This window comes from Streptomyces sp. NPDC052701 (genome assembly GCF_040678355.1).
GTDB lineage: Bacteria > Actinomycetota > Actinomycetes > Streptomycetales > Streptomycetaceae > Streptomyces.
On sequence record NZ_JBFATO010000022.1, the window covers coordinates 39,935 to 88,594 of the forward strand.

Consider the following 48,660-nt stretch of genomic DNA (forward strand, 5'->3'; position numbering starts at 1 on the left):
GGGGGGGGGGGGGGGGGGGGGGCGGGGGGGCGGCGGCCCGCGCGGGGGGGGGCGGGGGCCCGGGGCCCCCCGGGGGCGGCGGGGCGCCACCGCCGTCACGGGGTGGGTGGTGCGTACCGTCCCCGGCGCCGTGCCGGCCCGGTCAGCCGCCCGTCAGCGGGCGGGCCGTCGAGGCCGTGCCGCGCGGGTGCCGCTCCGGGTGCGGCGGGCGGCGGCTGCCCGCCGGGGTGACCGGTGTGCGCTCCGAGCGGATCGTGTGCGGCCCCGGGGCCAGGTAGACGGGCGCCCGGGGCGAGCGGGCCGCGGAGACCGGCTCGCGGGCCGTGGCGCCCTCCTGCTCCGCGGCGCACGGCGCGAGCGCGGCCGGCGCCGCGAGAGGAGCGGGCCCCGGTGCCGCGCGCTCCTGGCCGCGGCCGGTGCGCCACCGGTCGCGCAGGCCGAAGAGGAAGGCCTCGGCGCGGGCGATCAGCGGCTCGAACCAGGGCAGCGCCAGCAGGATCAGCAACCCCGCGGCCCAGCCGAGGAGCACGTCGCTCAGCCAGTGCGTACCGAGGTAGACGGTGGCCAGCCCGACGCCGAGCGAGGTCACCGCGGACAGGGCGGACAGATAGCGGCGCGCTCTCGGGGTGGAGGCCAGGTAGGCCAGAATCCCCCAGGTCACCACGGCGTTGGCGGTGTGACCGCTCGGAAATATATCGCCGCCGAGCCACATCTCGTTCGAGCCGATCTCGGTCGCGTAGTGCGGCCCCAGGCGGCCCATGCCGTACTTGGCGGCGCCGACCGTGACGTTCAGCAGCAGCAGCGAGACGCCGAGCGCGAGCAGCGGGCGCAGGGTGTGCTGCCGCCAGGAGCGCCAGCCCAGCCAGGCCGCGACCATCACGGCGGTCGGGCCGCGCTGGCCGAGCACCACGTAGTAGTCGACGAACCAGTGGATCTCCGACCACTGCTGGTACGGCCGGAAGAACATGACCTGCCAGTCGAGCCGGACCAGCCAGGAGGTGATCAGCACGGCCCACACGATCGCCCCGTAGAAGGCCAGGGTCGCCGCGAAGAGCACGATGCGGTGCCGGCTCATCCTCGGCACGTCGATATGGGCCGGTCGTTCCGGCTCACGATCCAGCCTGGCGAACACCCGGTCCAGACGGGTGGGCTTCCGTTCGGTACGCACCCAATCGACGTTACAGCGAGTGAGCTCGGAACCCCGTCGATTCAGCGGCTTTGTGATGACGATGTGATGTGGCATTCCTCTCAACGGGGGGTTTATTTTTGTGGAATCCGCAATCGCCGCCGATGGCGGCCTTCAATTCCTTTGATCATTCCGGTGGCGGGTTTATGCCGCTTTTGAATTCGTTCACCGGGGCATGGCGCGGAATTCCCCGGCCGCTCACCGGGGGTCACGGCGGACCGGAGCCGTTCAGCCAGACGGCCCCGTACACCGCCGAGGCCACCGCCAGCACCCCCACCACCAGCGCCGACCTGGGTGCACGCCACCGGGCCAGGCCCAGGGCGAGGGGCAGCAGCAGCGGGAAGGCGGGCATCAGCAGGCGCGGTTTCGAGCCGAAGTAGCTCGACGCGCACAGGGCGAGCGCGGTCACGGCCCCGGCGTACACCAGCAGCGGCAGCGGCTGGCGCCGCCGCACGCAGACGGCGTACAGCCAGACCACCAGGGCGACGCCGAGGACCAGCCCGAGCCCCGCCGGCACGGACGGGAGCGACGTGAACTTGCCGGCGACGAAGCGGGCGAAGGCGTGGCCGCCGTCGAAGCCGTTGCGCCAGCCGGCCTGCACGTCGAGATAGCCGAGCGGGCCCTTGCCGGTGCGGTGACCGACCCACAGCACGTAACCGGCGACGCCCAGGGGCGCGAGCAGCAGGCCGAGGACCGGGCGCGCACCGGCCCTACCGAGGAGGGGGGCGCGCCGGCCGTCCCACGCGCCGTCCCCGGCCGGGGCGCGCCGGGCGGGGACGGCATCCGCCGGATCGGGGGCGCGTGCCGCCCCGCGCGCGCCGTGCGGCGTGGCCGCGCTGCGGCTCCGCACGAACGAGGCGATCCCCGCCGCCCACACCGCCGCGACGACCGCGAGCCCCACCGGCCGGGTCAGACCGGCCAGCAGGGCCAGGGCGCCCGCCGTCACCCAGCGGCCGGTGAGCACCGCGTACAGCGACCAGGCCGCCAGCGCCGTGAACAGCGACTCGCTGTACGCCATCGACTGCACCACGCCCACCGGGAGGACGGCCCACAGCAGCACGGCGCACACCCCGGCCCGGCGGCCGTGGAGGTGCTCCGCCACCGCGAAGACGCCCCAGGCCGCGGCGAGGGAGGCGAGCAGGCTGACGAGGAAGCCCCCGTCGGCGTACGACAGCGGCGACACCGCCGCGACCAGCCGCTCCAGCCAGGGCAGCAGCGGGAAGAACGCCAGGTTCGAGTGCACGTCCCCGTTGGGCAGGCGCACCTCGTACCCGTAGCCCAGCTCGGCGACCCTGGTGTACCAGAGGGCGTCCCAGCGGGCCGTCAGCAGCGTGTACGCGCTCTTGTCGCGCGCCGCGCTCCACAGGGCCAGCACCACCAGGCCCAGGGCGCGCACCGCCGCGTATCCCAGGAGCGCCGGGGCGGCCCGGCGCAGCGCCCCGGGACGGGCCGGCGCCGCGCGCGTCGCAAGATCGGTCACGAGCCCGATTATCGACCGAGGGCGGAACCGGGCGGTCCGCCGGGGCGCGGTGGCGGGCGAGGGGAGTGGCGCACGCCACACCGTTCCGCCGGACGTGTGAGAGGTCCGCCACTCGGCTCCCGCACGGACTCGCGTACGCTGACGAGTCACTCGCCCTTCGTTGCGCGGGCCGGAGACCACCGCTCCTCTCCGGCCGAGTCGCGGGGAGTCCCCACCCCGCGAGCCCGCCGAACGCGAGGAGAATCTGGGAGGTACGTACATGTCCGGGACGACCACGGCTGCCGCTGCGCCGCGCCGTCGGGCGGCCGGGGCCGGTGCCGACCGCTGGGTGGTTCTCGTCGTCCTGTGCGTCAGCCTGCTGCTCGTCGCCGTCGACGCCACGGTCCTGCACGTGGCGATCCCCGCCGTCAGCGAGGACCTCAGGCCCGGCGGCATGGAGCTGCTCTGGATCGTCGACGCCTACCCCCTGGTCTGCGCCTCGCTGCTGATCCTGTTCGGCACCCTGGGTGACCGGATCGGCCGCAGAAGGGTCCTCCTCCTGGGCTACGCCCTGTTCGGCGCCGCCTCCGCCATGGCGGCCCTCGCGGACAGCGCGCAGGTGCTCATCGCGGCGCGGGCGCTGCTCGGCGTCGGCGGCGCGATGATCATGCCCGCGACGCTGTCGATCCTGCGGCAGGTCTTCCCGGACCGGCGCGAGCGGGCGCTCGCCATCGGGATCTGGAGCGCCGTGGCCGCGGTGGGCGCGGCCGTCGGGCCGCTGCTCGGCGGCTTCCTGCTGGAGCACTTCCGGTGGGGCGCGGTCTTCCTCGTCAACATCCCGCTGATGCTGGTCAGCCTGCCGGTGGGACGGCTGCTGCTGCCCGAGTCCAAGGGCGACCGCGACGGTCCCTGGGACGTGGCCGGCGCGCTGATGGCGGCGGCCGGGCTGTTCGGGGTGGTGCTCGGCGTGAAGCGGCTCGGGACCGGCGAGCCGGCCGGGAGCGCGTTCACCGTGCTCCCGCTGCTCGCCGGAGCGGGGCTGCTCGTCGCCTTCGTACGGCGGCAGCGGCGCCGGGCACATCCCCTGGTGGACCTGCGGATGTTCGCGCGGCCGGCGTTCAGCACCTCTGTGGGGTGCATCGTGCTGGCCATGCTCGCCCTGGTCGGGCTGGAGCTGATCGCGGCGCAGTACCTGCAGCTGGTGCTCGGTCTCTCCCCGCTCCAGACGGGGCTGCGGCTGCTGCCGCTGACCTTCGCGGCGATGGCGGCGGGGCTCGCCGGGGCGCGCATGCTGCGGCGGTTCGGGCCGCGGCGGATGGTCTGCTGCGGGTTCTGCCTGACGGCGGCCTCCGTGGTGCTGCTGACGGGGCTGGGCCGGACGGACGACTGGGCCCTGATGCTGTCCGGGTTCGTGCTGCTCGGCTTCGGGCTGGAGACCACCCTGTTCGGGGCGTACGAGTCGATGCTGAGCGAGGCGCCGCAGGAGCAGGCCGGGGGCGCAGCGGCGATCGGGGAGACCTCGTACCAGCTGGGCGCGGGGATCGGCATCGCGCTGCTGGGAACGGTGATGAACGCGGCGTACGCACCGGGGCTGGCGGGCGTGCCCGGGGTCCCCGCGTCGGCGACGGGGGCGGCTTCGCACTCGCTGGGGGAGGCCTACGAGGTGGCCGCGTACCTGGGCGGGCCGGCCGGGGCCGCCCTGCGCCGTGCCGCCCGGGACGCCTTCGTGCACGGGCTGCACGTGACGCTGCTGGTGAGCGCGGGGCTGTTGCTGCTGGGGGCGGCGATGGCGCTGCGGCTGCCGCGAACGATGCAGTGCGGCCCGGTGGAGGTGCCCTCGCCGCGGGAGGCGGTGGAGGACCGGGTCTCGGTGTGAGGCGCCCTCCCACCACCGCCCGTACCGGCCGGCCGGGGGATGCCGGCCGCCCGCGGGGCGGGGTACCCTCGGCGGCTCGCGGCGGGTGGGGGCCCCTCTGGACGCAGGGGACGGCGCGTCGTAACGTCGGCCGGAGTCGTGACTAGCAGCGCTAGTTTGCCGTGTCCCGGAGGGTGTCCCCATGTCCGCGTCCCCGAAGCTCCCCCCGTTCGACCCCGCCGACCCCCTCGGTATCGACGACCTGCTGGACCAGGAGGACCTGGCCGTCCGGGACACCGTGCGCGGCTGGGCCGCCGACCGGGTCCTGCCGTACGTCGCCGAGTGGTACGAGAAGGGGGAGCTGCCCGTGATCCGGGAACTGGCCCGGGAACTCGGCGGGATCGGCGCGCTCGGGATGTCGCTGGACGGATACGGCTGCGCCGGGGCCACCGCCGTGCAGTACGGACTCGCCTGCCTGGAGCTGGAGGCCGCCGACTCCGGGATCCGCTCCCTGGTCTCCGTGCAGGGCTCCCTCGCCATGTACGCCATCCACCGGTTCGGCAGCGAGGAGCAGAAGCAGGCGTGGCTGCCGCGCATGGCCGCCGGCGAGGTCATCGGGTGCTTCGGGCTCACCGAGCCCGACCACGGCTCCGACCCCGCCTCCATGCGCACCCACGCCAAGCGCGACGGCGGCGACTGGATCCTCAACGGGCGGAAGATGTGGATCACCAACGGCTCGGTCGCCGGTGTCGCCGTCGTGTGGGCGCAGACCGACGACGGCATCCGCGGATTCGTCGTGCCGGCCGGCAGTGCGGGGTTCTCGGCGCCGGAGATCAAGCACAAGTGGTCGCTGCGGGCCTCCGTCACCAGCGAACTCGTGCTGGACGACGTACGGCTGCCGGCCGGCGCCGTCCTGCCGGGGGCGAGCGGGCTGCGCGGGCCGCTGAGCTGTCTGTCCCACGCCCGGTACGGGATCGTCTGGGGCGCGATGGGCGCGGCACGGTCGTGTTTCGAGGCCGCTGTCGACTACGCGAAGTCGCGGGAGCAGTTCGGGCGGCCGATCGGGGGGTTCCAGCTGACGCAGGCCAAACTCGCCGACATGGCGGTCGAACTGCACAAGGGGATTCTGCTCGCCCACCACCTGGGGCGGCGCATGGACGCCGGCCGCCTGCGTCCGGAGCAGGTCAGCTTCGGCAAGCTCAACAACGTGCGGGAAGCGATCGGGATCTGCCGCACGGCCCGGACCGTTCTCGGGGCCAACGGGATCTCCCTGGAGTATCCCGTGATGCGGCACGCGACGAACCTGGAATCGGTGCTCACCTACGAGGGCACCGTCGAGATGCACCAGCTCGTGCTGGGCAAGGCGCTCACCGGACTCGACGCGTTCCGGTAGACCCCGCAAACAGGCGGGGCCGGTGAGCGGCCCCGCCTCAGCTCTGGTTGAAGAAACCGTCCGAGCGGTGCGCGGCCGGCTCCCCGCTGACGACCTCGGTGTCGGCCGGGCTCAGCAGGAACACACGGCTGGACACGCGCTCGATGGAGCCGCGCAGGCCGAAGATCAGTCCGGCCGCGAAGTCGACCACGCGCTTGGCGTCGGCGGGTTCCATGGCCGTGAGGTTCATGATGACCGGGACGCCCTCGCGGAACATCTCGCCGATGGCGCGCGCGTCCCGGAAGCTGTCCGGGGTCACCGTGCCGATGCGGCGCCCCTTCTCCTCGGCGACGTCCGAGGCCACCTTGACCCGCGGATCGGTGACCCAGGCGTCCCCGGGCTCGGTCCCGTCGGAGTAGTCGTCGTCGTAGTAACGCTCGTCTTCGTTGTCGTCGACGAGGCCAAGCCAGGCACTCGCCTTGCGTACCGATCCCATGGACGCCTCCTCTCACAGCGGTCTTTCTTGCTTTCCGCATCCCTATGGTCGTCCATGATGCGGATGGTGCGCCAAGTGGATAGACGCCGCGTGGGGGGTTTGTGACGGTACTGGTGCACAGCGAATCCGTCGAGAGTCCGTATTTCCCAAGGGTCGCGTCACAAACGGCTGCTGACTGTGAGTGAAATATGATTCTTCGCGGCGTACGGGTGACGGGCGGTGCGTACGGGTGAAGGACGCGGCCGATACGATGCGGCGGCCCAACGTCACGCACACCACGGGGGAACGTCGTGTTCGGAATGGTCAGGCCCTGTCGGCACCGGCTCGGCGAGAAGCTCACGGCCCAGTGGACGGCGCATCTGTGCGGCCTCTGCCTGGCGTTGCGCGGGGACCACGGGCAGCTCGCGCGCATCGTGACGAACTACGACGGGCTCCTCGTCTCCGTTCTGACGGAGGCTCAGTCCGGGGGCGGCGGCGGCCGGGGACGGCGCACGGCGGGGCCGTGCCCGCTGCGCGGCATGCGCACCGCGTCCGTCGCGCACGGTGAGGGCGCCCGGCTGGCCGCGGCCGTGTCACTGGTGCTCGCCTCGGCCAAGGTCCGCGACCACGTCGCCGACGGGGACGGGCTGCTGGCCCGCCGGCCGGTGGCGCTCGCCGCGCGCCGGATCGCCGCGAACTGGGACCGGGCGGGCGCCCGGACCGGCCTTGCCGTCGGGTTCGACACCGCCGTCCTGGTCGACGCGGTGGACCGGCAGACCGGTCTCGAGGCGCTCGCCGGGCCCGGGACGCCGATCCTGGCGGTCACCGAACCGACCGAGACCGCGACCGCCGCGGCCTTCGCGCACACCGCCGTCCTGGCCGGGAGGCCGGGCAACGCCGAGCCGCTCGCCGAGGCCGGGCGCCTCTTCGGCCGGCTGGCCCACCTGCTGGACGCCGTGGAGGACAGGCAGGCCGACGCCGTGTCGGGCGCCTGGAACCCGCTCACCGCCACCGGTACCTCCCTGGCGGAGGCCCGCCGGCTCGCCGACGACGCCGTGCAGGGGATACGACTGGCGCTGCGCGAGGTGACCTGGGGGGCCGGGGACGCCTCCGGGCGGGACGGCGCGGGCGCGGGGCTCGCGCACCTGCTCCTCGTCCACGAACTGCGGCGCTCGGTGGACCGGGCGTTCGGCACGGTGCCCGTGTGCGCGTCCCACCGGCCCGGACCCCACGGACAGCAGCCGCCGCAGGGCCCCTACGGCTCGCCGTACGCGGGCGGCGGCCATCCGCACGCGGGCGGCGGAGCGTACGGGGGAGGCGGGGCCGGTGGCTTCGGCGATGGCGCGCCGATGCCTCAGCCGCCGAGGGGCCGCCGCGGATTCTGGGCGGGCTGCGGGATGTTCTGGCTGCTGTGCTGCACCTGCAGGCTGTGCTGCGCCAAGGAGTACGAGGGCCCGTGGTCCCGCAAGAAGCGCGAGGGCTGCTGCCGCGACTGCGACTGCGACGGCTGCGACTGCTGCTGCCCCTGCGACGGGTGCTGAACGGGCGTCACTCCTTCCGCCCCGTGCCGCCGGCCGCGCCGAAGGCGCGGGTGGCGACATCGTGCCGGGGCGAAGCGGGCGTGCCGGGCACGCGTGGGCGTACGCATGGTGGGCGGTCTCCTGGACGGGAGAGGGCGGACGGGCGCCGGACGAGGCGAGGCGAGGGGAGGGGAGCGCGTGTGAAGGCGAAGGAGGAGAACGCGAAGGGAACGCCCGCTGGGGTCGGGGCGTGCAGGGGGCCCGGCTCAACAGGAGGAGGACCACACGCGACCGAAGTCGATGTGGGAGCGCGAGACCAGCCGCTGCTGTGGATGCATGGGCCAAGTGGAACAGGCATCCGATTCCGCGTCAACCGACCCGGGACTTACGGCTCACAGTGCGGACAGCCTTGACAGGGCCGGGAAGCGGCCCCGTAATCTCGATGGCCTCGATGCGCGGCCCCGCTGAGGGGCTCGGCCGCGCACGGCGCCGCGCGGCGCTCCCCGTGTGAAGGCACCCGTCCCGCGTTCCACCCGACGCATCACGGAGCCTTCGCATGCCCTGCGACACCCTCGCCCCCGTTCCCGCTCCGCACCTGCCGCGGACATCCCGTACACCGCACGCGCCGCGGACGTCCGGGGCCCCCGGCTCCCCCCGCACCGGCCGGGTCGCCGCCCGATGAGGACCTCCCTGGTGATCGTCGGGGCCGGACCGCGCGGGACCGGACTGGTCGAGCGGATCGCGGCCAACGCGCCCGAGCTGTACGCGGGTCAGGGCCTGGACATCCATCTCGTCGACCCGTATCCGCCGGGCGCCGGGCGGGTGTGGCGTCAGGCGCAGTCGCCGCTGCTGTGGATGAACTCGCACGCCGAGGACGTCACCATGTTCACCGACGAGACGGTCGACATGGCCGGACCCGTGCGCCCCGGCCCCACCCTGCACGAGTGGGCCGGCATCGACGGCCGCGCCTTCGCCGGCCGCCGGCTGCAGGGCGCCTACCTGCGCTGGGTGTACGAGCGTGCCGTGGCCGACCTGCCGCCGGGCGTCGCCGTCCACCACCACCCGCGGCGGGCCCTGCGGGTCGGCGGCCCCCGCGAGGGCCGCCAGCAGGTGTGGCTCCAGGGCCGCCCGCGCCCGCTCCTCGCCGACCTGGTCGTCCTCACCCTGGGGCACCTCGACGCGGAACCCGACGCCGAGCAGAGCGAGTTGGCCGACTACGCCCGCGCCCACGGCCTGGTCCACCTCCCGCCGGACTTCACCGCCGACAGCGACCTGTCCCGGCTCGCGCCCGGTGAGCCGGTCCTCGTGCGCGGCTTCGGGCTCGCCTTCGTCGACCTGATGGTGCTGCTGACGGAGGGGCGCGGCGGCCGGTACGACGGCGACACCTACCTGCCCTCGGGGCGGGAGCCGGTCCTGTACGTCGGATCGCGGCGCGGAGTGCCGTACCACTCGAAGATCGGTTACGACCTCGGCGGCGAACGGCCGCCGCTGCCCCGGTTCTTCGGGCCCGCCCAGGTCGACGCGCTGCTCGCGCGTCCGGGAGGCGCCGACTTCCCCGGCGAGGTGTGGCCGCTGGTGGAGAAGGAGCTGGGCTTCGCCCACTACCACCGGCTGTTCACCGCCCATCCCGGACGGACGGCCCTGCCCTGGCGCGACTTCGAGCGGGAGTACGCGGTCGCGGACCCGGCCGGACGTGCGGCCCTGGTGGCCTCGGCCGTCCCCGACCCCGCCGACCGGCTCGACCTCGCCGCCCTCGATCGCCCGCTGGCGGGGCGGCGGTACGCCTCGTACGAGGAACTGCAGGAAGGGCTGCGGGAGTACATCGCGGGGGACCTGGCCAGGCGCCACGACCCGCGGCACAGCCCCGACGCGGCCGTCTTCCTCGCCCTGCTGTCCGTCTACGGCCAGCTCGTCCGGCTCGGGGACGTCGGGCCCTGGTGGCACGGCTTCTTCAGCTACCTGGCCTCCGGGCCGCCCGGGCCCCGGCTGCGGCAGATGCTGGCGCTGTCCCGGGCCGGGGTGCTGAGGTTCCTCGGCGCCGGGACGGCCGTCACCGCCGAGGGCGGGGTGTTCCGGGCGTCGAGCACCTCCGTGCCCGGCGCCTTCGTCGAGGCCCGGGCGCTGGTCGAGGCGCGGCTGCCGCACCCCACCGTCGAACGGGCCCGGGACCGGCTGCTGCGGGAGCTGCACGCCGACGGGGCCGCCGTGACCCCCGACGGGCTGCTGGCCGTCGACCCCGCCGACGGGCGCGTCCTGGACCGGGCCGGGCGGCCGCATCCGCGCCGGTTCGCGCTCGGCCCGCACACCGACGCCCGCGGCGCGGGCGCCTTCACCCGGCCGCGCACGGGCGGGCCTGCGTTCCGCCAGAACGACGCGACGGCCCGGGCCGCGCTCACCTTCCTGCGGGCCCTCAGCGGGCGTGCGGCGGCGCGGCCACCACGGCCGGCCGCCTGACGGCGCGGCGCCGCGCGTTCGCCGGGCCCACGGCGCCGTCCGTCCTGAAGAAAGGATCCCTCGGATGACCTCCTCGCACGGCCGGGGGCTGCTGCACCTGGCCGCCGCGGCGACCGCGTCGTGCGGGCCGTCGGCGCTGGCGGGCACGTGCGGGCTCCGGGGCCATCCGGAGGAGCGAATTCCGGACATCCCCGGGACCCGGCGGGCCGACGGCGGCGCGTGGTCCCGACCGCCGTCCGGGCCCGCGGGCCGGGGGGCGGCGGGCGGCCCGCCGCGAGCCGGCCCGCGGGCGCGTCCCGGGGGGCGCGGGGCCGGACGGCGGCCGGCTCCGACCGTGCGCCGCCGTCGCCGTACGCGTGCGCCGGCCGCTTCGCCCGCCCCTTCCCGCCGCCGGGGGGACACGCTGGCCATCGCCGCGGGGGCGGTGAGCGGACGGTGCCGCGGGACCGGTCCGCTGCTCCGGGGCCGATCCGGGCGGAAGGCACACAGATCGTTCAAAGGCTGACGGCCGAAAGGCACCCTTGCGCCGACCGTCCGTTCGGCCGAATACTCCCCCTCAGCGCTTGTCAGGGGCACGACGTGTTCGGAATCCGGACGTCTGTTCCCCCGGCTGCGCCTCACGGGCCCCCAACCCCACGAGGGCCCCCGACTTCCCCTTCGGAGGAACGCAAAGTGAGGATCAAGCGCACCACCCCCCGCAGCGGCATTTCGAGACGGACCCGGCTGATCGCCGTCTCCACCGGACTCGTGGCCGCCGCCGCGATCGCGGTCCCCAGCGCGAACGCGTCCGAGACCCCCGGCACCTTCAGCGCCACCGCGCTCAAGAGCGCCAGCGCCTCGGTGCTGAAGGCCGACATCCCGGGCACCGCCTGGGCCGTCGACAGCAAGACCGACCGCGTGCTCGTCACCGTCGACAGCACGGTCTCCCAGGCCGAGATCGCCGAGATCAAGCGGGCGGCCGGGGAGAACGCCGGCGCGCTCACCATCAAGCGCACCCCCGGCAAGTTCACCAAGCTGATCCAGGGCGGCGACGCGATCTACGCGAGCAGCTGGCGCTGCTCCCTGGGCTTCAACGTCCAGGACAGCAGCGGCGCCCAGTACTTCCTGACCGCCGGTCACTGCACCGACGGCGCGGGCACCTGGTACTCCAACTCCGCCCGCACCACCGTCATCGGCTCGACCGCCGGCTCCAGCTTCCCGGGCAACGACTACGGCATCGTGCGGTACTCCGGGTCCGTCAGCCGGCCCGGCACCGCCAACGGGGTGGACATCACCCGCGCCGCCACGCCGAGCGTGGGCACCACGGTGATCCGCGACGGTTCCACCACCGGCACCCACAGCGGCCGGGTCACCGCCCTCAACGCCACCGTCAACTACGGCGGCGGCGACGTCGTCTCGGGCCTGATCCAGACCACGGTCTGCGCCGAGCCCGGCGACTCCGGCGGCTCGCTCTACGGCAGCAACGGCACCGCCTACGGTCTGACCTCCGGCGGCAGCGGCAACTGCAGCTCCGGCGGCACGACGTTCTTCCAGCCGGTCACGGAGGCGCTGAGCGCCTACGGCGTGAGCGTCTACTAGATCCGGGCGACCGGTTCGCAGCGCAGCCGACAGCACGACGAGCCCCCGCACCCACGTGGTGTGCGGGGGCTCTCGCCTGTCCGGGGCGAAGAGCGCCGGCGATGAAGGGCCAGGAGGCTCCGACGCCCCGTGAACCTTGTCGGGATCCCGCTGGCGAGGGGTGAGATCAAGCCAGGACTAGACCTCACGGTCCGCCTACGGGCTACTCACGCGTAGCGTTTGCAGTGCGAATCGATCGGCATCGGTCGCGGACAGGCGTAGACAGTCACGACATAGGGGGCGCGCGGCAGTTGCTCCGCGCGCGTCCTGAAGTCGACCTTGTGTGCTCCCTGTGAGGTTCGGAAGAGTGGGCGCCGTTCAACCGGCGCGGACGCGGCCCATCTGCGGTTTTTCCGTGTGTCGCCTCTGCGGCCGTACGCCTTCCGGTCCGCGGGGTCCCCACAACCTCCCGGGCCGACCCCCCACAGGAGGACGTGAGTTGAAGCACCGACGCATACCCGGGCGGCGTGTGGCCGTGGCGGGCGCGGGCGTCGCCGCGCTGGTCGCCGCGGGAATCACCTTCCAGACTGCGAACGCCAGTGAGACCCCGGAGGCCTCCGCGCCCGCGACCCTGTCGGTCGCGGCGGCCGGAAAGCTCGCCTCGACGCTGGCGAAGGACCTCGGCGCCGACGCGGCCGGCACGTACTACGACACGCAGGCCGGGAGCCTCGTGGTGAACGTGCTCGACGAGGCCGCCGCGCGGACCGTCGAGGAGGCCGGCGCCCGGGCCAGACTCGTCGAGAACTCCCTCGCCGAGCTCGGGAGCGCCCGCACCGCGCTCCAGCGGGAAGCCGCCATCCCGGGCACCGCCTGGGTGACCGACCCGAAGACCAACAAGGTCGTCGTCACCGCCGACCGCACCGTCTCCCGGGCGGAGTGGGCCAGGCTGACGGAGGTCGTCGACGGGCTCGGCCCCGTGGTCGAACTCAGGCGGACGAAGGGGGAGTACAAGCCCTTCGTCGCGGGCGGCGACGCCATCACCGGCGGCGGCGGACGCTGCTCGCTCGGCTTCAACGTGGTCAAGGACGGCCGGCCGTACTTCCTGACCGCCGGCCACTGCACCGACTCCGTCTCCACCTGGTCGGACTCCGGCGGCGCCCGGATCGGCGCCAACGAGGTGTCCAGCTTCCCGGGCGACGACTACGGCCTGGTCGAGTACACCGCCGAGGTGGCCCACCCGAGCGAGGTGAACCTCTACAACGGCTCCACCCAGAAGATCACGGGTGCGGCCGAGGCCACCGTCGGCATGAAGGTGACCCGCAGCGGCTCCACCACCCAGGTGCACTCCGGCACGGTCACCGGTCTGGACGCCACCGTCAACTACGGCAACGGCGACATCGTCAACGGCCTGATCCAGACCGACGTCTGCGCCGAGCCCGGAGACAGCGGCGGTTCCCTGTTCTCGGGCAGCGAGGCCATCGGTCTGACCTCCGGCGGCAGCGGCGACTGCACCTCGGGCGGCACGACGTTCTTCCAGCCGGTCACCGAGGCCCTGTCGGCCACGGGCACGCAGATCGGCTGACCGGCGGCCCGGCCCTCCCGTGAAGTCCCGCCCCGCGCAAGGGGCGGGACTTCCGCGTTCGGCCGCGGACGTGTTCCGGGCCCGTGCCGGAAGCCCCGTCCCGGGGCGCCCGGGGCTCGCGCCACCGCCCGCCCGGCCCCGCCTCGCGCCTCACGGGCCCGTCCGTCCCGTCCGGTGAGGCCGTATCAGATGTGCCGACTGTCCCCGGCCGTCACCGGAAGTTTTTACCGACACATAACTTCACAATCTAACTACCCGTCCGTAACTTGACGGGAGAACAGCATCCTCGTGATCCGGATCACAGGGCGTAGTGCCGTCGCACCTCCCTTGAGCCGCAAGGAGATCACCCGATGCTGCCCTGGAAACGACTGCTCAGACCCCTGGCCGCGCTCCTGCTGACCGCCGCCGCCGTCACCGTCCCCGCCACCTCCGCCGCCCACGCGGCCGACGCCGCCACGGCCCCGGACAGGGGCTGGAACGACTACTCCTGCAAGCCCTCCGCCGCCCATCCCCGCCCCGTCGTCCTGGTGCACGGCACCTTCGGGAACTCCGTCGACAACTGGCTGGGGCTCGCCCCCTACCTGACGGACCGCGGCTACTGCGTCTTCTCCCTCGACTACGGCCGGATCGAGGGCGTCCCCTTCTTCCACGGCCTCGGACCCGTCGACAGGTCGGCCGGGCAGCTCAAGGTCTTCGTCGAGAAGGTGCTCGCCGCGACCGGCGCGGCCGAGACCGACATCGTCGGCCACTCGCAGGGCGGCATGATGCCCCGTCACTACCTGAAGTTCCTCGGGGGAGCGGCCAGGGTGCACGCCCTCGTCGGCATCGCGCCCAGCAACCACGGCACCACCCTGCACGGGCTCACCCGCCTGCTGCCCCACTTCCCGGGCGCCGGGGACCTGCTGTCGCTGACCACCCCCGCCCTCGCCGACCAGATCGCCGGCTCCGCCTTCCTGACCAGACTGAACGAGGGTGGTGACACCGTCCCCGGCGTCCGCTACACGGTCATCGCCACCCGGTACGACGAGGTCCTCACGCCGTACCGCAGCCAGTACCTGAGCGGACCGGACGTACGCAACGTCCTGCTGCAGGACCTGTGCCCGCTCGACCTCTCCGAGCACGTGGCGGTCGGCCTGTTCGACAGGATCGCCTTCCACGAGGTCGCCAATGCCCTCGACCCGGCCCGCGCCGTGCCCACCACCTGCGCGTCGGCGGTCGGCTGACACGCGTCGGTGCCTGTCCGGCCTGAGCCGCCGGACAGGCACCGAGTCCGCGTGAGCCCCGCCCGCCGCCTCAGTGGCCGTGGCGCCCGCCGCCGACCGCGCGCCGCCGGACCGACAGGAACAGGGCCGCCGAGCCGAGCGCCAGCGTCGCCGCGCCGCCGATCGCGAGGTACGTGGTGCTGCTGTCGCCGCCGGTCTCGGCGAGGCTCTGCGCGGCACCGGCCGCCTTCGGCTGGTTCGGGGCGGCGGCCGGCTGCTCCGGGGCGGCGGTGCCGGACGGGGCGGAGGCGGTGTCCGACCGGTCCTGCGCCTCGTCCGCGACCGGCTTCGCCGACGTGCGGGGGTCGTCGTCGCCGTGGCCGCCGTGCTCGATCGTCGACTTGTCGGTACCCGCCTCGATCTGCTTCTCGGTGGGCGCGGAGGCGGACGGGGCCGCGGCGGGAGCGGCCGCGGAACCGCCGCTCCGGGTCTCGCCGGCGGTTGCGGCGCCACCGGTTCCGCCGAAGTCGACGTCCGAGCAGGAGTAGAACGCCTCCGGGCTGTCCGAGCGCTGCCAGACGGCGTACAGCACCTGCTTGCCGGAACGCTCGGGCAGCGTGCCGGTGAAGGTGTAGAAGCCGCCCGACGCGGCCGGGTCGGTGGCCGTGGCCACCGGGTTCCCGAGGTCCAGGTCGCCCCAGCCCAGCGGCTTGGCCGGGTCGTAGCCGGGCTTGGTGAGGTACACCTTGAAGGTGCCCTTGTGCGGGGCGGTCACGCGGTACTTGAAGGTGTACGAACCGCTCTTCACGCTCGTCGCCGGCCAGTCGGCGCGGGCCAGGTCGAGCCCCTTGAACTGCTCGTTGCCCGCGCTGCACAGCTTGCCGTCCGGGATGAGCTGCTGGTGGCGGCCGGCCGCGTCGCCGATGCGGATGCCGTTCCAGTCGTAGAGCGCCTGCGTGCCGCCGGCCGCGACCGCCGCCTTGCACGCGTCCGACCTCGGGCTCTCCGGGCCCTCGGCGTAGCACTGCGAGACCCGGCTGACCGGGTCGCCCATCGAACCGTGCGCGGCCGCCGGCGCGGCGGCCAGCGCGGTCAGGGCGAGCGGGGCCGTGCCGAGGGCGGCGACAACGGCGACCGTGCGGCGTGCGGGCATGCGGGAACTCCTCGAAACGGGTGCGTGAAGGGTGCGGACGCCGGAGTGGAGCCCGGGCAGGTCCCGGGCCGGACTCCGGGACCGGATCCCGTGGGGTGATCCGAAACTAGCCCCGCAGGAGCGTGAAATCGCCTGCCCAAGGCGGGGAACGGTGATCCTTAGGGTCGTCTTAAGGGAGTGCTCAGACTGCGCTCAGGTAGCCGCCGCCCGCGGTGTGACGGACGAGGGGACCCGGCCCGCCGCGGCCGCCGGCGTACCGGCCGCCGGGGCCGTGTCCGAGGCGTTCGCCGTGACCGAGGGGTTCGCCGTGACCGAGGCGTTCGAAGACCGTCCCCTTCCGCCGCCCGCGCCGGGGCGGCGGAAGGGGACGGCGGCTGCCCGCGTTCGCGGCGGCACGCGCGCGTGCGCCGGGCCTGCCGGGGCCGGGCTCCGCACGAGCAGGCTGATGCCGGGGAGCCGGGGAGCCGGGGAGCCGGGGAGCCGGGAGAACCACGCGCGGTGGGGAGACGAGGTGGTGCAGTGGCGCGTGGACGGTCCGTACGACCGGGTCCGCTGCCGCGGGCGGCCGGCGCGGTCCCGCGGGATCAGCCGTCCGGCCACCAGGTGCGTGCGATGTCCTTGCGGACCTCCGGCCGCCCCGCGGGGCGCTCGTCGGCCTCCTCCCGGACCTGACGGGCGTCCGTCTTCCGCAAGGGCTTGTGCACGGTGACACGGCGCATGGTTGCCTCCTTCAGGGTCTACCGGGTTCCGTGTTCCCACGGAGGCAGACCTTTCGGAGGAGATTTCCTCATCGGTCCCGATCTGTCTGTGATGTCCGTCACGATTCGGTTGTCAGTGGCGGGTGCCATCCTCGGCCGCATGACGGACGACAGCGACCGCACGGCCTCGGCGGACGCGGCCCGGGACGTCGACTGGGACGCCCGGGCCGCCGCCTTCGACGACGAACCCGACCACGGGCTGCGCGACCCGCGGGTCCGCCGGGCCTGGGCCGCCCGGCTGCGCGCCTGGCTGCCCGCGCGGGCGGGCGACCTCCTCGACCTCGGCTGCGGCACGGGCAGCCTGTCGCTCCTCGCGGCCGAACAGGGGCACCGGGTGACCGGCGTCGACCTCTCTCGGAACATGGTGAACCTGGCCCGGCGGAAACTGGCCGGCCGTGACGCGGTGTTCCTGGTCGGTGACGCGGCGGCGCCGCCGGTCGGCGAGCAGCGCTTCGACACGGTCCTGGTGCGGCACGTGCTGTGGGCGCTGCCCGATCCCGGCGGGGCCCTGCGGCACTGGCGAAGCCTGCTGCGGCCGGGAGGGCGGCTCGTGCTGGTCGAGGGCGTGTGGGGCACGGCCGGCCCGGTCGGCATACCGGCGGACCGGCTCACCGCCCTGCTCGCCCCGCTCACCGGACAGGTGCGCGTGGAGCGGCTGTCGGACGACCCGCTGCTGTGGGGCAAGCAGGTGGCCGACGAGCGGTACGCGGTGGTGGCGGTGACCGGGTGAGCTCAGGCCAGCAGTGCGGCGAAGCCGCCGCCCCGGGCCAGCGCCTCCAGGGCGTCGAGCGCGGCCGTGGCGGCGGCCGCCGCCTCCGGATCCGTGCGCGCGAGGCCGCTCGCGGCGAACTCGTCCTCGTCCAGACGCCGTACGTCCCCGCCGTCCCCGGAGCGCCACAGGTCCAGGTCGAGGTCCTCGACGACCAGCCGTGCGCCCTCGCGCACGGCCGGACGGGTGATGTCGCAGTACCAGCCCTTCACGGCGCCCGAGGCGGCCCGGACCTCCTTCACGGAGTACCAGCGGTCGCGCCAGTAGTACTCCGTGAAGACGTCACCGGGTTCGAAGCGGACGAAGCCGAAGTCGCGGACGCCCCCGCCCGCCCAGGGGGCCCGCACCACGATCCGGGTGCCGTCGTCGTGGAGCAGCTCGGCCGGATAACGGATCTTCGTACGGCCCGCCTTGACGAGGACGACGTCCAGCAGGCGCGCCCGGTCAGCCGAGTTCGCGGACATGGCGCACCTCCGTCGCGCAGACCTGGTACCCGAGCCACTTGTTGATCGCGAGCATCGGCCCGTTGCCGGTGTCGTTGCCGGTGAACGCCTGCGTGCACCCGGCGGCGCGGGCCCGGTGCAGGGAGGCGTTCTTGACGAGCTTGGCCAGGCCCCGGCCCCGGTGGGCGCGGGCGGTGCCGGTCATGGCGGTGGCGTAGCGGCCGGAGCCGTCGGTGTAGGCCGCGGTGAAGGCCGCCGGGCGGCCGTCGGCCACCGCGACCGTCGTCAGGTCCAGGTCGAGGAGGGGATGCTGCCAGGTCTCCTTCACCCAGGCGTCGTAGTCCGTGAGCTCGGCGTCGACGTCGCTCGGTTCGTCCGAGGTCGTCTCCGCGTCCAGCTCGAACAGCGGACGCGGGTCGTCCGCGAAGCCGGCGGCCGTGCGCAGTTCGACGCCCGGCGGCGGGTCCTGGCGGGGCGGCAGAGTGCCGCCGGCCAGGTCCAGGCGCAGGAAGCGGGCCGAGCGGCCGGCGCGGTAACCGTGCCGCTCGGCGAAGGCACGGTGGCGCGGTTCGTCCAGGACCCACGTGAAGAGCCTGCGGGCGCCCAGGCCGGCCAGGCGCTCCTCGGCGGCGCGCAGCAGCAGCGAACCGGCGCCGCGCCGCGTCCGGTCCGGGCGGACGTAGACGGTGACCAGGCCCTGCCCGGGTTCCGGGCTGTCGTGGGCGAGGCCGGCCTGGGCCGTGCCGACGATCTCGCCGTCCTCCTCGGCGACCAGCTGCCCGAAGCGGGCGTCCGGGTGGGTGTTCGTCAGGACGTGCAGCACCGATTCCGGGGTGCACAGCAGGAAGGGGACGGCGAGACGGCGGACGCGGCACAAGCCCTCGGCGTCGGCTCGGACCTCGGGGCGCAGGTCGCGCACGATCACGGTCATGGAGGCGCACGCTACGCGTCACGCGCCCGGGGCGCCTCCCCATTTCCGCGGGCCCGACGGCGGTGCGGGACAATCCTCCCGTGAGCTTGACGATCGACATCGACGACAGCGCCCCGCCCTACGAGCAGGTGCGGGCGCAGATCTCCGCGCAGGCACGATCGGGGGCGCTGCCGGTGGGGTACCGGCTGCCGACCGTGCGGGGGCTGGCCGAGTCGCTGGGCCTGGCGGCGAACACGGTCGCCAAGGCGTACCGGGCGCTGGAGGCGGACGGGGTCATCGAGACGCGGGGGCGCAACGGGACGTTCGTCGCCGCGGCGGGCTCGGCCGCGGAGCGCGAGGCGGCGTCGGCCGCCCGGGACTACGCCGAGCGGGTCCGCCGGCTCGGCCGCACCGAGGACGAGGCGCTGGCGGCCGTGCGGGACGCCCTGCGGGCGGCTTACGGGACGTAGCCCCGGCCAGCTTGCGGGAAGTGGTCCGCGGCCGGCTCACGGGAAGCAGTCCCCGGCCGGCTCACAGGACGTAGCCCCGGCCGGCTTGCGGGACGTAGCCCCGGCCGGCTTGCGGGAAGTGGTCCGCGGCCGGCTCACGGGAAGCAGTCCCCGGCCGCCCCCGGCGGCCGGCCCGACGTGCGGGCCACCGTCAGCCCGGCAGCCCCCGCCAGCCGCGCGAAGGCCGCCGCGTCCTGCACCGCCGCCGCGTTCGGGTCGTTGTTGAAGTACGCGTACACGTCCTCGCCGCCGGACCAGGCGGCGGCGATCCGGCGCACCCACGTCCCCAGGGACCGCCGGCCGTAGCGCGGCCACGGCTGCGCGCGGCCCTGGTGGAAGCGGACGTAGCCCCAGTCGGTGGTGCGCCACAGCGGGGCCGTGGGGCGGGCCAGGACGTCGGCCCAGCACAGGGCGGCCTTCCGGGAGACGAGGACCGCGCGGACCCGCGGTGTCCACCAGGAGTCGTGGCGCGGCTCGACCGCCACCCGGGCCGACGGCGGGAAGCAGGCCAGGCAGTCGTCCAGCAGGGCCGGGTCGGCGCGCAGGGTGGGCGGGAGCTGGAGGAGGACCGGGCCCAGGCGGTCGCCCAGCCCCGCCGCGCGGCTCATCAGGCGGTCCACCGGCTCCCGGGGGTCCCGCAGCCGTTTGACGTGGGTCAGGAAGCGGCTCGCCTTGACCGCGACGACGAAGTCCGCGGGCACCCGCTCCCGCCACGCCTCGAACGTCTCGCGCGCCGGCAGCCGGTAGAACGCGTTGTTGATCTCCACCGTGGCGAAGTGCGCCGCGTACTCCTCCAGCCAGAGCCGCACCGGCAGCCCGGACGGGTACAGGACGTCCCGCCAGTCCTTGTACTGCCAGCCCGACGTGCCGACGAAGAGGGTCATATCCCCATCAGAACACCGGCCGGGGTTCCCTACAGGTACAGCCCCGCGTCCGCCCCGCCCCGCTGGTCCGGCAGCGCCGTCGGGGAGGTGCCGCGGCGCAGCGCGTACAGCTCGGCCAGTGTCGCGCCCTCGCGGCCGACGCCGTCCTCCCGGCCCAGCCAGTCCACCGCCTCGGAGCGGGTCAGCGGCCCCACCTCGATGCGGGCCAGGCAGCGGCCGGGCCGGACGACGGCCGGGTGGAGGCGTTCCAGGTCCTCGTTGGTGGTGACGCCGACCAGGACGTTGCGGCCCTGGCCGAGCAGGCCGTCGGTCAGGTTGAGCAGCCGCGACAGCGCCTGGCCCGCCGTGTGCTTGGCCTCGCCGCGGATCAGCTCGTCGCAGTCCTCCAGCAGCAGCAGCCGCCAGCGGCCCTTCCCGGTGGGGTCGTCCTCGCCGATCGCGATGTCCATCAGGTAGCCGACGTCGGAGAAGAGCCGCTCGGGGTCCAGCACGCAGTCCACCTGGCACCAGTCCCGCCAGGAGCGGGCCAGGGTGCGCAGCGCCGACGTCTTGCCGGTGCCGGGCGGCCCGTGCAGCAGGAGCAGGCGGCCCGCGATGTCCTGCGGGCCCGTCTTCATCAGGCGGTCCATCGCGTCCGCCACCGGCGCGGTGTAGTTGGCCCGCACCTCCTGCCAGGTGCCCGCCGCGATCTGCCGGGTGGTGCGGTGCGGGCCGCGGCGCGGGGAGACGTACCAGAAGCCCATCGTCACGTTCTCCGGCTGCGGCTCGGGCTCGTCCGCCGCGCCGTCCGTGGCCTGGCCGAGGACCTTCTCGGCCAGTTCGGCACCGGTCGCGGTCACCGTGACGTCGGCGCCCCGGTTCCAGCGGGAGACCAGCAGCGTCCAGCCGTCGCCCTCGGCCAGCGTCGCGCTGCGGTCGTCGTCGCGGGCCACGCGCAGCACGCGCGCGCCCGGCGGCATGAGCGTCGCCCCGGGCCGCACCCGGTCGATGTTCGCCGCGTGCGCGTACGGCTGCTCACCGGTCGCGAAGCGGCCGAGGAACAGCGCGTCGACGACGTCGGCCGGGGAGTCGCTGTCGTCGACGGTGAGCCGGATCGGCAGTGCCTCGTGCGGGTTCGCGGACATGCCGCCCATGATCCGGCACGGGGACGCCGCGCGCACCCGGTTTCCGGGTGCGCGCGGGACGACTCCGTCAGCCCCGGGGGCCGGTGACCAGCCGCCCGGCCCGCCGCGCCCCGCGCACCAGGGCGTACCCCTTGGTGAGGGCCCGGTCCGCGGCGAAGGTGCGGGCGATCGCGCGGCCCCGCACCACCCGCTCGAACTCCTCCAGGCCGGTGCCGCGCCGCACGGTGACGCGGCGCAGGGCGTACGGCCCCTGCCGGCGCCGCGCGAGGTCGTTGCCGACGGCGAGCGCCTGGGCGTACCCCGTCTCGCGCACCGCCGCGCGGACCCGGCGGCTGGAGTAGCCGTAGGGATAGGCGAAGGAGGCCGGGGCGCGGCCCAGCCGGTCGCCGAGGATCTCCCGGCAGCGGACCAGCTCGAACCGCAGCCGCGCGTCGGGGAGCTGGTCGAGCTGCGGGTGGCTGTGGCTGTGCCCGCCGATCTCCACGCCCGAACACGCCAGTTCGCGCACCTGGTCCCAGTCCAGCATGGTGTCCGGGGCGCCCCCGGTGTCGTACGGGCCGCGCAGCCAGCCCGTGGTGACGAACAGCGTGGCCGGGAAGCCGTGCTCGGCGAGGGTGGGCAGGGCGTGGCGGTGCACGCCCTCGTAGCCGTCGTCGAAGGTGATCAGGACGGGCCGCCCGGGCAGCGGCCGTCCCGAGCGCCAGCTCCCCGCCAGGTCGGCCGTGCCCACCGGGGTGAAACCCAGCTCCGCGAGCAGCGCCATCTGCCGCGCGAACGCCTCCGGCGTCACGGACAGCGCCCGGGTGGCGACGTTCGGGTCGGCCGCGACCGCGTGGTACATGAGGACCGGCACGGGCGCCTCAGCCACGGCCGCCCTCCCGCACCGGGGGCACGCGGAACGTGAGCGCGCCGCGCCGCGCCCGTACGCCGCCCACCACGTACCCGCCCGCCGCCGTGAGCACCCCGGCGACGATCGCGCCGGCCCGTCCCGCGCCGCCCGGGCGGGCCAGCAGGGCGTCGCGCAGGCCGCGGGCCACTCCGGCCGGCAGGACCCGGGTCGCGTACCGGCGCTCCGACTCCAGTCCCTTCCCGGCGCCGACGCTCCGGGCCACCAGGGCCTTCGACAGGCCCTCGGCGTACGTGCGGGCGCGGAAGTACCGGAAGCGCTCGCGCGCCTCGGGCACCCGGTGGTGGATCACCGCGCGGTCGTCGATCAGCAGGACCGCGTCGGGCAGGGCCCGGCCCAGGCGGATGCACAGCTCCGTCTCCTCGCAGCCCAGCGGGCGCTTGTCGCCGTCCCGCCCGATGCCGGTGGCGAAGCCGCCCGCCGCGTCGAAGGCCGTGCGGCGGAAGGAGGCGTTGCCGCCCAGGACGTTGCGCACGCGCACGCGCCCGTGCGGCAGCCCGCGGTAGCTGCAGCCCACCACCCAGTCGAACTCCTCGGGGAACCAGGCGGGCCGGCGGCCCGAGGCCCACACCGGCACCGTGCGCCCGCCGACCGCCATGACCCGCGGGTCGGCGTAGGCCTCGGCGAAGCGGCCGAGCCAGTCGCGCTCGGCCACGGCGTCGTCGTCGAGGAAGGCGACGACCTCGCCGCGCGAGGCGGCGATCCCGGTGTTGCGGCCGGCGGACAGGCCGCGGGGGCCCGCGTTGGCGAGCACCCGCACGTCCCCGGCCTCCTCGTACTCCTTGCCCAGGCGCTCCAGGAGGGGCTGGTTGTGGTCGACGACCAGCAGTGTCTCCAGAGCGGGCCGCGACTGCGCCCGCACCGAGGCGACCGCCGCGAGGATGTCCTCCCAGCGGTCCTCGGTGTAGGCGCAGATCACGACCGAGATCCGCGGGGCGGAACGTGCGGGGTCGCTCAAGACGCCTCTCCCCGGACCGCGTCGAGCATCGGCGACCGGCGGGTGCGGCGGCGCAGCGCCCGCCGGTTGGAGCGCTCCTTGAGGATCACGCCGAGCACCCGGAACCCGTCCCGTACGGCCCGCAGGTTGCTGGTGCCGTGGATGCGGAGGTACTCGTGGCTGGGGATCTCCTGCACCTTCAGCCCCGCCTTGACGACCCGTATGTTCATCAGGGTCTCGACCTCGAAGCCGGTGCAGTCGAGGTCGATCTTGTCCAGGCAGTGCCGCCAGAACGCGTTGTATCCGTAGCAGAGGTCGGTGTAGCGGGCGCCGAACTTGCGGTTGACGACGGAGCACAGCGCCCGGTTGCCGAGCCTGCGGACGAAGGTCATGTCGTCGGTGCCGCCGCCGTTGGCGAAGCGCGAACCCTTGGCGAAGTCCGCGCCCGAGACCAGGGCGGAGACGTACGACACCATCTCGTTGCCGTCGGCCGAACCGTCCGCGTCGACCATCACGATGATGTCGCCGGTGCAGGCCTGGAACCCGGTGATCAGGGCGTCTCCCTTGCCCTTGCCGCGCTGCTCGACGACCTTGACGCCGGGCCACAGGTCGCGGGCGACCCGGACGGTGTCGTCGGTGGAGTTGCCGTCCACCAGGACCACTTCGTGGATCCAGTCGGGCAGGGTCTTGAAGACGTACGGCAGGTTCTCCGCCTCGTTCATGGCCGGGATCACCACGCTCACCGGCGGTGCTATGGCCAGGTGCGAGGAGACGGGCCGGTACGTGCCGGCGGTGGATGTCCCGGCGGGCGACGGATCGGGGTCCGTGGTCGCCGGTTGCAGAACTGAGCTCATGAGTCCGGTCCCTCTCGTCCGGTGGACCGCCCGCCCCCGGGCGGTCCGGTTCTTGTCCGGTTCGAAAGGGGGGTTCTCACCCGCGCACGCCGAGGTGGAGCTTCGGGCACGCCGGGTGAGCTGGCAAAGCTGGCCGGCCCGCGGAAAACGGCAGCCGACCGCGCGGCACGGCCCGGTCACCGTTGCGGTCACCGGGCACGGCACCCCCCTACCGCGCCCCGCGCCGGTTCGTCGCGGTTCCGAGCCCTCCCCTGAGCCGCGTGCTGACGGACCGATGCGGGTGAGATGTATGACGGTATTGACGATTGAACCCGTATGGCAAGACCTGAAAGGAAGTCTCACGTTTTTGTTGGTTTGGCCGTTGCGTTCCTCTTCCGGGTCACCAGCATGGCGGTGGCATCCGGGCGCGCAACCACGCCTCGGACCGGGCCGATCGGTTCCGGCCGGGTGGGGGTGAGTACCTCGTCCATGGGCGCGGGATCGCGCCCGGTTGCGGAAGTCCTGGTACGGATGACGCGCATGGCCGGCTTTGCCCCCCGAAGCGTCGGATGCCGGGCTTCAATGTGACGCAGTGCCAGAGGGGCGTCAAGGGCGCGACGGCCCGGTCTCCGGAAATCGTCCGGGATTGAACAGGTGTTCCCCGGAGGCCGGGCGGGCCTCCGGGGAACGGGGTTCAGGACTGCTGTGCCGTCAGGGTCACGGCACGATCTGCAGCAGCCGGTTCGGTGAACCGGTGCCCGCGCCGGTGACCTTGCCGGTGGTGGCGCCGGCGACCAGGGCCGAGGCGACCTGGGAGGGGGTGGCGGAGGTGTGGTTCGCGAGGTAGACCGCGGCCGCGCCCGCGACGTGCGGCGTCGCCATCGACGTGCCGGAGATGGTGTTGGTCGCGGTGTCGCTGGTGTACCACCCCGCCGTGATGGAGGAGCCGGGCGCGAAGATGTCCAGGGCCGAGCCGTAGTTGGAGTAGCTCGCCTTGGCGTCGGTGCTGGTGGTGGCGCCGACCGTGATGGCCTCGGAGACGCGCGCCGGGGAGGACGAGGAGGCGCTGGTGCTGCTGTTGCCGGCCGCGACCGCGTAGGTCACGCCGCTGGCTATGGAGTTGCGGACCGCCGTGTCCAGGGCGGTGGAGGCGCCGCCGCCGAGCGACATGTTGGCGACCGAAGGGCCGGAGTGGTTCTGCGTCACCCAGTCGATGCCGGCGATCACGCCCGCGGTGGTGCCGGAGCCGCTGTTGTTCAGCACCCGCACGGCCACGATCTTCGCCTTCTTGGCGACGCCGTACGTCGAGCCCGCGACCGTGGTGGCCACGTGAGTGCCGTGACCGTTGCCGTCGGAGGCGGTGGTGTCGCCGTCGACGGCGTCGTAACCGTAGGAGGCGCGGCCGCTGATCTGCTGGTGGGTGATGCGGACGCCGGTGTCGATGACGTAGACCGTCACGCCGCTGCCCGCGCTGTCCGGGTAGGTGTAGGTGCCGGAGAGCGGCAGGGAGGGCTGGTCGATGCGGTCCAGGCCCCAGGGGGCGTTGGTCTGGGTGGCGGCGAGGTGGACGCGCTGGTTCTGCTCGACGGAGGCCACCGCCGGGTCGGCGGCGAGCCGCCTGGCCTCGGTCGCGGAGAGGGTGGCCGTGTAGCCGTTCAGCGCCTTGCCGAACGTCTTCTTCACCGTGCCGCCGTACTCCTCGACGAGATCCCTGCCCGCCGCCGAGGAGGCCTTGAGGCCCGCGCTCTTCTTGAGCGTGACGATGTAGCTGTCCTTGACGGCGGTGGGGGAACCGGCGGCGAGCACCCGGCCCTCGGCGGGGGCGGCCTGGGCCGGGAGGGCGGTGAGCCCGCCCACGAGGGCGGCGGCCGCCGCCGACGTGATCGCGGCGAACCGGAGTCTGTTGCTGCGCAGAGGTGCCATTACGGGGGAGTCCTCCTCCAGGCAGCGCGTGCCCGGGTGGGGCGCGCGCGAAGTGGGGGGTGTGCGCGGGCTCGCGCACACGGCCGGGAGCGTCGCGTTCCGCTCCGAGCCGGAGTAAGCGTCGGCCGTCCGCGCTCCCGATACAAGGGAGTTGAACACTTGACAACGAATCTGTCATGGCCATGAAACAAAAACCCCGGTGAGCGCGCCGGGCGGATCCCGTGAAGTCCGCAATAGTTTTGGCATGGACACTTCCCGTCAACACGCGTAGTTGCTAACACAGTTAGGGCAGAGATCCTGCTAAAGGGAGGCTCCATGAGACGTTCCCGACTTGTCCTCTTCCTGAGCTCACTGCTCCTGACCGCCGGCACCGCCCTCACCGGGGCGGTGTCGGCGCATGCGTCCCAACTCACCGCGTCCGGGGGCTATGTGGCGCTCGGCGACTCCTACTCCTCCGGAGTCGGCGCCGGCAGCTACGACAGCGCCAGCGGCGACTGCAAGCGCAGCACGAAGGCCTTCCCGCCCCTGTGGGCCGCCGCCAACGCACCCTCGTCCTTCCACTTCACCGCCTGCTCGGGCGCTCGAACGGGTGATGTTCTGGCGGGACAGCTCGGCCCGCTCAGCTCCACCACCGGCCTGGTCACCATCACCATCGGCGGCAACGACGCCGGTTTCGCCGACGTCATGACGACCTGTGTGCTCCAGACCGACAGCGCCTGCGTCTCCCGCATCAACACCGCCAGGGCCTACGTCGACTCCACGCTGCCCGGCCAGCTCGACAACGTCTACTCGGCGATCCGCTCCAAGGCCCCCAACGCCCGTGTCGTCGTGCTCGGCTACCCCCGCTTCTACAAGCTCGGCACCACCTGCCTCGGCCTGTCCGAGACCAAGCGCAAGGCCATCAACGACGCCTCCGACCACCTGAACGCCGCCATCGCCAAGCGCGCCGCCGACCACGGCTTCGCCTGGGGCGACGTGCGCCCCACCTTCACCGGCCACGAGATCTGCTCCGGCAGCTCCTGGCTGCACAGCGTCAACTGGCTGAACATCGGCGAGTCCTACCACCCGACCGCGGCCGGCCAGTCGGGCGGCTACCTGCCGGTCCTGAACAGCAACGACTGACCGTCCCGAACGGCAGCGACCGGCCGTCCTGAACGGCAGCGACCGACCGTCCCGAACGGCAGCGCCCGGCCGCGACACGGCCGCACCGGATCCGCCCACCGCATCCGGCCCGTTCACCGCGAGGCCGTGCCGGAAGGAGAAGGGGGAGGTCCCGCCCGTCGGGGTCTCCCCCTCTCCCGTCACCGGGAACGGCACCGGGCCGTCCCGCGCCGCCTCCCCTCCTCCGGGCGGATCCCGGAGTTCTCGCCGCTTCCCCGTGAAAGCGGCTCAGCCGAGTGCGCTCGCCGCCCCCTTGAACACCAGTCCGGCCCCCAGGGCGACGACGACGAACGCCGACCCCAGCGGCGCGGTCCGGCGCACCAGCGCTGCCACCGGGCCGGCCGTCCAGCGGGGGCGCCGCTCCAGCAGGCGGTTCACGCCGCTGCCCGCCTTCACGACGGCGTACCCGGCCGCGGTGAGGGTCAGGGCCAGACCGACGCCGTAGGCGACGACGAGCAGCAGACCGAACCACGCCTGGCCGAGCGCGGCGGCGCCGACCAGCACGACCACGGCGGACGGACTGGGCACCAGTCCGCCGGCGAAGCCCATGAGGATCGTGCCGCGCAGGGTGGGGGCGGTGGGGTGCGTGTGGGTGAAGCCGCCGTGGCTGTGCGGACGGGCGTGCGGGTGGCTGTGACCGTGGTCGTGGTCATGGCCGTAGTCGTAGTCGTGGTCGTGGTCGTGGTCGTGGTTGTGATCACGGCCGTGATCGTGACCGTGGTGAGGATCGTGAGAGGGGGCGGGACGGCCGGTACGCGGGTGCGGGTGCGAGCGCGGATCCCCGGATGGGTGCGGGTGTTCGCGGTGGCGCAGGGCCCGGCGTACGAGGCTCACCCCCGCCAGGGTCACCAGGACGCCGCTCGCCACGCCGAGCCAGGCGATCACCGAGGGGGCGGCGGCCGAGCCGGCCGTGACCAGGAGGCCGAGGGCGACCACGCCCAGGGTGTGGGTGACCGTCACCGAGGCGGCCAGGGGCAGCACGTCCTTCATCCGGGCCCGCCCGCCCCGGGCGGCGGCCGTCGCGGCCATGACGGTCTTGCCGTGGCCCGGGGCGAGCGCGTGCACCGCGCCGAGGGCGACGGCGACGAGGAGGGCCAGCGCGGCGAAGCCGGCGGTGAGGTCGTGCCGGGCGACCAGGTCGTCCAGGGCGCGTGTCCAGCGGTCGGCACCGCGCGGCAGGACGGCGGCGGGGGCGTCGGTCTCCTCCCCGGCCAGGGCCGGCCCGCCGGGGCGCACGCGCAGGGAGGCGGTCGCGGTGTCGGCCGGGGAGGAGAGCAACTCCTCGGGGTAGCGGGTCAGTTCGGCCGACACCGACCTGTCGGGCACGTCCGACGCGGTGAGCGTCGTCCGGTCGCCGCGCGCGGTGATCTCCCGCCAGCCGGGTCCGGCCGCGGCGCCCGCGCCGCGGAAGCCGACGGCGACGGCGGTCCCGCCGGGCAGGGGCGCGGTCAGCCGGCACTCCACGCGCAGGATGTCGAGCCCGGCCTGGCCGGGCCGCACGCGCGCCCGGCTGCTGTGCGCGGTGAGGGCGACCGTACGCCCGTCCACGGTGACCTCGCTGTCCCGCGCCGCGCTCTCGCACCGCTGCCGGGCCCACGCCGTCATGCCCTGCCGCTCGATGTCCGGCCCGGCCTGGGCCGCCGGGATCTCGGCGAGGTCCTCGACGTGGTGGACGCGGAGTTCGCCCGGGGCGGCGACGAGGCCGTCGTAGCGGTTGACGGTGAAGTTGCCGAGGGGGTGCGCGCTCGCGGTGGCGGCGGGGAGCAGGGCGAGCGCGCAGGCGGCCGTGAGGACGGCCGCGCCGCAGGCGAGCGGACGGCGCGGGGTCACCGGGACGCCTCCAGGTCCTTCAGGGCCTTGCGGGCCGCACGCGCGCCCAGGGGCGAGAAACCGGGGTTGAGCTCCAGGGCGGCCCTAAGGGCGGCGCGGGCCTCGCTCCCGTGCCCGGTGGCGTATTCGATCATGCCGCGGTGGTAGAGGAGGACGGCGTTGCGGTGGCCGGTGGCCGTGGCCCGGCGGGCGTACGGCAGGGCCTCGGCGTCGCGGCCGTTGACGTGCAGGGCCCAGGCCAGGGCGTCCGCGGTGTGCACGCTGTGCCGCCGGTTCCACTCGGCGCGGGCCGCGCGCAGGGCCTCCTTCGCGTCGCCGTGGTCGGCGGCGGCCGACGCGGTGTCGAGGTCGGCGTTGACGCCGCCCGCGCGGGCGAGGGCCGTCCAGGCGTCGACGAGGGCGTACTGGTCGCGGGCCCTCGCCCGGTCGCCCGCGGCCCCCCGGGCCTCGTACAGCTCGCCGAGGGCGACGAGCGGGCCGGGCAGGGGGGAGCGGGCGACGACCCGCTCGAGACCCGCGACGGCCGCCGCGCGGTCACCGCTCGCCGCCTGGGCGCGGGCGCGGCCCTCCAGGGCGGGGATGTGGTCCTCGTCGGCGGCGAGGGCGCGGGCGTAGTGCCGCAGGGCCGTCCCGTACTCGCCCTGGCTCCAGGCGAGCTGGCCGAGCGCGGTGGCGACGTACGCCACGTCCGCGGGCGAGGCGGCACCGGCGAGCGCCTGCTCCAGGACCCGGCGCGCGCCGCGCACGTCGCCGCGCAGCTCCCGCACGTACGCGTACCGCGTGAAGACGGGCACGCCCGGCCGCCTGCCGTCGGCGGTGTCCGCGGCCTCGGCTGCCTCCGCGTACCGGCCGAGCTCGACGAGGGCGTCGATACGGCAGGACAGGGCGCGTTCGTTGTAGGGGTTCTGCCGCAGGGCCCGCTCGGCGTGCTCCAGCGCGCCCGTGAAGTCGTGCCGGGCCGCGGCGAGGGCGGCGCGCCCGGCGAGGGCCTGGTCGTTGCCGGGCGCGAGGGCGAGGGACCGTCCGAGCGCCCGTTCGGCCTGCGGATACCGCGAGGGGTCCCCCTCGGTCCGGGCCTGCTCGACGTAGGCCAGCCCGAGCACGGCCCACGCCCCGAAGTCGCGCGGCTGGGCCCTGAGATGGGCCTGGAGGGAGCGGACGCCCGCGTCGAGGTCACCGCCGGCCGGCGCGCCCGGCGCCGGCACGACGCCCGCGGCCGGGGCGGCGGCCGCGGCGCCGCGGGCGTCCCGTACGCCCTGCGACGTGACGGCCCCCGCGGTCATCGCGACCGCCAGCAGCGCGGCACATCCCGCCAGATGAGCCGCCCGCCACCGCCGGCCGGGGTACGCCGCCCGGGCGTCCGCGCCGGTGCCCCCGGAGCCGGTCCCCGGTCCGCCGCCACCGGCCGCGGCGGCCACCGCTGCGCCGCGCGCGGACGTTCCCTCCTCCCGTGCGGCGGACGGGTCCGTGGCGCGCTCGCGCCCCGGTGCCCTGACCGGCTGTGCGCCGGGTCGGCGCCGCGACGCGCTGTCGTTCGTACGCGGAGACATGCCCTCTCCTCGGTCGGCTCGCTCTGGGGAAGTCGGCGGCGCGGCCCGCCGTGGGGGACGGGGGTACGGGCCGCGCCTGTCGGTGGGGGAACGGGTCAGTACGCCCGGTTCCGCATCCGGCGCCACCACATCAGGCCGCTGCCGATCAGGAGGATCCCGCCGGCGCCCGCCCCCGCGGACAGGGCGATCAGGCCGGTGTCGCCGGAGCCCGGCGCGCCGGCCGGCCGCAGGGCGTCGCCCAGCTGGTTGCGGACGTCGTCGCCGCCGTCGACGCCCCCGGCGAGCGGGCCGCGCGAGCCCTCCGTCGGGTCGGCCAGGTACGGGAAGGAGCGGCCGAACTCCTTGTCGTTGGCGTCGACCGCGTCGCCCAGGTCGTTCTTGGCGCCGAGCAGTTCGCCCTCGACGACCTGGAGCGAGGCGTCGATGACGTCGTCGGTGAGGCGACGGCCGTTGGGGAAGCCCGCGTTGTCGCCGTCCAGGACACCGAGGCGCTTGGGTTCGGCGGCCGGCTTGACGGAGGTGTTGAGACGCAGCTGCTCCGACGGGGTCACACCGGGCGGCCGGTTGAGGCCCTCGACGCCCTTGAGGAACACGTCGACCAGGTCGTCGCGCGGCTCGGCGGGCGCCTCGATCCTGTAGATCGCCTCGATCAGCTTCGGCAGCTCGGGGTGGGTGACGTTCTCCAGGAACCGGGCGTCGTCCCGCGGCGCGGACGCGTTGAACCTGTCCTTGTCCCTCTGCGGGTTGACGACCTCGTTCACGAGGGGGTTGCCCAGCCGGGAGACCTGGGTGAAGTGGCCCCGCGCGTTCTTGCGCCGCGTGGTGGACCAGATACCGACCACCGGCTGGTCCGCCGACTCGGTGAGCAGGTGGTGGGGGACCTGCAGGGCGATCGAGTTGACGTTGTAGCCCTTGAGGGTGTCGTTGCCGACCTCGGAGAGGTTCCCGCCGTAGAGCAGGTCGAAGACCCGCAGGTCCAGGAAGAACGGGTCGTCGGCCTGCCCTGCGAACGTCGTCGCGCCCCCCGCCAGCCGGTGGATCGCCTGCTTGCGCAGCGTGCCGTAGTCCGGCATGGACGCCTTGCCCACGTTCGACGGCGCCACCGGCACGTCGTCGGCGATCTTCGTCCGGGACACCGGGTGCCGGCCCTCCAGCCTCAGCAGTTCGACGTCGTACGTCTGCGTCACGTTGAGGTCGGGGTCGTCCAGGCTGGTGACCGGGCCGGTGTTGTAGAGGAACGTCTTGTCGTTCCTGACGTGCGTGGCGAACGTGTAGCGGAACAGCAGGTCGTCCTGCGCGTCGCCGTCGTTGTCGATGTGGAGGTCGTACTGGGCGTCCTCGGCGAACGTGAAGAAGTTCGGGCCGCCGGCCGGTTCCTCGAAGGGGATCCAGTTCGCGATGATCGTCGTCGTGTCCGGCTTGTCCGGGCTGACGAAGGCGTACACGTCCGTGTTGTCGTACTGCGGGGTCCCCGAGATCAGCGGGGCCTCGCGGTGGCTGGAGGCGGAGGCCGCCTCAGGTTCCAGCGCGGTCACGCCGGCGGCCGCGAGCCCGCCGGCGGCCAGCGCCCCGCAGATCAGGGTCGCGAGGCTCCCGCGTCCCGCACCGGTCCTGGAGAAAGGTGTCATGCCGTCCGTCCTCAGTGCCAACTTGCCTGACGCCCGGGGATTCGGAGTGGGGCCGGAGGCGGATTGGTCGGAGGCGGGAACTTCTTCCGGCGCCGCTTTTCCGCTGCCGCACCCGCGTTTTCGGCCCCGTGATCCGTACCTCCTCTGCGGAGGCGCGCGTGCCGCGCACGCCTCGTGTGCGACGGGACGGTGGGAATGCCTCGAGTGGTGGGACGGGCCGCGTGCCGGCCGGGAGAGGGGGACCGAGTGGAGGCGGACGAACTCCTGCTGCTGGTGGGAGGCGGTGACCAGAACGCCTTCGAGCAGTTGTACGGGCTGGTGTCCGGGCCCGTGTACGGACTGGTGCGGCGGGTGGTGCGCGACCCCGCCCAGGCCGAGGAGGTGACCCAGGAGGCGCTGCTCGAACTGTGGCGGTCGGCCGCGCGGTTCGACCCCGGCCGGGGCAGCGCGCTGTCCTGGATCCTCACCCTCGCCCACCGCCGCGCCGTCGACCGGGTGCGCAGCGTCCGCGCGGCCGGGGAGCGCGAGCGGCGCGAGGCGCGGCGGGCCCACCATCCCGCCTTCGACCAGGTGACCGAGGAGGTCGAGGCCGGTCTCGAACGCGAGTGGGTGCGCCGCTGCCTGGACCGGCTCACCGCCCTGCAGCGCCAGTCCGTCACCCTCGCCTACTACGAGGGCTACACCTATCGTGAGGTGGCCGAGCGGCTGTCCCTGCCGCTGGGCACGGTGAAGACCCGCATGCGCGACGGACTGACCCGGCTGCGCGACTGCCTGGGAGGTGCGGCATGAGCCTGCTGGACCGGCTGCTGCGCCGCGAGGACCCGCACTCGCTGGCCGCCCCTTACGCGCTCGACGCGCTGGAGCCCGCCGAACGCGTCCGCTTCGAGAAGCACCTGAGCGGCTGCGAGCGCTGCGCCGCCGAGGTGCGCGTGCTGTCCGAGGACGCCGTCCGGCTCGCCTGGTCGACGGCCGCCCCCGCTCCGGCCGCCCTGCGCGAACGGGTCCTCGCCGCCGTACGGACGACTCCGCAGGAACCGGCGCCGGCGCGCGAGCACAGGCCCACGCTGCCGCCGCACGTGTGGGGCACCCGGCCGCCGCCGGCGCGCCCCCGCGCTCCCTGGCCGCGCCCCCTGTTCGTGCCGTTCGCCACGGCGACGGCCGCCGCGGCCCTCGTGGTCGCCTCGCTGTTCGCCGTGCAGGCCGGCCGGACGCAGGACCGCCTGGCGGCGGAACGCGCCCAGACGCGTGAGATCGCCCACGTTCTCGCCGCTCCGGACGCGCGCGCGGGCAACGGGCGGGACGCCCGGGGCCGAACGATCGGAGTAATCGTTTCCGCATCGGCGGGGCGTGCCGTCGTCACCCTCGGCGGGTACGGCGAGCCCTCCGGCGGGCGTGTGCACCAGCTGTGGGTCATGCGCCCGGGCGCACCGCCGCGCTCCCTCGGGCTCTTCGACGGCGACACGCCCTTGGTGGCTTCCGGCCTCGGCCCCTCCTCGGCGTCACTCGCCGTAACCGTCGAGCCCGACGGCGGTTCACCCCGGCCGACCGGTCAACCGATTGTCCAACTCGCCCTGAAATCGCTCGGATTCGGAGAGTAATCGTCAACCGCCTTGCGGGGAAGGTGAATCCTGTGACCGTGATACACGCGTGCCCCGACGGGGCGATAGGGTTACCCTGCCCGGGCCGGGTGGACTCGTACGGGTGGGGAGTGACATGGAGCAGATAACAGTGCGCAGCAGGGCGAGGGTCCCTGCGATCACCTACGGGAGCAGTGCGAGCAGTTCGCGTCTCGACCGTCATCTCTCGATACTGGCGGGACCCGCGGTCCCGCAGCGGGAGACCGCCGAGGCGACGTCACTGATGCTGGAGCTGACGGCGCGTGAGCCCGGGCACCACCGCGGCGGCGGGGGTGCGCGCATGCGCCACGTCTCGCTCTTCGCGCCGCTGCGCAGGCTGCGCCGTTCGCTGTTCGGCGGCCGCTAGGACCCACCGCTCAGGCGGCCACACCGTCCCGGCGCAGCGCTGCGCACTCGCCGTCCGTCATCCCCGCGGCACGCAGCGCCGCCCCGGTGTCCCCCCGGGGCGCGGGCACGTCCCCGTCGGTGCCCCCTTCCCGCCCGGCCGTGACCGGAGGCTCCCCGTCCACCAACTCCGGCACCCGGGACATGCGTCCGACGTGTGTCCGGCGACCACCGCCTGCCGTGCGCGTACCGACGTACGGCGACGATCCGGAGAGGGTGCCGGACAGGGCGCCCGGGCGTGTGCCGGACGCCTTCGAGCCCGGTGACCGGGGCGGCGGCTAGAGCAGCGTGAGCTGCCCCTCCGGTCCCTCCTCCTGCCCGTCCAGCACCGAGGCGGGCCGACGGGCCGCGTCCGGGACCGGAAGCACGCCCGCCGCGCGCAGCTCGGCCGTCGTGACCGGGTCCGGCACCGCCAACTCCTCCTGCAACGGGCGCACTTCCGCGAGCAGGGCCAGGACCGTGATCAGCTCCAGCAGCTCCGACGTCCACGCCTGCGGCCAGGTGGCCGGGCCGATCGCGGCCAGCGTGCCCGGCTCGGCCCCGGCGGTGCGGGCCGCGAACCACCGCTCCAGCACACGGCCCCCGGCCACCTCGAAGTCCCAGGCCTGCGGCGGCACCGGGGAGATCCGGCCCTCGTCCAGGAACAGGGCCTCCTCGTCACGGTCGTAGCGCAGCACCGACGGCCGGGCGGGCAGCGGCGCGCGCACGTACGGGCGGCGGCCGCCGGGAAGTCTGGGGCGCTCGCCGTCGCGGCGCATCAGCCACAGCATGCGGCGGCCCAGCTCCACGCCCCGTGCCCAGGCGCCGGCGTCCCCGGTGAGCGGGACGGCCGGGCCCGGGCGTACCGCGGCCACAATCCAGGCCAGCACGTCCAGCGGGGCGGGGGAGCCGCCGCCGAGCCGCGCGCCCAGGTGCTCCGCCAGGCCGGGCGCCAGGTTGGGTTCCGCGCCGCCGGGGCGGCGGTACAGGGGGCGGACCCGGCCGGAACGTGGCACCGGCAGCAGGGAGGTCGCCAGCAGGAGCGGACCGGGGGCCTCGGCCTCCACGGCGAAGACCTGGTGCGCGTCCGCCACCCGCCACAGCTCCGGGCGGGCCGCGTCGATGAGGCGGTGGTCGGGGATGAGCCACTGCTCGTCGAAGGGGGCGCGCAGCACGCGCACCGGCTCCGGGCAGGGGCCCGAGGCGCGCAGCAGCCTCTCGGTGCCGCCGCTGCGGCCCGGCAGCCGGCCGACCGCCGTGCGCAGCGTCCGGGAGCGCGTCGGCTGGAACAGCGCTTCCCGGTCGGGGCCCCCGGCCTTCATCAGGGCGTCCCAACGGGCCTTCAAGGACGCCGCGTCGGGGGCCGCCGGCCAGCCCCGGCCGAGCCGCGGCGGTGCGACGGACCACGGCATGAGGTCCGCCAGCGGCGGAGCGTCGTCGTGCGTCACGCTGGGCATCGTACGGCCTTGCGCCGGCCGGCGGCGGGGGCCCGTCGGGTCAGGTGGCGTCCAGGGTCACCGTGAAGGAGAACCGGTCGCCCCGGTAGTGGATGACGGCCACGTCCAGGGGGCGCCCGCCGGTGTCGTAGGTGACGCCCGTGTAGTGCAGGATCGGGCTGAGCAGCGGGACGTCCAGCAGCCGCGCCGTCTCCGGGTCCGCCAGCCGCGCCTGGACGGTGTCCGTGATGCGGCTGATGTCCGCCCCCACGACGTCCCGCAGCACCTTGGTCATCGGCCAGCGCACCAGGTCGTCCAGGTCGATGCGGGCGGCCAGTTCGGGACGGACGTAGTTGCGGGCGTGGTTGGTCGGCTCGCCCGTCTTCTCGTCGCTGCGCAGCCGGTGGTACGTCGCCACCTCGCCCAGGTCCGGGAAGTGCTCGGCGAGTTCGGCGGGCACGGGCGCCGGTCCGTGGTCCAGCAGCTCGGTCGTCATGCCGGACTGCTGGGCCACGATGGCGTCCACCGAGCCCAGCAGGCGCACCGGGGCGCCCCGGTGCGCGCCGGGCTCGATGAACGTGCCGCGCCGCCGGTGCCGGGAGATCAGTCCCTCGTCCTCCAGCTCCTTCAGCGCCTGCCGCATGGTCAGCACGCTCACGCCGTAGTGCCCGGCCAGCTGCTCCTCGGTGGGCAGGCGCAGCGGGTCCCGGGGCGAGCGGCCGAGGATCGAGGCGCGCAGCGACTGCGACACCTGGTACCAGAGCGGCAGTTTGCGGTTCAGGACGATCGAGTCCGGGGCGAAGGAGGTCACGGCTGCCATCCGTACCGGTAGCGAACGATCAGTGCAAGGGACCGACGGGGAGCGGTCGGGCGGGGGCCGACGGGAGCGGTCAGCGCGCGGGGCCGAAGTGGCGCTCCAGGCCCCGCCACACGTCGTCGTACCGCTGCTGGAGGTGCTCCGCCCGCTCCGCCTGCGGCGTGAGGGTGATGGGCCAGCGGGTCTCGAACATGAACGCCAGCCCGTCGTCGATCTTCTGCGGCTTCAGCTCGACGGCGCTGGCCCGGTCGAAGGTCTCCCGGTCCGGCCCGTGCGCCGACATCATGTTGTGCAGCGAGCCGCCGCCCGGCACGAAACCGCCCTCCCCGGCCGTCTTCGCGTCGTAGGCGCCCTCGATCAGGCCCATGTACTCGCTCATCACGTTCCGGTGGAAGTACGGCGGCCGGAAGGTGTCCTCGCCCACCAGCCAGCGCGGCGCGAAGACGACGAAGTCGACGCCCGCGAGGCCGGGGGTGTCGCTCGGCGACGTCAGCACCGTGAAGATCGACGGGTCGGGATGGTCGTACGAGATGGTCCCGAGCACATTGAAACGGCGCAGGTCGTAGACGTACGGCACGTAGTTGCCGTGCCAGGCGACGACGTCGAGCGGGGAGTGGTCGTACGTGGCCGTCCAGAGGTTGCCGCAGAACTTGTTGACCACCTCCACCGGGCCCTCCACGTCCTCGTACGCGGCGACCGGCGCCCGGAAGTCCCGGGCGTTGGCGAGGCCGTTGGCGCCGATCGGGCCGAGGTCGGGGAGGCGGAAGGGGGCGCCGTAGTTCTCGCACACGTAACCGCGGGCGGCCGGCGCCTGCCCGCCCTCGGGCGCCGTGTCCAGCAGTTCCACGCGGAAGCGGACCCCGCGCGGGACGAGCGCGACGTGGCCCGGCTCCACGTGGAGCCGGCCGAACTCGGTGTGCAGCAGGAGGCCGCCGCGCTCCGGGACGATCAGCAGCTCGCCGTCGGCGTCGCTGAAGACGCGCTCCATGGACGCGGTGGCGTGGTACAGGTGCACGGCCATGCCCGTGCGCTGGGTGGCGTCGCCGTTGCCGCCGAGGGTCCACAGGCCCTGGAGGAAGTCCGTGCCGGCCGGGGGCCGCGGCAGCGGGTCCCAGCGCAGGCGGTTGGGGTCGGGGACCGCCTCGGTGAAGGGCGCCGTGCGGATCGCGCCGTTGCCGGTGCGGGTGAACGGCGGGTGCGCGGCCGACGGGCGGATCCGGTACAGCCACGAGCGGCGGTTGTGCGCCCGCGGCTCGGTGAACGCCGTACCGCTCAGCTGCTCGGCGTACAGGCCGAGCGGAGCGCGCTGCGGCGAGTTGCGGCCCTCGGGCAGTGCGCCCGGGACGGCCTCGGAGCTGTGCTCGTTGCCGAAGCCGGACAGGTAGGTCAGCCCTTCGGCGGTCTTCCGCGCGTCCGCGCCCATGCTCGCTGCTCCCTCACGGATCCGATTCCTATGCGTCACCGTAGGATTGCGGTTGCCGTGGCGCAAGGGGTGGGGCGGTCCCGTACGCCGGACGGTGTGGTCCCGTACGCCGGACGGTGTGGTCCCGCGCGCCGCCGTCCTCCTCGCGGAGTCCTCTGCGCGGAGGAGGGGAACCAGACCCAAGGGGGATCCGGGGCGCCGGACCGCTGTTCTACGCTCCCGGGCATGACGTGGACGCGGAACCTTCCCGCCGCGCTCGCGGCCGGTGCCCTGGTGCTGGGCGGATCCGCGGGCTGCGGCCTCGGTGAGGCGCGGGAACCGGGCGGCGGGGTGTCGTCCTCGCCGGCGGGCGAGCTCCTGGGGGACGGCGACGGCAAGGGGCGGCCCTACCGCGAGGCGGACGAGGAGAGCGCCCCCGGCGTCGGCGTCGAGGTGCAGCCCGGCACCGGCGGCGCCTGGGAGGTACGCCTGACCCTGCGCAACTTCCGCCTCTCACCGGTCGGCGCGGCCCGCGAGGCGGTGGCCGGGCGCGGTTTCGCACGCCTCTACCTGGACGGCCGTCCCGTCGCCGAACTCCGCACCCCGGAGCACCGCCTGCCCGCCCGCCTCGTCCCGCGCGGCACCCACCACGTCACCGCGCGGCTGTACGCCGACGACGGCACGGTGTGGGCCGTGGACGGGGAGCCGGTGCAGAGCACGGCCGACATCACGGTGTCGGAGCGGGGGACGGAGCCGGTGTCGCGGGCGGAGCCGACGCCGGAGCGGGAGGCGGGCCCGGCGCCGGAGCCGGTGCGGTGAGCGGTGAGCGTGCACGGATGAGTGCAACGACGCCCGGTCCCGTATCAGGAGGCGAGGTTCACCGCACCGCGCCGGAAAGGCATCATGAAGCCCGTGCCCCACGCGACATCGCTCCGCCGCGCGCCCGTGCAGCGGCGCAGCGCCGAACGGCTGACCAGGATCCTCGACGCCTGTGCCGACCTGCTCGACGAGGTCGGCTACGACGCCCTGAGCACCCGAGCCGTCGCCCAGCGCGCCGACGTGCCCATCGGCTCCGTCTACCGCTTCTTCGGCAACAAGCGGCAGATGGCCGACGCGCTGGCCCAGCGCAACCTGGAGCGCTACTCCGAGCGGGTCGCCGGGCGTCTGCACGCGGTCGGCGACGCGGGCTGGCGCGCGGCCCTGGACGCCGTCCTCGACGAGTACCTGGACATGAAGCGCACCGCGCCCGGCTTCTGCCTCGTCGACTTCGGCAACCAGATCCCGGTCGGCGCCCGCCGCGCCGAACCCAACCACCGGGTCGCCGACCACCTCACCGGTCTGCTCGCCGGCTACCTCGGCCGCGAGCCCGACGAGGGACTGCACCGCGCCGTCCTCGTCGCCGTCGAGACCGCCGACACCCTGGTCCACCTCGCCTTCCGGGTGGCCCCGGAGGGTGACGAGAAGGTCATCGCGGAGACGCGGGAGCTGTTGCGGGCCTATCTGGCGCGGGTGCTGGACTGACACGGAGGGCCGGCGGCTCGGGCGCCGGCCGTTCCCGTCGCCCGTCCCCGGCCGGGCGCGCGGCCGTCCGGCCCGTCCCCGCCCGCCCCTCCCCAGCATGCATACCGGTCGGTATGCTCAGTCCGTACGCGCGTCGCCGTCGCCGCCACCGTCCGGGAGGTCCCGTGTCCCGCACCGCCCTGCGTATCTGCCCGTTGTGCGAGGCCACCTGCGGCCTGACGCTCACGATCGAGGGAACCCGGGTCACCGCCGCCCGCGGGGACCGCGACGACGTGTTCAGCCGCGGGTTCGTCTGCCCCAAGGGCGCCTCCTTCGGCGCCGTGGACTCCGATCCCGACCGGCTGCGCGTCCCGCTCGTACGGGACGGCGGCACGCTGCGCGAGGCCACCTGGGAGGAGGCCTTCGACGCGGTCGCCGCGGGCATCCGGCCCGTCGTCGAGCGGTACGGCCCGCACTCCGTCGGCGTCGTCCTCGGCAACCCCAACGTGCACACCATGGCCGGCGCCCTCTACCCGCCGCTCCTGATCGCCGGACTCGGCACGCGCAGCCTGTTCACCGCCTCCACGGTCGACCAGATGCCCAAGCACGTCTCCAGCGGACTGCTCTACGGGGACGCCAACGCGATCCCCGTGCCCGACCTCGACCGCACCGACCACCTGCTGCTCATCGGCGCCAACCCCCTGGAGTCCAACGGCAGCCTGTGCACCGCCCCCGACTTCCCCGGCCGCCTCAAGGCGCTCAGGGCCCGCGGCGGCACCCTCGTCGTCGTCGACCCGCGCCGCACCCGCACCGCGAAGCTCGCCGACCGGCACATCGCGATCCGGCCCGGCACGGACGCGCTGCTGCTGGCGGCGATGGCGCACGTCCTGTTCGACGAGGACCTCGTCGACCTGGGCGACCTCGCCCCCCACGTCCAGGGCGTCGGCGAACTGCGCGCGGGCGTGAGGGACTTCACGCCCGAGGCCGCCGCCGGGGCCTGCGAGGTCGACGCGGGGACGATCCGCGGCCTCGCCCGCGACCTCGCCGCCGCGCCCACCGCCGCCGTCTACGGCCGCATCGGCAGCTGCACCGTCCCGCACGGCACGCTCGCCAGCTGGCTCGTCGACGTCCTCGCCGTCCTCACCGGCAACCTCGACCGCCCCGGCGGCGCCCTCTTCCCGCAGGCCGCCACCGACAGGACGCCGCGCCCCGCCGGGCCCGGCCGCGGCTTCGCCCTCGGCCGCTGGCGCTCCCGGGTGAGCGGACACCCCGAGGCCAAGGGGGAGTTGCCGCTGTCCGCGCTCGCCGAGGAGATCGACACCGCCACCGGCGAGGGCGAGCCGGTCCGCGCCCTCGTCGCGATCGCCGCCAACCCCGTGCTGTCCGCACCCGACGGCGACCGCCTCGACAAGGCGCTCGGCTCCCTCGACTTCATGGTCAGCGTGGACCCGTACCTCAACGAGACCTCACGCCACGCCCACGTCGTCCTGCCGCCGCCCCCGCCCGCGCAGAGCCCGCACCACGACTTCGCCTTCAACACCCTCGCCGTACGCAACCAGGTCCGCTACACCCGCCCGGCCGTCCCGCTGGAGCCCGGCCGCATGGCCGAGACCGAGATCCTGGCCCGGCTGGTCCTCGCCGCCACGGGCATGCACGGCGCGGACCCCTCGGCCGTGGACGCGCTGGTGATCGAGCAGACCCTCGGCAAGGCGGTCCGCGAGCCGCACTCCCCGGTGCACGGCCGCGACCCCCGCGACCTCGCCGCACGACTCACCGGCGAGAACGGCCCCGAGCGCCGGCTGGACATGATGCTGCGCCTCGGCCCCTACGGCGACGGCTTCGGCGCACGGCCGGACGGGCTGAGCCTGGGCAAGCTGCTCGACCACCCGCACGGCATCGACCTCGGACCGCTGCGCTCCCGCCTGCCCCAGCCGCTGAGGACCAGGAGCGGCAAGGTGGAGCTGCTGCCGCGGCCGATCGCCGACGACCTGCCCCGGCTCAGGCAGGCCCTGGCCGAGCGCCCGGCCGGGCTCGTCCTCGTCGGACGCCGCCACCTGCGCTCCAACAACAGCTGGATGCACAACGTGCCCGCCCTCACCGGCGGCTCCAACCGCTGCACCCTGCACCTCCACCCGCAGGACGCCGAACGGCTGGGCGTGCGGGACGGGCAGGCCGTACGCGTGAAGGGCGCCGGGGGAGAGGTGACCGCCCCCGCCGAGGTCACCGACACGGTGCGGCCGGGCGTGGTGAGCCTGCCGCACGGCTGGGGCCACGACCGGCCCGGCACCCGTCTGACCCATGCCGCCACCGACCCCGGCGTCAACGTCAACCAGCTCCTCGACGGCAGCCTGCTCGACCCCCTGTCGGGCAACGCGGTCCTCAACGGAGTGCCCGTCGAGGTCGCCCCCGCGGACGCCGCACTGACCGAAAACCTCACCGCGCTGACCTGAGCAAAGCTGTGACCAGCGGTTTTGCGCTTATTGCTCGCACGTCGACGTCTTGTTGACGCCGTCCGACGGGACCTAACGTCTCGGACACCGCCGGCCCTGGTGGGATGTTCAAGGGCGAACGTTAGGTATCCACTCATGCTGACCCTCCTCGGCTTCGCCATGATCGCGGTCTTCCTGGCCCTGATCATGACGAAGAAGATGTCGCCGATCGCGGCGCTCGTGCTGATCCCCGCGCTGTTCTGCGTGTTCGTCGGCAAGGGCGCCCGGCTCGGCGACTACGTCCTCGACGGCGTGACCGCACTCGCCCCCACCGCGGCGATGCTCATGTTCGCGATCGTCTACTTCGGCGTGATGATCGACGTCGGTCTCTTCGACCCGGTCGTGCGCGGGATCCTCAAGTTCTGCAGGGCCGACCCGATGCGGATCGTCGTCGGCACCGCCGTGCTCGCGGCGATCGTGTCGCTGGACGGCGACGGCTCGACCACCTTCATGATCACCGTCTCGGCCATGTACCCGCTGTACAAGCGCCTGAAGATGAGCCTGGTGGTGATGACCGGCGTCGCCGCCATGGCCAACGGCGTGATGAACACCCTGCCCTGGGGCGGCCCGACCGCCCGCGCCGCGACCGCGCTGAAGCTGGACGCCGGCGACATCTTCGTCCCGATGATCCCGGCCCTCGGCGTCGGCCTGCTCTTCGTCCTCGGCCTCGCCTACGTGCTCGGCCTGCGCGAGCGCCGGCGGCTGGGCGTGCTGACGCTGGACGAGGCGCTGGTCGAGGAGCGGGCCCGGGAGACGGAGACCGAAACGGTCCTGGTGGGCGCCGGCGGCTCCGGCGACGGCGACGTCCTCCCGCGCAAGGACGCGACGGGCGGCGCGGGTTCCGGCACCGACGCCGAGAAGGCGGACGACGGGCCCGAGGAGGGCATGCAGGTCCTGGACCCGGACCGGCCGACCCTGCGTCCCCGGCTGTACTGGTTCAACGCGCTGCTCACGGTGGCCCTGCTCACCGCCATGATCATGGAGTGGCTGCCGATCCCGGTGCTGTTCCTGCTCGGCGCCGCGCTCGCGCTCACCGTGAACTTCCCGCACATGCCCGACCAGAGGGCCCGCCTGGGCGCACACGCCGAGAACGTCCTCAACGTCTCCGGCATGGTCTTCGCCGCCGCCGTCTTCACCGGAGTGCTCCAGGGCACCGGCATGGTCGACCACATGGCCGAGTGGGTCGTCGGCAGCATCCCCGACGGCTTGGGTCCGCACATGGCGCTCGTGACCGGCCTGCTGAGCATCCCGTTCACGTACTTCATGTCCAACGACGGCTTCTACTTCGGCATCCTGCCGGTCCTCGCCGAGGCGGGCCAGGCGCACGGCGTCTCGTCCCTGGAGATCGCCCGCGCCTCGCTGGTCGGCCAGCCGCTGCACATGTCGAGCCCGCTCGTCCCGGCCGTGTACGTCCTGGTCGGCATGGCCAAGGTCGAGTTCGGCGACCACACCAGGTTCGTGGTGAAGTGGGCCGCGCTGACCTCGCTCGTGGTACTCGGCGCGGGCATCCTGTTCGGCATCGTCTGATCCCTCTCCCGATCACCCGACGGAGGTCGTCGTCATGGGGCCCGGTGCGAACCGCGGCTGGCTGCTCCGCCTCGTCATCGCCTTCGGCTTCGCACAGGGGGCGGTGTCGATGGCCCGGCCCGCCGTCTCCTACCGGGCCCTCGCGCTGGGCGCGGACGAGCGGGCGGTCGGCGTCATCGCGGGCGCCTACGCGCTGCTGCCGCTGTTCGCCGCCGTACCGCTCGGCCGCCGCACCGACCACGGCCGCTGCGCCCCCCTGCTGCCCGCCGGCGTCGTGCTGATATCCGGCGGCTGCGCCCTGAGCGGCGTCGCGGACTCCCTGGCGGCGATGGCGCTGTGGAGCGGCGTGATGGGCCTCGGCCACCTCTGCTTCGTCATCGGCGCCCAGACGCTGGTCGCCCGCCAGTCCGCGCCGCACGAGCAGGACCGCAACTTCGGCCACTTCACCATCGGCGCCTCGCTCGGCCAGCTGGCCGGCCCCGTCGCGGCGGGCGCGGTGATCGGCGGCCCCGACCGGGCGGGCACCAGCGCGCTCGCCCTGTTCGCCGCCGGCGCGGGCGCAGCGGTGGCGCTCACCTCGCTGTGGCGCACGGAGCACCGCCGCACGGCACCCGCGGCCCGCACGGCGCCGGACGACCGGGTCCCCGTGCACCGCATCCTGCGCGCCCGGGGCGTGCCCGCGGGCATCCTCGTCAGCCTCTGCGTGCTGTCCGCGACGGACGTCCTCACCGCCTACCTGCCGGTGGTCGGCGAGCAGCGGGGCATCGCGCCGTCCGTCGTCGGCGTCCTGCTCAGCCTGCGCGCGGCGGCCACCATCGCCTGCCGCCTGGTCCTCACGCCCCTGCTGCGGCTGCTCGGCCGGACCCCGCTGCTCACCGCGACCTGCCTGCTGGCCGGGCTGCTCTGCGCGGGCGTCGCCCTGCCGATGCCGGTGTGGGCGCTGGCCCTCCTCCTCGCCGCCCTCGGCTTCTGCCTCGGCGTCGGCCAGCCGCTGTCCATGACGACGGTCGTCCAGGCCGCCCCCGACGGCGCCCGCTCCACGGCCCTCGCCCTGCGCCTGACCGGCAACCGCCTCGGCCAGGTCGCCGCCCCGGCCGCGGCCGGGCTGGTCGCCGGAGCCGCGGGTGCGGCGGCGCCGTTCGTGATGCTGGGCGTCCTGCTGCTGCTGTCCTCGGGGGCCGCCCTGCGGTCCCCGGCGAAGCCGGCAGGGCAGGACCGGCGGGCTCCGGGTGACGCGGCGCGCCCGCGCGGGCGCGCCGCGAACTGAACCGGGCGGTCCGGTCTCCCGCCGGCCGGACCGGACCGCCCGATCCGGCCCCACGTCTTCCCCGGCCGCGCACGATCCGTTAACTTCCGTGACGCACAGCCTCGTACGACCCGCCCGGGACAGCAGACCGCGGAGCACCAGCGCCCAAGTGAGCCCACGGGGGCACCTCATGACACGCGCCATCTCCCTGCACGACGTGAGCAAGGCCTACACGCGGGGCGCCCGCGTGGTGGACCGGCTGTCGCTGGACATCGCGCCCGGTGAGTTCCTCGTCCTGCTCGGGCCCTCCGGCTGCGGCAAGTCCACCGTGCTCAGGATGATCGCCGGACTGGAGGAGATCGACGAGGGCGAGCTGCTGCTCGACGGCGAGTACGCCAACGACCTGCCGCCCTCCGGCCGGGACATGGCGATGGTCTTCCAGAACTTCGCCCTCTACCCGAGCATGACCGGCCGCGACAACATCGGCTTCCCGCTGCGCATCGAGACCCCGGGCGCCGACCCGCGCCCGCGGGTGGACGCCACCGCCCGCATGCTCGGCATCGAGGACCTCCTGGACCGCTACCCCGCCCAGCTCTCCGGCGGCGAACGCCAGCGCGTCGCCATGGGCCGCGCCATCGCCCGCCACCCCTCCGCCTTCCTGATGGACGAGCCGCTGTCCAACCTCGACGCCAAGCTCCGCAACCGCCTGCGGGCCGAGATCACCCACCTCACCCGGGAACTGGGCGTCACCACCGTCTACGTCACCCACGACCAGTCCGAGGCCATGTCGCTCGGCGACCGGGTCGCCGTGCTGCGCGGCGGCGTCCTCCAGCAGGTCGGCACCCCGCGTTCGGTCTACGCCCTGCCCCGCAACGTGTTCGTCGCCGCCTTCGTCGGCACCCCGCGCATCAACCTGCTGCGGGGCGTGGTCCGCGCGCCGCTCGACGGGGCGATGACCGTCGGCCTGGGCAAGCAGGAGCTGCGGCTGCCCGAACCCCTGTCCCCGGACCACCAGTTGCTGCGGGTCCAGCAGGGCCGCGAGGTCATCGTCGGGCTGCGCTCCGAGGCCGTGCGGATCGCCAAGCCGGCCGCCGCGCGCCCCGGCGAGGTGCCGATCACGGGCCTGGTGGAACACGTGGAGTTCCAGGGCCACGAGATCCTGGTCCACTTCGACACCGGCTCCAGCCCCGCCCTCGTGCCCGAGCTGGAGGCGCCGCGTCCCCGCCCCGGCCGTCCGGGGCGGCGGCGCCGCCGCGAGGGCACGGCCCTCGGCCGCCTGCGGGAACGGGCCGGGGCCCTGCGCGCGGGCCCCGTCGTGGTCCTCGACGACCCGGCCGGCCCGGACCGGGAGGCCGCGCCCGCCGAGCCCCGCCTGCCCGGCGACCTCATCGTCCGCACGACCCCCGACATCCGCCTGAGGCACGGCATGCAGGTGCCGCTCCTGGTCGACCTCGCCCACCTCTTCGTCTTCGACCAGCACGGCGACCGCGTCTGCCCGGCCCCGGACCGGCTGCCCGGCCTGGAGGAGTGAGCGCCCCGCCGGACCGGGCGGGGCGTGCCGCGCGGCCGCCCCTGGTGCCGGAAAACTAACAGCGCTAGTTTGGGGGGCGGACGACGAGGCCCGCCCGGAAGGAACGCGATGAAGGCACACGACGGCATGTACATCGACGGCGCCTGGCGCCCGGCCGCCGGCCAGGACGTGATCGAGGTCGTGAACCCGGCCGACGAGCAGGTGATCGGCACCGTTCCCGCGGGCACCGCCGAGGACGTCGACGCCGCCGTACGGGCCGCCCGGGCCGCGCTGCCCGCCTGGGCCGCGACCCCGCCCGCCGAGCGGGCCGCGCGGCTGGCCGCGCTGCGGGACGTGCTCGCGGCCCGCGCGGACGAGATCGCCGGGACCGTGACCGCCGAGCTGGGCTCGCCCCCGAAGTTCTCGCAGAGCGTCCACGCGGGCGTGCCGATCGCGGTCGCGGGCTCGTACGCCGAGCTGGCCGCGACGTACGCCTTCGAGGAGAAGGTCGGCAATTCGGCCGTCTACCACGAGCCGATCGGCGTGGTCGCCGCGATCACGCCCTGGAACTACCCCCTGCACCAGATCGTCGCCAAGGCCGCCCCGGCCCTGGCCGCGGGCTGCACCGTCGTCCTCAAGCCCGCCGAGGACACCCCGCTGGTGGCCCGGCTCTTCGCCCAGGCGGTGCACGAGGCCGGCGTCCCGGCCGGCGTGTTCAACCTGGTCACCGGCCTCGGCCCGGTGGCGGGCCAGGCCCTGGCCGAGCACCCCGGCGTGGACCTGGTCTCCTTCACCGGCTCCACCGCCGTCGGCCGCCGCATCGGCGCGATCGCCGCGGGCGCCGTCAAGAAGGTCGCCCTCGAACTCGGCGGCAAGTCCGCCAACGTCATCCTGCCGAGCGCCGACCTCGCCAGGGCGGTCAACGTCGGCGTCGCCAACGTGATGTCCAACTCCGGCCAGACGTGCAGCGCCTGGACGCGCATGCTGGTCCACCGCGAGCAGTACGACGAGGCCGTCGAACTGGCCGCGGCCGCCGCCGCCAAGTACGGCGACCGCATCGGCCCGGTGGTCAGCGCCAGGCAGCGGGAACGGGTCCGGGGCTACATCGGCCAGGGCGTCGCCGAGGGCGCCCGCCTGGTCGCCGGCGGCCCCGAGGCCCCGCGCCCGAAGGGCTACTTCGTCCGTCCGACCGTCTTCGCCGACGTCACGCCCGAGATGACCATCGCCCAGGAGGAGATCTTCGGCCCGGTCCTGTCGGTCATCCGGTACGAGGACGAGGAGGACGCCCTGCGCATCGCCAACGGCACGGTCTACGGGCTCGCCGGCGCCGTCTGGGCCGGCGACGAGGCCGAGGCGGTGGCCTTCGCCCGCCGCATGGAGACCGGCCAGGTCGACATCAACGGCGGCCGCTTCAACCCCCTCGCCCCGTTCGGCGGCTACAAGCAGTCGGGCGTCGGCCGGGAACTCGGCGCGCACGGCCTGTCCGAGTACCTCCAGACCAAGTCCCTCCAGTTCTAAGGGGAGTTCCTCCGCCATGGCTGTCCGCGCCGCCGTCCTGCCCGCCGTCGGCTCCCCGCTGGAGATCACCGGCATCGACCTGCCCGACCCCGGACCCGGCCGGGTCCGCGTCCGGCTCGCCGCCGCCGGGGTCTGCCACTCCGACCTGTCCCTGACCGACGGCACCATGCGGCTGCCGGTCCCCGCCGTCCTCGGCCACGAGGGCGCCGGGACGGTCCTCGCCGTCGGGGAGGGCGTCACCCACGTCGCGCCCGGCGACGGCGTCGTCCTCAACTGGGCCCCGTCCTGCGGCGGCTGCCCCGCCTGCGCGCGCGGCGAGGTCTGGCTGTGCGCCAACGCCCTCGACGGCGCCGCCGACGTCCACGCCCGCCGCGCCGACGACGGCACCGGCCTGCACCCCGGCCTGAACGTCGCCGCCTTCGCCGAGGAGACGGTGGTGTCCGCCTCCTGCGTCCTGCCCCTGCCCGACGGCGTCCCGCTCACCGACGCCGCCCTCCTGGGCTGCGCCGTCCTGACCGGCTACGGCGCCGTCCACCACGCCGCGCGGGTCCGCCCCGGCGAGCGGGTGGCGGTGTTCGGCGTCGGGGGAGTGGGCCTGGCCGCCCTCCAGGCGGCCCGTATCGCGGGCGCCTCGACGATCGTCGCGGTCGACGTCTCCCCCCGCAAGGAGGAACTCGCCCGGGCCGCCGGAGCCACCGACTACCTCGTCGCCTCCGACACCACCCCCCGCGAGATCCGGGCCCTGACCGGCAAGGAGGGCGCCGACGTCGCCGTCGAGTGCGTCGGCCGCGCGGCCACCATCCGCGCCGCCTGGGAATCCACCCGCCGCGGCGGCCGGACGACGGTCGTCGGCATCGGCGGCAAGGACCAGCAGGTCACCTTCAACGCGCTGGAGATCTTCCACTGGGGCAGGACCCTGTCCGGCTGCGTGTACGGCAACGCCGACCCCGCGCGGGACCTGCCGGTCCTGGCCGGGCACGTCCGCGCGGGCCGCCTCGACCTGGGCGCCCTGGTGACCGAACGCATCACCCTGGACGGCATCCCGGCCGCCTTCGAGAACATGCTGGCGGGCAGGGGCGGACGCGCCCTGGTCGTCTTCTAGCCCCCGCCCACCGCGCACCCGGCCCGGCCCCCTGCGGGCGGCCGGGGCGCCGGCCTGCCCGCGTCCCGCGAGGGCCGGGCGCGTTCCGCCGGGCCGGGCGGGGCCCGCCCCCCCGCCGCGCCGCGGCGGCGC

At 74.5% G+C, this 48,660-nt stretch carries 40 protein-coding genes; 21 read left to right on the forward strand and 19 right to left on the reverse strand.

Annotated elements, in window-relative coordinates:
• Window positions 1-142: 142 nt before the first annotated feature.
• A complete protein-coding gene (locus tag AB0L29_RS23490; protein WP_365829693.1) occupies window positions 143-1,168 on the reverse strand; it encodes a phosphatase PAP2 family protein in 1,026 nt (341 codons plus the stop codon).
• 226 nt (window positions 1,169-1,394) lie between these two features.
• On the reverse strand, window positions 1,395-2,666 hold the full coding sequence (locus AB0L29_RS23495) for a glycosyltransferase family 39 protein (RefSeq protein ID WP_365829694.1): 1,272 nt from the start codon (window positions 2,664-2,666) through the stop codon (window positions 1,395-1,397).
• A gap of 259 nt (window positions 2,667-2,925) precedes the next feature.
• Between AB0L29_RS23495 and AB0L29_RS23500 the strand changes: the two genes are divergently transcribed.
• Together AB0L29_RS23500 and AB0L29_RS23505 are read left to right on the forward strand one after the other, a co-directional pair.
• The gene (locus AB0L29_RS23500) at window positions 2,926-4,521 is read left to right on the forward strand and encodes an MFS transporter (protein ID WP_365829695.1); all 1,596 of its coding nucleotides are present in this window, start codon (window positions 2,926-2,928) and stop codon (window positions 4,519-4,521) included.
• A gap of 181 nt (window positions 4,522-4,702) precedes the next feature.
• Window positions 4,703-5,893 (forward strand): acyl-CoA dehydrogenase family protein, encoded by a 1,191-nt coding sequence (locus AB0L29_RS23505; protein WP_365829696.1) that lies wholly within the window; start codon window positions 4,703-4,705, stop codon window positions 5,891-5,893.
• Between the two features lie 37 nt (window positions 5,894-5,930).
• Here the strand turns inward: AB0L29_RS23505 and AB0L29_RS23510 are convergent, their stop codons facing one another.
• On the reverse strand, window positions 5,931-6,368 hold the full coding sequence (locus AB0L29_RS23510) for a cell division protein SepF (RefSeq protein ID WP_365829697.1): 438 nt from the start codon (window positions 6,366-6,368) through the stop codon (window positions 5,931-5,933).
• A 290-nt stretch (window positions 6,369-6,658) separates the two neighbouring features.
• Here AB0L29_RS23510 and AB0L29_RS23515 point away from each other — a divergent pair, with 290 nt between their 5' ends.
• The 5 genes from AB0L29_RS23515 to AB0L29_RS23535 all read left to right on the forward strand — a co-directional run bounded on the left by AB0L29_RS23515 (window position 6,659) and on the right by AB0L29_RS23535 (window position 14,683).
• Window positions 6,659-7,888, forward strand: a complete 1,230-nt coding sequence (locus AB0L29_RS23515; protein WP_365829698.1) for a DUF5685 family protein — start codon at window positions 6,659-6,661, stop codon at window positions 7,886-7,888.
• 657 nt (window positions 7,889-8,545) lie between these two features.
• Window positions 8,546-10,321 carry an FAD/NAD(P)-binding protein gene (locus AB0L29_RS23520; RefSeq protein ID WP_365829699.1) on the forward strand — a complete coding sequence of 592 codons (1,776 nt, stop codon included), beginning with the start codon at window positions 8,546-8,548 and terminating at the stop codon, window positions 10,319-10,321.
• A 672-nt stretch (window positions 10,322-10,993) separates the two neighbouring features.
• Window positions 10,994-11,899 (forward strand): S1 family peptidase, encoded by a 906-nt coding sequence (locus AB0L29_RS23525; RefSeq protein WP_365829700.1) that lies wholly within the window; start codon window positions 10,994-10,996, stop codon window positions 11,897-11,899.
• Window positions 11,900-12,377: 478 nt separating this feature from the next.
• Complete coding sequence (locus AB0L29_RS23530) at window positions 12,378-13,460, forward strand: S1 family peptidase (protein WP_365829701.1); 1,083 nt, start codon at window positions 12,378-12,380, stop codon at window positions 13,458-13,460.
• Window positions 13,461-13,810: 350 nt separating this feature from the next.
• A complete protein-coding gene (locus AB0L29_RS23535; protein WP_365829702.1) occupies window positions 13,811-14,683 on the forward strand; it encodes an alpha/beta fold hydrolase in 873 nt (290 codons plus the stop codon).
• A gap of 70 nt (window positions 14,684-14,753) precedes the next feature.
• On the opposite strand, the gene AB0L29_RS23540 is transcribed toward AB0L29_RS23535, so the two are convergent.
• A complete protein-coding gene (locus AB0L29_RS23540; RefSeq protein WP_365829703.1) occupies window positions 14,754-15,815 on the reverse strand; it encodes a lytic polysaccharide monooxygenase in 1,062 nt (353 codons plus the stop codon).
• A 584-nt stretch (window positions 15,816-16,399) separates the two neighbouring features.
• Window positions 16,400-16,534, reverse strand: coding sequence for a hypothetical protein (locus AB0L29_RS23545; RefSeq protein WP_365829704.1), 135 nt, complete (start codon window positions 16,532-16,534; stop codon window positions 16,400-16,402).
• 139 nt (window positions 16,535-16,673) lie between these two features.
• On the opposite strand from AB0L29_RS23545, the gene AB0L29_RS23550 reads away from it, so the two are divergent.
• On the forward strand, window positions 16,674-17,303 hold the full coding sequence (locus AB0L29_RS23550) for a class I SAM-dependent methyltransferase (RefSeq protein WP_365829705.1): 630 nt from the start codon (window positions 16,674-16,676) through the stop codon (window positions 17,301-17,303).
• 2 nt (window positions 17,304-17,305) lie between these two features.
• Here the strand turns inward: AB0L29_RS23550 and AB0L29_RS23555 are convergent, their stop codons facing one another.
• Window positions 17,306-17,806, reverse strand: coding sequence for a DUF402 domain-containing protein (locus AB0L29_RS23555; RefSeq protein WP_365829706.1), 501 nt, complete (start codon window positions 17,804-17,806; stop codon window positions 17,306-17,308).
• Window positions 17,787-18,716, reverse strand: coding sequence for a GNAT family N-acetyltransferase (locus AB0L29_RS23560; RefSeq protein ID WP_365829707.1), 930 nt, complete (start codon window positions 18,714-18,716; stop codon window positions 17,787-17,789). The genes AB0L29_RS23555 and AB0L29_RS23560 overlap by 20 nt, the downstream gene beginning before the upstream one ends.
• Before the next feature lie 80 nt (window positions 18,717-18,796).
• Between AB0L29_RS23560 and AB0L29_RS23565 the strand changes: the two genes are divergently transcribed.
• Window positions 18,797-19,165, forward strand: coding sequence for a GntR family transcriptional regulator (locus AB0L29_RS23565; protein ID WP_365829708.1), 369 nt, complete (start codon window positions 18,797-18,799; stop codon window positions 19,163-19,165).
• A 134-nt stretch (window positions 19,166-19,299) separates the two neighbouring features.
• On the opposite strand, the gene AB0L29_RS23570 is transcribed toward AB0L29_RS23565, so the two are convergent.
• The 6 genes from AB0L29_RS23570 to AB0L29_RS23595 form a co-directional block, all read right to left on the reverse strand.
• On the reverse strand, window positions 19,300-20,088 hold the full coding sequence (locus AB0L29_RS23570; RefSeq protein ID WP_365829709.1) for a DUF72 domain-containing protein: 789 nt from the start codon (window positions 20,086-20,088) through the stop codon (window positions 19,300-19,302).
• Window positions 20,089-20,117: 29 nt separating this feature from the next.
• Complete coding sequence (locus AB0L29_RS23575; protein WP_365829710.1) at window positions 20,118-21,212, reverse strand: DUF5925 domain-containing protein; 1,095 nt, start codon at window positions 21,210-21,212, stop codon at window positions 20,118-20,120.
• 67 nt (window positions 21,213-21,279) lie between these two features.
• The gene (locus tag AB0L29_RS23580) at window positions 21,280-22,053 is read right to left on the reverse strand and encodes a polysaccharide deacetylase family protein (RefSeq protein ID WP_365829782.1); all 774 of its coding nucleotides are present in this window, start codon (window positions 22,051-22,053) and stop codon (window positions 21,280-21,282) included.
• A gap of 19 nt (window positions 22,054-22,072) precedes the next feature.
• Window positions 22,073-23,077: a glycosyltransferase family 2 protein gene (locus AB0L29_RS23585; RefSeq protein ID WP_365829711.1), complete on the reverse strand. Its 1,005-nt coding sequence runs from the start codon at window positions 23,075-23,077 to the stop codon at window positions 22,073-22,075.
• Entirely contained in the window at window positions 23,074-23,910 is an 837-nt protein-coding gene (locus AB0L29_RS23590; RefSeq protein WP_365829712.1) for a glycosyltransferase family 2 protein, read from the reverse strand. The genes AB0L29_RS23585 and AB0L29_RS23590 overlap by 4 nt, the downstream gene beginning before the upstream one ends.
• A gap of 696 nt (window positions 23,911-24,606) precedes the next feature.
• Window positions 24,607-25,812, reverse strand: a complete 1,206-nt coding sequence (locus AB0L29_RS23595) for a S8 family peptidase (RefSeq protein ID WP_365829713.1) — start codon at window positions 25,810-25,812, stop codon at window positions 24,607-24,609.
• A 315-nt stretch (window positions 25,813-26,127) separates the two neighbouring features.
• Between AB0L29_RS23595 and AB0L29_RS23600 the strand changes: the two genes are divergently transcribed.
• On the forward strand, window positions 26,128-26,934 hold the full coding sequence (locus AB0L29_RS23600) for an SGNH/GDSL hydrolase family protein (RefSeq protein ID WP_365829714.1): 807 nt from the start codon (window positions 26,128-26,130) through the stop codon (window positions 26,932-26,934).
• Between the two features lie 267 nt (window positions 26,935-27,201).
• Here AB0L29_RS23600 and AB0L29_RS23605 read toward each other — a convergent pair whose 3' ends face one another.
• The 3 genes from AB0L29_RS23605 to AB0L29_RS23615 form a co-directional block, all read right to left on the reverse strand.
• Entirely contained in the window at window positions 27,202-28,803 is a 1,602-nt protein-coding gene (locus AB0L29_RS23605) for a nickel transporter (protein ID WP_365829716.1), read from the reverse strand.
• Window positions 28,800-30,353: a tetratricopeptide repeat protein gene (locus tag AB0L29_RS23610; protein ID WP_365829717.1), complete on the reverse strand. Its 1,554-nt coding sequence runs from the start codon at window positions 30,351-30,353 to the stop codon at window positions 28,800-28,802. The genes AB0L29_RS23605 and AB0L29_RS23610 overlap by 4 nt, the downstream gene beginning before the upstream one ends.
• Before the next feature lie 95 nt (window positions 30,354-30,448).
• Window positions 30,449-31,981 (reverse strand): DUF4331 domain-containing protein, encoded by a 1,533-nt coding sequence (locus tag AB0L29_RS23615; RefSeq protein WP_365829718.1) that lies wholly within the window; start codon window positions 31,979-31,981, stop codon window positions 30,449-30,451.
• Window positions 31,982-32,227: 246 nt separating this feature from the next.
• On the opposite strand from AB0L29_RS23615, the gene AB0L29_RS23620 reads away from it, so the two are divergent.
• The 3 genes from AB0L29_RS23620 to AB0L29_RS23630 all read left to right on the forward strand — a co-directional run bounded on the left by AB0L29_RS23620 (window position 32,228) and on the right by AB0L29_RS23630 (window position 33,964).
• On the forward strand, window positions 32,228-32,770 hold the full coding sequence (locus AB0L29_RS23620) for a sigma-70 family RNA polymerase sigma factor (protein ID WP_365829719.1): 543 nt from the start codon (window positions 32,228-32,230) through the stop codon (window positions 32,768-32,770).
• Window positions 32,767-33,579 (forward strand): anti-sigma factor, encoded by an 813-nt coding sequence (locus tag AB0L29_RS23625; RefSeq protein ID WP_365829720.1) that lies wholly within the window; start codon window positions 32,767-32,769, stop codon window positions 33,577-33,579. The genes AB0L29_RS23620 and AB0L29_RS23625 overlap by 4 nt, the downstream gene beginning before the upstream one ends.
• A gap of 115 nt (window positions 33,580-33,694) precedes the next feature.
• Window positions 33,695-33,964 carry a hypothetical protein gene (locus AB0L29_RS23630; RefSeq protein WP_365829721.1) on the forward strand — a complete coding sequence of 90 codons (270 nt, stop codon included), beginning with the start codon at window positions 33,695-33,697 and terminating at the stop codon, window positions 33,962-33,964.
• Window positions 33,965-34,280: 316 nt separating this feature from the next.
• On the opposite strand, the gene AB0L29_RS23635 is transcribed toward AB0L29_RS23630, so the two are convergent.
• The 3 genes from AB0L29_RS23635 to hmgA all read right to left on the reverse strand — a co-directional run bounded on the left by AB0L29_RS23635 (window position 34,281) and on the right by hmgA (window position 37,657).
• Window positions 34,281-35,438 carry a type ISP restriction/modification enzyme gene (locus AB0L29_RS23635; RefSeq protein ID WP_365829722.1) on the reverse strand — a complete coding sequence of 386 codons (1,158 nt, stop codon included), beginning with the start codon at window positions 35,436-35,438 and terminating at the stop codon, window positions 34,281-34,283.
• Window positions 35,439-35,478: 40 nt separating this feature from the next.
• Window positions 35,479-36,228 carry a GntR family transcriptional regulator gene (locus AB0L29_RS23640; RefSeq protein WP_365829783.1) on the reverse strand — a complete coding sequence of 250 codons (750 nt, stop codon included), beginning with the start codon at window positions 36,226-36,228 and terminating at the stop codon, window positions 35,479-35,481.
• Window positions 36,229-36,307: 79 nt separating this feature from the next.
• Window positions 36,308-37,657 carry a homogentisate 1,2-dioxygenase gene (gene hmgA / locus AB0L29_RS23645; RefSeq protein WP_365829723.1) on the reverse strand — a complete coding sequence of 450 codons (1,350 nt, stop codon included), beginning with the start codon at window positions 37,655-37,657 and terminating at the stop codon, window positions 36,308-36,310.
• A gap of 225 nt (window positions 37,658-37,882) precedes the next feature.
• Between hmgA and AB0L29_RS23650 the strand changes: the two genes are divergently transcribed.
• The 8 genes from AB0L29_RS23650 (at window position 37,883) to AB0L29_RS23685 (ending at window position 48,528) form a co-directional block, all read left to right on the forward strand.
• A complete protein-coding gene (locus AB0L29_RS23650; protein WP_365829724.1) occupies window positions 37,883-38,455 on the forward strand; it encodes a hypothetical protein in 573 nt (190 codons plus the stop codon).
• Between the two features lie 84 nt (window positions 38,456-38,539).
• Window positions 38,540-39,157 carry a TetR/AcrR family transcriptional regulator gene (locus tag AB0L29_RS23655; protein WP_365829725.1) on the forward strand — a complete coding sequence of 206 codons (618 nt, stop codon included), beginning with the start codon at window positions 38,540-38,542 and terminating at the stop codon, window positions 39,155-39,157.
• A 164-nt stretch (window positions 39,158-39,321) separates the two neighbouring features.
• Window positions 39,322-41,586 carry a molybdopterin oxidoreductase family protein gene (locus AB0L29_RS23660; RefSeq protein ID WP_365829726.1) on the forward strand — a complete coding sequence of 755 codons (2,265 nt, stop codon included), beginning with the start codon at window positions 39,322-39,324 and terminating at the stop codon, window positions 41,584-41,586.
• 99 nt (window positions 41,587-41,685) lie between these two features.
• The gene (locus tag AB0L29_RS23665; RefSeq protein WP_365829727.1) at window positions 41,686-43,152 is read left to right on the forward strand and encodes a citrate:proton symporter; all 1,467 of its coding nucleotides are present in this window, start codon (window positions 41,686-41,688) and stop codon (window positions 43,150-43,152) included.
• Window positions 43,153-43,186: 34 nt separating this feature from the next.
• On the forward strand, window positions 43,187-44,419 hold the full coding sequence (locus AB0L29_RS23670; RefSeq protein ID WP_365829728.1) for an MFS transporter: 1,233 nt from the start codon (window positions 43,187-43,189) through the stop codon (window positions 44,417-44,419).
• Window positions 44,420-44,588: 169 nt separating this feature from the next.
• Complete coding sequence (locus AB0L29_RS23675; RefSeq protein WP_365829729.1) at window positions 44,589-45,929, forward strand: ABC transporter ATP-binding protein; 1,341 nt, start codon at window positions 44,589-44,591, stop codon at window positions 45,927-45,929.
• 108 nt (window positions 45,930-46,037) lie between these two features.
• On the forward strand, window positions 46,038-47,426 hold the full coding sequence (locus tag AB0L29_RS23680; RefSeq protein ID WP_365829730.1) for an aldehyde dehydrogenase family protein: 1,389 nt from the start codon (window positions 46,038-46,040) through the stop codon (window positions 47,424-47,426).
• Between the two features lie 16 nt (window positions 47,427-47,442).
• Window positions 47,443-48,528, forward strand: a complete 1,086-nt coding sequence (locus tag AB0L29_RS23685) for a Zn-dependent alcohol dehydrogenase (protein WP_365829731.1) — start codon at window positions 47,443-47,445, stop codon at window positions 48,526-48,528.
• Window positions 48,529-48,660: the final 132 nt, after the last annotated feature.

What these genes read in the sequence shown, in the direction of transcription:
- AB0L29_RS23685 (WP_365829731.1), top strand. Translation starts at nt 47,443, where the DNA reads ATGGCTGTCCGCGCCGCCGTCCTGCCCGCCGTCGGCTCCCCGCTGGAG.
- AB0L29_RS23650 (WP_365829724.1), top strand. Translation starts at nt 37,883, where the DNA reads ATGACGTGGACGCGGAACCTTCCCGCCGCGCTCGCGGCCGGTGCCCTG.
- AB0L29_RS23505 (WP_365829696.1), top strand. Translation starts at nt 4,703, where the DNA reads ATGTCCGCGTCCCCGAAGCTCCCCCCGTTCGACCCCGCCGACCCCCTC.
- AB0L29_RS23675 (WP_365829729.1), top strand. Translation starts at nt 44,589, where the DNA reads ATGACACGCGCCATCTCCCTGCACGACGTGAGCAAGGCCTACACGCGG.
- AB0L29_RS23630 (WP_365829721.1), top strand. Translation starts at nt 33,695, where the DNA reads ATGGAGCAGATAACAGTGCGCAGCAGGGCGAGGGTCCCTGCGATCACC.
- AB0L29_RS23520 (WP_365829699.1), top strand. Translation starts at nt 8,546, where the DNA reads ATGAGGACCTCCCTGGTGATCGTCGGGGCCGGACCGCGCGGGACCGGA.
- AB0L29_RS23600 (WP_365829714.1), top strand. Translation starts at nt 26,128, where the DNA reads ATGAGACGTTCCCGACTTGTCCTCTTCCTGAGCTCACTGCTCCTGACC.
- AB0L29_RS23550 (WP_365829705.1), top strand. Translation starts at nt 16,674, where the DNA reads ATGACGGACGACAGCGACCGCACGGCCTCGGCGGACGCGGCCCGGGAC.
- AB0L29_RS23570 (WP_365829709.1), bottom strand. Translation starts at nt 20,088, where the DNA reads ATGACCCTCTTCGTCGGCACGTCGGGCTGGCAGTACAAGGACTGGCGG.
- AB0L29_RS23545 (WP_365829704.1), bottom strand. Translation starts at nt 16,534, where the DNA reads ATGCGCCGTGTCACCGTGCACAAGCCCTTGCGGAAGACGGACGCCCGT.
- AB0L29_RS23500 (WP_365829695.1), top strand. Translation starts at nt 2,926, where the DNA reads ATGTCCGGGACGACCACGGCTGCCGCTGCGCCGCGCCGTCGGGCGGCC.
- AB0L29_RS23635 (WP_365829722.1), bottom strand. Translation starts at nt 35,438, where the DNA reads ATGCCCAGCGTGACGCACGACGACGCTCCGCCGCTGGCGGACCTCATG.
- AB0L29_RS23610 (WP_365829717.1), bottom strand. Translation starts at nt 30,353, where the DNA reads ATGTCTCCGCGTACGAACGACAGCGCGTCGCGGCGCCGACCCGGCGCA.
- AB0L29_RS23595 (WP_365829713.1), bottom strand. Translation starts at nt 25,812, where the DNA reads ATGGCACCTCTGCGCAGCAACAGACTCCGGTTCGCCGCGATCACGTCG.
- hmgA (WP_365829723.1), bottom strand. Translation starts at nt 37,657, where the DNA reads ATGGGCGCGGACGCGCGGAAGACCGCCGAAGGGCTGACCTACCTGTCC.
- AB0L29_RS23555 (WP_365829706.1), bottom strand. Translation starts at nt 17,806, where the DNA reads ATGTCCGCGAACTCGGCTGACCGGGCGCGCCTGCTGGACGTCGTCCTC.
- AB0L29_RS23615 (WP_365829718.1), bottom strand. Translation starts at nt 31,981, where the DNA reads ATGACACCTTTCTCCAGGACCGGTGCGGGACGCGGGAGCCTCGCGACC.
- AB0L29_RS23580 (WP_365829782.1), bottom strand. Translation starts at nt 22,053, where the DNA reads ATGTACCACGCGGTCGCGGCCGACCCGAACGTCGCCACCCGGGCGCTG.
- AB0L29_RS23590 (WP_365829712.1), bottom strand. Translation starts at nt 23,910, where the DNA reads ATGAGCTCAGTTCTGCAACCGGCGACCACGGACCCCGATCCGTCGCCC.
- AB0L29_RS23680 (WP_365829730.1), top strand. Translation starts at nt 46,038, where the DNA reads ATGAAGGCACACGACGGCATGTACATCGACGGCGCCTGGCGCCCGGCC.
- AB0L29_RS23625 (WP_365829720.1), top strand. Translation starts at nt 32,767, where the DNA reads ATGAGCCTGCTGGACCGGCTGCTGCGCCGCGAGGACCCGCACTCGCTG.
- AB0L29_RS23670 (WP_365829728.1), top strand. Translation starts at nt 43,187, where the DNA reads ATGGGGCCCGGTGCGAACCGCGGCTGGCTGCTCCGCCTCGTCATCGCC.
- AB0L29_RS23655 (WP_365829725.1), top strand. Translation starts at nt 38,540, where the DNA reads ATGAAGCCCGTGCCCCACGCGACATCGCTCCGCCGCGCGCCCGTGCAG.
- AB0L29_RS23540 (WP_365829703.1), bottom strand. Translation starts at nt 15,815, where the DNA reads ATGCCCGCACGCCGCACGGTCGCCGTTGTCGCCGCCCTCGGCACGGCC.
- AB0L29_RS23535 (WP_365829702.1), top strand. Translation starts at nt 13,811, where the DNA reads ATGCTGCCCTGGAAACGACTGCTCAGACCCCTGGCCGCGCTCCTGCTG.
- AB0L29_RS23575 (WP_365829710.1), bottom strand. Translation starts at nt 21,212, where the DNA reads ATGTCCGCGAACCCGCACGAGGCACTGCCGATCCGGCTCACCGTCGAC.
- AB0L29_RS23510 (WP_365829697.1), bottom strand. Translation starts at nt 6,368, where the DNA reads ATGGGATCGGTACGCAAGGCGAGTGCCTGGCTTGGCCTCGTCGACGAC.
- AB0L29_RS23560 (WP_365829707.1), bottom strand. Translation starts at nt 18,716, where the DNA reads ATGACCGTGATCGTGCGCGACCTGCGCCCCGAGGTCCGAGCCGACGCC.